54 protein-coding genes and 1 pseudogene (1 of these 55 running past the window's edge) are annotated in these 57,671 nt (G+C 62.6%); 23 read left to right on the forward strand and 32 right to left on the reverse strand.

Going from position 1 to position 57,671, the window contains the following annotated elements:
- The first annotated feature begins 68 nt into the window (after positions 1-68).
- Positions 69-1,007 (forward strand): 3-oxoacyl-ACP reductase, encoded by a 939-nt coding sequence (locus ABX74_RS03790; protein ID WP_007729451.1) that lies wholly within the window; start codon positions 69-71, stop codon positions 1,005-1,007.
- A gap of 27 nt (positions 1,008-1,034) precedes the next feature.
- Positions 1,035-1,778: an SDR family NAD(P)-dependent oxidoreductase gene (locus ABX74_RS03795; protein WP_019745385.1), complete on the forward strand. Its 744-nt coding sequence runs from the start codon at positions 1,035-1,037 to the stop codon at positions 1,776-1,778.
- A gap of 21 nt (positions 1,779-1,799) precedes the next feature.
- Here ABX74_RS03795 and ABX74_RS03800 read toward each other — a convergent pair whose 3' ends face one another.
- Complete coding sequence (locus ABX74_RS03800) at positions 1,800-2,705, reverse strand: amidohydrolase family protein (RefSeq protein WP_003940342.1); 906 nt, start codon at positions 2,703-2,705, stop codon at positions 1,800-1,802.
- A 125-nt stretch (positions 2,706-2,830) separates the two neighbouring features.
- Here ABX74_RS03800 and ABX74_RS03805 point away from each other — a divergent pair, with 125 nt between their 5' ends.
- The 3 genes from ABX74_RS03805 (at position 2,831) to ABX74_RS03815 (ending at position 5,600) form a co-directional block, all read left to right on the forward strand.
- On the forward strand, positions 2,831-3,358 hold the full coding sequence (locus tag ABX74_RS03805) for a nuclear transport factor 2 family protein (RefSeq protein WP_019745387.1): 528 nt from the start codon (positions 2,831-2,833) through the stop codon (positions 3,356-3,358).
- Positions 3,359-3,362: 4 nt separating this feature from the next.
- Complete coding sequence (locus tag ABX74_RS03810) at positions 3,363-4,496, forward strand: 12-oxophytodienoate reductase (RefSeq protein ID WP_019745388.1); 1,134 nt, start codon at positions 3,363-3,365, stop codon at positions 4,494-4,496.
- Between the two features lie 105 nt (positions 4,497-4,601).
- Entirely contained in the window at positions 4,602-5,600 is a 999-nt protein-coding gene (locus ABX74_RS03815; RefSeq protein WP_019745389.1) for an MDR family oxidoreductase, read from the forward strand.
- A gap of 5 nt (positions 5,601-5,605) precedes the next feature.
- Here ABX74_RS03815 and ABX74_RS03820 read toward each other — a convergent pair whose 3' ends face one another.
- Entirely contained in the window at positions 5,606-6,157 is a 552-nt protein-coding gene (locus ABX74_RS03820; RefSeq protein ID WP_007729467.1) for a ribonuclease H, read from the reverse strand.
- 45 nt (positions 6,158-6,202) lie between these two features.
- Between ABX74_RS03820 and ABX74_RS03825 the strand changes: the two genes are divergently transcribed.
- The 3 genes from ABX74_RS03825 (at position 6,203) to ABX74_RS03835 (ending at position 8,433) form a co-directional block, all read left to right on the forward strand.
- A complete protein-coding gene (locus tag ABX74_RS03825; protein WP_019745390.1) occupies positions 6,203-7,156 on the forward strand; it encodes a DNA-3-methyladenine glycosylase family protein in 954 nt (317 codons plus the stop codon).
- Between the two features lie 17 nt (positions 7,157-7,173).
- Positions 7,174-7,824: a pyridoxamine 5'-phosphate oxidase family protein gene (locus ABX74_RS03830; RefSeq protein ID WP_019745391.1), complete on the forward strand. Its 651-nt coding sequence runs from the start codon at positions 7,174-7,176 to the stop codon at positions 7,822-7,824.
- 111 nt (positions 7,825-7,935) lie between these two features.
- Positions 7,936-8,433 carry a glycine zipper family protein gene (locus ABX74_RS03835; RefSeq protein ID WP_019745392.1) on the forward strand — a complete coding sequence of 166 codons (498 nt, stop codon included), beginning with the start codon at positions 7,936-7,938 and terminating at the stop codon, positions 8,431-8,433.
- Between the two features lie 7 nt (positions 8,434-8,440).
- Here the strand turns inward: ABX74_RS03835 and ABX74_RS03840 are convergent, their stop codons facing one another.
- Genes ABX74_RS03840 through ABX74_RS03860 form a run of 5 tightly spaced genes read right to left on the reverse strand, consistent with a single transcriptional unit; the run spans position 8,441 to position 12,554 of the window.
- Positions 8,441-8,830: an ArsR/SmtB family transcription factor gene (locus ABX74_RS03840; protein ID WP_019745393.1), complete on the reverse strand. Its 390-nt coding sequence runs from the start codon at positions 8,828-8,830 to the stop codon at positions 8,441-8,443.
- 60 nt (positions 8,831-8,890) lie between these two features.
- Positions 8,891-10,087 (reverse strand): acetyl-CoA C-acetyltransferase, encoded by a 1,197-nt coding sequence (locus ABX74_RS03845; protein ID WP_047888281.1) that lies wholly within the window; start codon positions 10,085-10,087, stop codon positions 8,891-8,893.
- A 40-nt stretch (positions 10,088-10,127) separates the two neighbouring features.
- The gene (locus tag ABX74_RS03850) at positions 10,128-10,580 is read right to left on the reverse strand and encodes a MaoC family dehydratase (protein WP_003940415.1); all 453 of its coding nucleotides are present in this window, start codon (positions 10,578-10,580) and stop codon (positions 10,128-10,130) included.
- A gap of 44 nt (positions 10,581-10,624) precedes the next feature.
- A complete protein-coding gene (locus ABX74_RS03855; RefSeq protein ID WP_003940169.1) occupies positions 10,625-11,371 on the reverse strand; it encodes a GntR family transcriptional regulator in 747 nt (248 codons plus the stop codon).
- 31 nt (positions 11,372-11,402) lie between these two features.
- Entirely contained in the window at positions 11,403-12,554 is a 1,152-nt protein-coding gene (locus ABX74_RS03860; protein ID WP_019745395.1) for an acyl-CoA dehydrogenase family protein, read from the reverse strand.
- A 200-nt stretch (positions 12,555-12,754) separates the two neighbouring features.
- On the opposite strand from ABX74_RS03860, the gene ABX74_RS03865 reads away from it, so the two are divergent.
- From ABX74_RS03865 to ABX74_RS03875, 3 genes are read left to right on the forward strand one after another with little or no spacing between them, the layout of a single operon-like run.
- On the forward strand, positions 12,755-13,630 hold the full coding sequence (locus ABX74_RS03865; RefSeq protein ID WP_047888282.1) for an HpcH/HpaI aldolase/citrate lyase family protein: 876 nt from the start codon (positions 12,755-12,757) through the stop codon (positions 13,628-13,630).
- Positions 13,627-14,625: a MaoC family dehydratase gene (locus tag ABX74_RS03870; RefSeq protein WP_047888283.1), complete on the forward strand. Its 999-nt coding sequence runs from the start codon at positions 13,627-13,629 to the stop codon at positions 14,623-14,625. Before ABX74_RS03865 ends, ABX74_RS03870 begins: the two co-directional genes overlap by 4 nt.
- A 31-nt stretch (positions 14,626-14,656) precedes the next feature.
- Complete coding sequence (locus ABX74_RS03875) at positions 14,657-15,877, forward strand: CoA transferase (protein WP_047888284.1); 1,221 nt, start codon at positions 14,657-14,659, stop codon at positions 15,875-15,877.
- Positions 15,878-15,943: 66 nt separating this feature from the next.
- Here ABX74_RS03875 and ABX74_RS03880 read toward each other — a convergent pair whose 3' ends face one another.
- Entirely contained in the window at positions 15,944-17,101 is a 1,158-nt protein-coding gene (locus tag ABX74_RS03880) for an acyl-CoA dehydrogenase family protein (RefSeq protein ID WP_020970861.1), read from the reverse strand.
- A gap of 195 nt (positions 17,102-17,296) precedes the next feature.
- Between ABX74_RS03880 and ABX74_RS03885 the strand changes: the two genes are divergently transcribed.
- The 5 genes from ABX74_RS03885 (at position 17,297) to ABX74_RS03905 (ending at position 23,500) form a co-directional block, all read left to right on the forward strand.
- Complete coding sequence (locus ABX74_RS03885) at positions 17,297-18,760, forward strand: MFS transporter (RefSeq protein WP_176450530.1); 1,464 nt, start codon at positions 17,297-17,299, stop codon at positions 18,758-18,760.
- Positions 18,761-18,894: 134 nt separating this feature from the next.
- Complete coding sequence (locus ABX74_RS03890; RefSeq protein WP_047888285.1) at positions 18,895-20,025, forward strand: thiolase family protein; 1,131 nt, start codon at positions 18,895-18,897, stop codon at positions 20,023-20,025.
- Between the two features lie 54 nt (positions 20,026-20,079).
- Positions 20,080-20,844, forward strand: coding sequence for an SDR family NAD(P)-dependent oxidoreductase (locus ABX74_RS03895; RefSeq protein ID WP_007729494.1), 765 nt, complete (start codon positions 20,080-20,082; stop codon positions 20,842-20,844).
- A 41-nt stretch (positions 20,845-20,885) separates the two neighbouring features.
- Positions 20,886-22,541 (forward strand): class I adenylate-forming enzyme family protein, encoded by a 1,656-nt coding sequence (locus ABX74_RS03900; protein WP_047888316.1) that lies wholly within the window; start codon positions 20,886-20,888, stop codon positions 22,539-22,541.
- Positions 22,542-22,594: 53 nt separating this feature from the next.
- Positions 22,595-23,500, forward strand: coding sequence for an NAD(P)H-dependent flavin oxidoreductase (locus ABX74_RS03905; RefSeq protein ID WP_153211945.1), 906 nt, complete (start codon positions 22,595-22,597; stop codon positions 23,498-23,500).
- Here ABX74_RS03905 and ABX74_RS03910 read toward each other — a convergent pair.
- The 6 genes from ABX74_RS03910 to ABX74_RS03935 are packed head-to-tail and all read right to left on the reverse strand — an operon-like array spanning position 23,497 to position 29,555.
- The gene (locus ABX74_RS03910; RefSeq protein WP_021331933.1) at positions 23,497-24,408 is read right to left on the reverse strand and encodes a LysR family transcriptional regulator; all 912 of its coding nucleotides are present in this window, start codon (positions 24,406-24,408) and stop codon (positions 23,497-23,499) included. The genes ABX74_RS03905 and ABX74_RS03910 overlap by 4 nt on opposite strands.
- A 3-nt stretch (positions 24,409-24,411) precedes the next feature.
- Positions 24,412-25,314, reverse strand: a complete 903-nt coding sequence (locus tag ABX74_RS03915; RefSeq protein WP_019745405.1) for a LysR family transcriptional regulator — start codon at positions 25,312-25,314, stop codon at positions 24,412-24,414.
- Between the two features lie 30 nt (positions 25,315-25,344).
- The gene (locus ABX74_RS03920; RefSeq protein ID WP_047888317.1) at positions 25,345-26,157 is read right to left on the reverse strand and encodes an enoyl-CoA hydratase/isomerase family protein; all 813 of its coding nucleotides are present in this window, start codon (positions 26,155-26,157) and stop codon (positions 25,345-25,347) included.
- Entirely contained in the window at positions 26,154-26,915 is a 762-nt protein-coding gene (locus ABX74_RS03925) for a crotonase/enoyl-CoA hydratase family protein (RefSeq protein ID WP_020909221.1), read from the reverse strand. Before ABX74_RS03925 ends, ABX74_RS03920 begins: the two co-directional genes overlap by 4 nt.
- A 37-nt stretch (positions 26,916-26,952) precedes the next feature.
- On the reverse strand, positions 26,953-27,999 hold the full coding sequence (locus ABX74_RS03930; RefSeq protein ID WP_003940131.1) for an MBL fold metallo-hydrolase: 1,047 nt from the start codon (positions 27,997-27,999) through the stop codon (positions 26,953-26,955).
- Positions 27,996-29,555 (reverse strand): AMP-binding protein, encoded by a 1,560-nt coding sequence (locus ABX74_RS03935; RefSeq protein ID WP_047888286.1) that lies wholly within the window; start codon positions 29,553-29,555, stop codon positions 27,996-27,998. Before ABX74_RS03935 ends, ABX74_RS03930 begins: the two co-directional genes overlap by 4 nt.
- A gap of 187 nt (positions 29,556-29,742) precedes the next feature.
- Here ABX74_RS03935 and ABX74_RS03940 point away from each other — a divergent pair, with 187 nt between their 5' ends.
- On the forward strand, positions 29,743-30,687 hold the full coding sequence (locus ABX74_RS03940; protein ID WP_053061977.1) for a LysR family transcriptional regulator: 945 nt from the start codon (positions 29,743-29,745) through the stop codon (positions 30,685-30,687).
- On the opposite strand, the gene ABX74_RS03945 is transcribed toward ABX74_RS03940, so the two are convergent.
- A complete protein-coding gene (locus ABX74_RS03945) occupies positions 30,621-31,511 on the reverse strand; it encodes a LysR family transcriptional regulator (protein ID WP_020970870.1) in 891 nt (296 codons plus the stop codon). The two genes, ABX74_RS03940 and ABX74_RS03945, sit on opposite strands and share 67 nt — an antisense overlap.
- Positions 31,512-31,692: 181 nt before the next feature.
- Between ABX74_RS03945 and ABX74_RS03950 the strand changes: the two genes are divergently transcribed.
- A complete protein-coding gene (locus tag ABX74_RS03950; RefSeq protein WP_029256324.1) occupies positions 31,693-33,363 on the forward strand; it encodes a chitobiase/beta-hexosaminidase C-terminal domain-containing protein in 1,671 nt (556 codons plus the stop codon).
- A 50-nt stretch (positions 33,364-33,413) separates the two neighbouring features.
- On the opposite strand, the gene ABX74_RS03955 is transcribed toward ABX74_RS03950, so the two are convergent.
- Positions 33,414-34,604 (reverse strand): acyl-CoA dehydrogenase family protein, encoded by a 1,191-nt coding sequence (locus tag ABX74_RS03955; RefSeq protein ID WP_047888287.1) that lies wholly within the window; start codon positions 34,602-34,604, stop codon positions 33,414-33,416.
- Positions 34,605-34,914: 310 nt separating this feature from the next.
- On the opposite strand from ABX74_RS03955, the gene ABX74_RS03960 reads away from it, so the two are divergent.
- A complete protein-coding gene (locus ABX74_RS03960) occupies positions 34,915-36,135 on the forward strand; it encodes an acetyl-CoA C-acetyltransferase (RefSeq protein WP_020909227.1) in 1,221 nt (406 codons plus the stop codon).
- A 5-nt stretch (positions 36,136-36,140) separates the two neighbouring features.
- On the opposite strand, the gene ABX74_RS03965 is transcribed toward ABX74_RS03960, so the two are convergent.
- The 5 genes and pseudogenes from ABX74_RS03965 to ABX74_RS03985 form a co-directional block, all read right to left on the reverse strand.
- Entirely contained in the window at positions 36,141-37,337 is a 1,197-nt protein-coding gene (locus ABX74_RS03965; RefSeq protein ID WP_029256326.1) for a CaiB/BaiF CoA transferase family protein, read from the reverse strand.
- Between the two features lie 72 nt (positions 37,338-37,409).
- A complete protein-coding gene (gene fabG, locus ABX74_RS03970) occupies positions 37,410-38,150 on the reverse strand; it encodes a 3-oxoacyl-ACP reductase FabG (protein ID WP_003940214.1) in 741 nt (246 codons plus the stop codon).
- Between the two features lie 42 nt (positions 38,151-38,192).
- Positions 38,193-39,359 (reverse strand): acyl-CoA dehydrogenase family protein, encoded by a 1,167-nt coding sequence (locus ABX74_RS03975; RefSeq protein ID WP_047888288.1) that lies wholly within the window; start codon positions 39,357-39,359, stop codon positions 38,193-38,195.
- 120 nt (positions 39,360-39,479) lie between these two features.
- Complete coding sequence (locus ABX74_RS03980; protein ID WP_047888289.1) at positions 39,480-41,000, reverse strand: acyl-CoA synthetase; 1,521 nt, start codon at positions 40,998-41,000, stop codon at positions 39,480-39,482.
- Positions 41,001-41,044: 44 nt separating this feature from the next.
- Positions 41,045-41,841, reverse strand: a pseudogene (locus ABX74_RS03985) (enoyl-CoA hydratase).
- Positions 41,842-41,950: 109 nt separating this feature from the next.
- Here ABX74_RS03985 and ABX74_RS03990 point away from each other — a divergent pair.
- Complete coding sequence (locus ABX74_RS03990; protein ID WP_019745418.1) at positions 41,951-43,381, forward strand: coniferyl aldehyde dehydrogenase; 1,431 nt, start codon at positions 41,951-41,953, stop codon at positions 43,379-43,381.
- A 36-nt stretch (positions 43,382-43,417) separates the two neighbouring features.
- On the opposite strand, the gene ABX74_RS03995 is transcribed toward ABX74_RS03990, so the two are convergent.
- Genes ABX74_RS03995 through ABX74_RS04040 form a run of 10 tightly spaced genes read right to left on the reverse strand, consistent with a single transcriptional unit; the run spans position 43,418 to position 54,003 of the window.
- Positions 43,418-45,340 (reverse strand): SEC-C domain-containing protein, encoded by a 1,923-nt coding sequence (locus tag ABX74_RS03995; protein ID WP_223257823.1) that lies wholly within the window; start codon positions 45,338-45,340, stop codon positions 43,418-43,420.
- A gap of 35 nt (positions 45,341-45,375) precedes the next feature.
- Positions 45,376-47,298 carry an SEC-C domain-containing protein gene (locus ABX74_RS04000; protein WP_047888290.1) on the reverse strand — a complete coding sequence of 641 codons (1,923 nt, stop codon included), beginning with the start codon at positions 47,296-47,298 and terminating at the stop codon, positions 45,376-45,378.
- Positions 47,299-47,316: 18 nt separating this feature from the next.
- Positions 47,317-47,994 (reverse strand): GAP family protein, encoded by a 678-nt coding sequence (locus ABX74_RS04005; RefSeq protein ID WP_047888291.1) that lies wholly within the window; start codon positions 47,992-47,994, stop codon positions 47,317-47,319.
- A gap of 49 nt (positions 47,995-48,043) precedes the next feature.
- Positions 48,044-49,606: an acetolactate synthase large subunit gene (locus ABX74_RS04010; RefSeq protein WP_047888292.1), complete on the reverse strand. Its 1,563-nt coding sequence runs from the start codon at positions 49,604-49,606 to the stop codon at positions 48,044-48,046.
- A complete protein-coding gene (locus ABX74_RS04015; protein WP_021331919.1) occupies positions 49,603-50,343 on the reverse strand; it encodes an enoyl-CoA hydratase/isomerase family protein in 741 nt (246 codons plus the stop codon). The genes ABX74_RS04010 and ABX74_RS04015 overlap by 4 nt, the downstream gene beginning before the upstream one ends.
- 52 nt (positions 50,344-50,395) lie before the next feature.
- Complete coding sequence (locus tag ABX74_RS04020) at positions 50,396-51,970, reverse strand: polyamine aminopropyltransferase (RefSeq protein WP_020970881.1); 1,575 nt, start codon at positions 51,968-51,970, stop codon at positions 50,396-50,398.
- A complete protein-coding gene (locus tag ABX74_RS04025; RefSeq protein ID WP_019745424.1) occupies positions 51,970-52,473 on the reverse strand; it encodes a DUF350 domain-containing protein in 504 nt (167 codons plus the stop codon). Before ABX74_RS04025 ends, ABX74_RS04020 begins: the two co-directional genes overlap by 1 nt.
- Positions 52,470-52,847: a DUF4247 domain-containing protein gene (locus ABX74_RS04030; RefSeq protein ID WP_044480673.1), complete on the reverse strand. Its 378-nt coding sequence runs from the start codon at positions 52,845-52,847 to the stop codon at positions 52,470-52,472. Before ABX74_RS04030 ends, ABX74_RS04025 begins: the two co-directional genes overlap by 4 nt.
- A gap of 26 nt (positions 52,848-52,873) precedes the next feature.
- Complete coding sequence (locus tag ABX74_RS04035) at positions 52,874-53,374, reverse strand: DUF2617 family protein (RefSeq protein ID WP_019745426.1); 501 nt, start codon at positions 53,372-53,374, stop codon at positions 52,874-52,876.
- The gene (locus ABX74_RS04040; RefSeq protein WP_019745427.1) at positions 53,371-54,003 is read right to left on the reverse strand and encodes a DUF4178 domain-containing protein; all 633 of its coding nucleotides are present in this window, start codon (positions 54,001-54,003) and stop codon (positions 53,371-53,373) included. The genes ABX74_RS04035 and ABX74_RS04040 overlap by 4 nt, the downstream gene beginning before the upstream one ends.
- A 171-nt stretch (positions 54,004-54,174) precedes the next feature.
- On the opposite strand from ABX74_RS04040, the gene ABX74_RS04045 reads away from it, so the two are divergent.
- Both ABX74_RS04045 and ABX74_RS04050 read left to right on the forward strand, forming a co-directional pair.
- A complete protein-coding gene (locus tag ABX74_RS04045; protein ID WP_047888293.1) occupies positions 54,175-55,488 on the forward strand; it encodes a YhgE/Pip domain-containing protein in 1,314 nt (437 codons plus the stop codon).
- Positions 55,489-55,587: 99 nt separating this feature from the next.
- Positions 55,588-56,964 (forward strand): NAD-dependent succinate-semialdehyde dehydrogenase, encoded by a 1,377-nt coding sequence (locus ABX74_RS04050; RefSeq protein WP_047888294.1) that lies wholly within the window; start codon positions 55,588-55,590, stop codon positions 56,962-56,964.
- 99 nt (positions 56,965-57,063) lie between these two features.
- Here ABX74_RS04050 and ABX74_RS04055 read toward each other — a convergent pair whose 3' ends face one another.
- A complete protein-coding gene (locus ABX74_RS04055) occupies positions 57,064-57,342 on the reverse strand; it encodes a hypothetical protein (protein WP_020970886.1) in 279 nt (92 codons plus the stop codon).
- A 49-nt stretch (positions 57,343-57,391) separates the two neighbouring features.
- Between ABX74_RS04055 and ABX74_RS04060 the strand changes: the two genes are divergently transcribed.
- Positions 57,392-57,671, forward strand: the 5' portion of a protein-coding gene (locus ABX74_RS04060; RefSeq protein ID WP_020970887.1) for a hypothetical protein. Its footprint extends 164 nt past the window's final position; only the first 280 of its 444 coding nucleotides appear in the window; the start codon lies at positions 57,392-57,394; its stop codon lies off the right edge, out of view.

Raw genomic sequence — 57,671 nt, forward strand, 5'->3', positions numbered from 1 at the left:
GACTTCAAATTAGAATGAATACTAATTTTGCTGTACCTACCCGGCAGACCGGATCGAAGGAGCACGACATGACACAATCACTGAGCTTGGAAGGCAAAGTTGCCGCCGTCACCGGCGCCGGCGCCGGCCTGGGTCGCGCCGAAGCACTCGGACTCGCGGCTGCCGGTGCAGCCGTCATCGTCAACGACATGGGTGCAGCGGCCAACGACGTGGTCGACGAGATCAAGGCCGCAGGTGGACAGGCACTCGCCATCACCGGCGACGTCTCCGACTGGTCGCTCGGCGGGCGCATCATCGAAGAGGCTGTCAAGAACTTCGGATCCTTCGACATCCTCGTCAACAATGCAGGCATCCTGCGCGACAAGATGATCTTCAACCTGACCGAATCCGATTGGGACGACGTCATCCGCGTGCACCTCAAGGGCCACGCCGCCACCTCGCACGCAGCCGCAGTCCACTGGCGCGCAGCCAGCAAGGCAGCCGACGCACCGGTCTACGGCCGCATCATCAACACCTCTTCCGAGGCCTTCCTCTTCGGCAGCGCCGGACAGCCCAACTACTCGGCAGCCAAGGCCGGCATCACCGCTCTGACGCTCTCGAGCGCAGCAGGTCTCTCCCGCTACGGCGTCCGCACGAACGCGATCTGCCCCCGTGCCCGCACCGCCATGACGGCAGAAGCCTTCGGCGAGAACAACACCGGCGTCGTCGGCCTCGATCCGCTTGCACCCGAGCGCGTCGCGACCCTGGTCAGCTACCTCGCATCCCCCGATTCCGACGAGATCAACGGACAGGTCTTCGTCGTCTACGGCAAGATGGTGGCGTTGATGGAAGCACCCAAGGTCGAGAACCGTTTCGACGCAGCCGGATCCGCGTTCACCGTCGAAGAACTCGGTGGTCAGCTCTCGTCTTACTTCTCCGGCCGTGGGCCGTACGAAACCTACGCTGCCTACAGCATCGCCGGCCTCGAAAAGATCGCACTTGCAGTCGACGAGACCGCAACAGTTTAAGCAGCACTTACGAAGAGGAGCGTTTTCATGAGGTTGAACGGCAAGGTAGCGATCGTCACCGGCGGCGCCGGTGGAATCGGTCGTGCCATCACCCGAGTCTTCGCCCGTGAAGGCGCGAAGGTCCTGTTCGTCGACATCAACGACGAGCAGGGCCAGGCCCTCGAACAAGAACTGGCCGGCTCCGGCAAGTTCCTGAACGTCGACCTTGCTGCCGCCGGTTCGGCCGAGCAGATCCGTGACGCCGCGCTCGAGGCTTTCGGCAAGCTCGACATCCTGGTGAACAACGCTCACGCATCCCGTCAGGCTCCGTTGCTCGAAACCACGCAGGACATGTTCGACCTGTCCTTCAACACCGGTTTCTACCCCGTTGTCCACCTCATGCAGGCGTGCCACGACGAACTCGCGAAGACCAAGGGTTCGGTCGTCAACTTCGCATCGGGTTCAGGTTTGGACGGAATGCCCACCCAGACGTCCTACGCTGCGGCCAAGGAAGCTGTGCGAGGCCTGACGCGCGTCGTCGCCAACGAGTGGGCGCCGGAAGGCATTCGGGTCAACGTGGTCTGCCCGTTCGCCGCCACCGAAGGCGTCGTCAAGTGGCAGGAAGCCTTCCCCGAGCGCGCAGCCGCATCGGTTGCCAAGGTACCTCTCGGACGCATCGGTGATCCCGAAACCGACATCGCTCCCGTCGTGGTATTCCTGGCGAGTGAGGATTCCAAGTACATGACCGGACAGACGTTGATGGCCGACGGCGGCAGCATCAAACTGCGCTGAGCGAAATACTTCTCGGTGGGCTCAGCTCACCGAGAAGAGTTTCGCAGCGTTGTCGTGCACGACGGCTCGCAGCCATTCGTCTCCGAGATCGAAGCGCGTAACCGCTTGCAAGGCTGTGAGATACGGGTACGGAATGTTCGGGAAGTCGCTACCGAACAGAATCCGGTCCTGCATGTCGACGAGCCGTGATACGTCCGCCTTCGGGAAGGCACACTGTTCTTCCGTGAAATCGGTGAACGCCATGGTCGTATCCAGGCGGACGTTGCCGTAAGCCTCTGCCAGATCGAGGAATTCGCTGTACTCGGGCATCCCCATGTGGGCGACGATCAACGACAGGCGCGGGTACCGTGCGAGCAGCGAAGCAATGCGGTCGGGTCCCGTGTACTCCCCCGGCGCCGGTCCCGATCCACAGTGAATCACGATGGGCGTCTCGGAGTCCTCGAGCTGACCCCAGACCTTGTCGAGTAGAGGGTCGTTCGGGTCGTAGTTTCCGACCTGGATGTGGGACTTGAAGATTCGCGCGCCCGACTCCAGGGCCTTTCCGACGTACGACGCCGCCGACTCCTCGGGATAGAACGTGGCCGTGTGCAGGCAATCAGGTGTTTGCGCGGCAAATTCGACGGCCCACTGATTGAGCCACTCGGCCATCGCGTGCTTGTGCGGGTAGATCATCGACGTGAAAGCCCGGACACCGAACTCGCGGAGACGGTGTACCCGCTCCTCCTCGGCAAGTCGGTACGCGATCGGCCATGGTCGACCGATCATCGGTCCCGCTGAATCGAAGTAGCCCCACACCTTGTCCATGACGCTCTTCGGCATGAAATGGGTATGGACGTCGATCACGCCAGGAACACCCAACTCGCGCCAGAAAGCCCGAACCTCGGCGATCTCCTCCGGTCCGGTCGATGGGACCTCTTCGGTACACACGTCTGACACCCCTTTCGTTCGCTCGACCATACCGAGTGCCGTCGCGCTCACCGGGACAGGTCGTTGACGGCCCGCGCTGAGCACCCGAATGTGAACCCATCTTGCCGATCACCGTTGGAGGTTGAATGTCTCAGGCCGAGTCCGAAGTGGGATCGATCAGTGCCGTCGAGGAACTGCTCGCAATCGAGGAAATCAAACGTGTCTTCGCCGCGCGCCTACGCTGCATGGACACCAAGCAGTGGCACGTCTACCCAACCCTGCACACCGCAGACGTCGTCAGCGAGACGTGGGGCGGACTCCCGACAGACAAGCAACCCAAGACCGGTGACACCTCGAACCAGGTAGTGGGCATCGACAAACTCACCGCGGCAATTCGGAACATGCTCGACGGCGACATCCCCCTCACCACGGCGCACCACGCACACACTCCCGAAATCGTGCTGACCTCACCCACCACCGCAACCGGTATCTGGGCGATGGAAGACATGCTGTGGTGGAACGACGGCGAGAAAGAACTACACCTGCACGGCTACGGCCACTACCACGAGGAATACCGCAAAGAAGACGGCAAGTGGCTGATCAGCTACCGAACCCTCACCCGGCTCCGTGTCGACCAGGACCCCGGATTCTTCCGATTCATGAAAGCGCTGTGACGAAGTGACCAACCCGCTGTTCCAACCGCTCCGCATCCGTTCGCTCGAATTGTCCAACCGCATAGTCATGTCGCCGATGACGCGCACGTACTCCATCGAGGGCGTGCCTGGCCGCGACGTCGCCGACTATTACCGCCGACGCGCCGAGGGCGGTACCGGACTGATCGTCACCGAAGGCGTCGCGATCGATCACGAGACTGCTGTCGACCACGCCAACGTCCCCAACCTCCACACTCCCGCTGCTCAGGCCGGATGGCGGAAGGTAGTCGACGACGTGCACGCTGCGGGCGGCAAGATCGTGCCGCAGCTCTGGCACGTCGGGCCTCTGTGGGGCGCGATGACGCAGATGGACCCTTCGCTCAAGCCGATGCGTCCCTCCGGCGAGTGGGGTCCGCTGGGCGTCACCTCGTACTCCGCGGCCTACGTCGAACGCGCGCAGGCGAGCACCGAAGCGATGACCGAGCAGGACATCCAGGACGTCATCGACGCGTATGTCCGTAGCGCGAAGCACGCCGTCGAACTCGGCTTCGACGGTATCGCGATCCACGGCGGTCACGGCTACCTCCTCGATTCCTTCTTCTGGGAGGGCACCAACCAGCGCGACGACGCGTGGGGCGGCGACCTGGAGCGTCGAACCAAGTTCCCGGCCGCCGTCGTCGCTGCGATCCGCGCGGCCATCGGACCGGATCTGCCGATCATCTACCGTTTCTCGCAGCACAAGCAGCAGGATTTCACCGCGAAGATCGCGGAGACCCCCGAGGAGTTGGGCGTCATCCTGGGCGCGCTGGTCGACGCCGGAGTCGACGTTCTCGATGCCAGCATCAGGCGCTTCGACGTCCCCGCCTTCGAAGGCAGCGATCTCTCGCTGGCCGGCTGGGCGAAAAAATTGACCGGCGCCGTCACGATGGCCGTCGGCAGCGTCGGTATCGGAAAGTCGCTGCGGGACAGCCGTATCGAAGGCGTCGCACCTGTCGTCGACAACATCCCACAGCTCGAGGAACGCATCGGCAGCGGTGAGTTCGATCTGATCGCGATCGGCCGTCTCCACCTCGCCGATCCGGCATTGGCGACAACCCTGCGCGACGGTAGTCCGCTGCCGGCATTCGATCGAGCGGTGCATGAGGGCAGCTTGATCTAGGGGCTCCGCCCCTGTGTTGATCTAGGGGCTCCGCCCCTGTGCGCCTTTCCGGTAGTTCGCACTACCAAAAAGGCGCACAGGGCCGAAGGCCTTTATGTTCGACCCATGACTACTTTCAACGCCTGGGTCGCCCGCGAAAGCGACGGCACCATCGACTTCGCCCCCGAAACCGTCGACGAATCCTTCCTCCCGGCAGGTGAGGTCACCATTCGCGTCGAGTATTCGAGCGTCAACTACAAGGACGCGCTCGCGGTCACCCCGAAAGGCGGGGTGGTTCGCGAGTACCCGATCGTCCCCGGCATCGACGTCGCCGGCGAGGTCATTGCCTCCGAGTCCGACGCATTCGCCCCGGGCGACAAGGTCGTCGCACATGGCTACGAGATCGGGACCGCCCGCAACGGCGGCTACGCCGAGATCGCCCGTTTGCCTGCCGAGTGGGTCGTGAAGCTCGACGGCATTTCCACCGCCGACGCTGCTGCGATCGGCACGGCGGGATTCACCGCAGCCATGAGCGTCCAAGCCATTCTGGCCAGCGGAGTGAAGCCCGCCGACGGTCCCGTCCTGGTGACGGGCGCGAGCGGCGGAGTCGGCACCGTCAGCGTCGACCTTCTGGCAAGCGCAGGCTTCGACGTGGTCGCCTCCAGCGGCAAGCCAGGCGCGGCAGACCTTCTGACGTCACTCGGTGCGTCTTCGGTGATCGGCCGGCTCCCCGAAGATCCCGACGCCAAGCCTCGCCCGCTCGGAAAATCTCAGTGGGCGGCGGCCGTCGACTGCGTCGGTGGAAAGACCCTCGCTCACGTTCTGAGCACGATCAACTACGGCGGTGTTGTGGCCGCCAGCGGTTTGACCGGCGGCGCCGCGCTGCCTACGACCGTGCTGCCGTTCATTCTCCGCGGAGTCTCACTGCTGGGCATGGACTCGGTATTGATGCCGATCGAACCCCGTCGCGCGCTGTGGGCCCGTCTGGGCTCCGACTTGGCCCCACGTCATCTGAAGGAGATCACGAACCTCGTTGCCGTCCGCGACGTCGTCTCGGTGATCGATCAGGTGCGCGAAGGCAAGTACACCGGCCGGGCGCTGGTTCAGGTTGCCGACGGTTTCTGAACCGCTCAGAAAAGTGTGAACAGATCTGCCGGTTCTTCGGCCGTCGTGGACTTCTCCTTGTAAGGGGAGTTCACGGCGGTCGGTTCCTTCTTCACCGGGGCAGCAAGCGGGACCGATGCGATGTCCCCCGAGACGATGGCGCGTGCGGCTTCGCCGGCCAGCTTGTCTGCCATTTCGTTGTAATGGTTGCCGACGTGCCCGCGCACCCAACGAAAGCGCACCGGACCGACTCGATCGGTGATGGCTCGGTCGATGCTCTGGACCAGTTCCAGGTTCTTGACCGCCCCACCGCTCGCGGTCTTCCAGCCCTTGCGCTTCCAACTCGGCAGCCATTCCGACGCGCACTTGATGGCGTACTGCGAGTCGGATTCGATGAGCAGAGGATCAGCACCGGGATGGGCGACGACGGCCTCGAAGAGCGCACGCAACTCGGCAATCTGATTGGTGCCGGACGCTTCTCCGCCGGACATGCTCGGACCCTCGTGATTGACCCACGCCCAGCCGATAGCCCCGCCGGGGTTTCGCAGACAGGATCCGTCGGTGCTCACGATGATCATGGCTCGGACAATACGTTGCGCCACCGACACACGCCTTAACGGAGGATGGACGGTGGCGATACGCTGACCTCGATGACGCCGCTATCTCCGGTCGACGAAGTCACGGTGACTTCTCAGCGACCACTCGATGCCGCGCTGACGCTCAGCCCGCATCAGCGCGGACCCGGCGACCCCGCACATCGACGGTCAGCCGACGGAGCGATCTGGCGAGTTTCCCGCCAACTTTCGGGTCCTGTGACCTACCGCATCACGCAGTCGGATCGCCATACGGTCCGGGTACAGGCCTGGGGTCCCGGCGCCACGGAATTTCTGACCGGCGCCGAAGCTCTGCTCGGTCTCGACGACGAGGCCGAAGATTTTGCGCCCGAGCATCCCAAGCTCGCCGAAGCTCATCGACGCTTCCCTCATCTGCGCATCGGCCGCACCGGACGCGTCATGGAAGCCCTCGTTCCCGCGATCCTCGAGCAACGCGTCCACGGCATCGACGCGTTTGCCGCATGGCGCCGGCTGCTGACCAAATTCGGGGAGCGCCCACCCGGCCCCGCGCCCGACGGAATGCGAGTTCCACTCACCGCGGACCAATGGCGACGAATGCCGTCGTGGGAGTTTCATCGCGCAAATGTCGATCCCGCGAGGTCCAAGACGATCGTTCAGTGCGCTCGGGTCGCCGACCGCCTCGAGCAGGCGTCATCGTTCCCCAGGGCCGAAGCGACCAAACGATTGCGAGCGGTGCCCGGCGTCGGGATCTGGACTGCCGCGGAAGTGGCTCAGCGCGCGTTCGGCGATTCCGACGCACTCTCGGTCGGCGACTACCACCTCGCTGCGGTCGTCGGCTGGTCGCTCCTGGGCGAACCGATCGACGACGCCCAGATGGTTCAGTACCTCGCTCCCCTCCAACCGCATCGATACCGCGCGGTGCGGCTTCTGCAGGTCAGCGGTCAAGCCGTCAAACCCAAGTTCGGTCCGCGAACTGCCGTTGCCGACCACCGCTGGCACTGAGCACCAGGAGATAAAGAATGTCGACCCGATACGCACACATCGCCTTCTCCCCCGCTGCGGTGGAGCGTCAGCGGTCGACCGGGAGTTTCACCGTCTACGGTTCAAAGCTCGATCAGCCCGACGAAGGCCCGATGGAATTCGATTTCCGCGCTCAGGGATTCGTGAAATCCGTGGATTCCTTCTTCATGTCCACTGTGACGCCCGACGGTTGGCCGTACGTCCAACATCGCGGCGGCCCGCGCGGATTCCTGCATGTGTTGGGCCCGAATCGAATCGGATTCGCCGATCTCCCCGGCAATCAGCAGTTCGTGACGCTCGGCAATCTGGAAGAGAACAATCGCATCTCGCTGTTCGTCATCGATTACCCGACGCGAACGAGATTGAAGATCTACGGGCGTGCACACGTGATCGAAGCGGACGAGGACCCTGAACTGCTGCAACAACTCTTGCAGGTCCCCGGCGGCACCATGACAGCAAAAGCGCAGCGCTCCATCGTCGTCGAGGTCGAAGCGTTCGACTGGAACTGCAGTCGAAACATCACACCTCGCTTCGACAAGGAGCGCATGGACGAATCCCTCGCTCTGGCACGCCAACCCCTGCAAGCCGAGGTCGATCGGCTTACTGCCGAGGTCGAAGAATTGCGCGCGCGGTTGTCGAAAAACGAATGAGACTGGGCGGTTTCAGGGCCCCCTGAGTCGGGTAGCCACCAAACACGGCCCGTCGCGCGGAGACGACGGGTCCCGTTGTGCCCGAGGAGGTCCGCACGATCGATCCAGACGGTGGAGTTCTGGTTAACGAACTGCACCGCCACCATTCACGACTGGTTCCACACAGACAGATTGGCCGTCCCCATGAAACTGTCCCGAACTCTCACCATGTCCGTTCTCGTCGTCGCCGCTGTCGGCGCCGGAGCCGGCACCGCGGTCGCAGCGCCCCCGAATGCGGGCTTCGATCCGTCCCAACCCCTACTGACACCGACCGCCGAGTCGAACAGCCAGGCGGCGTTGATGCTCTTCCCCGGTAACGATCCGAAGCAAGCCGCGTTCGACACGATGGCCAACGAGGTCAATATCGGCTGGAACAACGGCGGCGTGCAGTCGACGCTCATCGGAGCCAACCTCGGCGTCGGAATCGGCTGCCTGTCGATCTTCCCGAACTTCATCGCCGGCTGCATCGTCGGTGGAGTCATCGGCACGGTTGCCGGAGTCGGCGCGGGAATCACCAACGGAAACCCGAACGCTGCGCCGGCCGTCGAGAAGTTCTTCGCGACTCCTTGAGAGACGCTCAGCTGTGCGTGTGCCCGGGGGTGGGTGTCTCGTCGTGAAAATGTGTGGCGCCGATCGAATGCAACAGCTGGTGAACGGTGTCGTCCGCCAGTTGGTATCGCATCGATCGGCCGTCACGCGTCGCGCTCACCCACCCCTGGCTACGCAGTAGCCGCAGCGCATGTGAGACGGCTGTGCCGCTCATCCCCAGCGCCACGGACAGATCCGTGACGCAGATACCCGGCGCGTGGTGAAGGCAGAGCAACAGACGCAGACGGTTGGCGTCGGAGAGAAGCTCGAAGCGACCGGACCAACTGGTGACATCGAGACCCTCGAGTGCAGCCCTGGCGCGACGAACATCCTCGACGCTCAGCGCGCCACTGGTGTCTGCTGCGCCTGCATTCGTCAACCGACTGCCTCCGTAGAACTTCCGATCCCCCGCCGCAAGTGTACCCAGAAGCGAACCTCGTCAGGCAGACTCCACCACGGCTGCCATGCCCTGGCCACCGCCGATACACATGGTCAACAGCGCTTTTCCGCCGCCGCGACGGCCGAGTTCGTGAAGCGCGGTTGTTGCCATACGCGCACCCGTCGCTCCCACGGGGTGCCCGAGCGAGATGCCGGAACCGTTGACGTTCAGTCGATCGAGGTCCTCGAAGCCCCATTCCTTCACTACGCCGAGAACCTGGCACGCAAACGCCTCGTTCAGCTCGACCAGATCGAAGTCGGCAAAGCCTGCCCCTGTGCGAGCAAACAGTTTCGAGACGGCGGCAACCGGTCCGAGGCCCATCAGCGCCGGTTCACAACCGGCCGCGGCCCAACTGTCGAGGAACCCGATGGGTTCCAGCCCCAGCTCGTCCAGACGATCCTCGGCGACCACCAACATCGCTGCCGCAGCGTCATTCTGTTGGCTGGCGTTACCGGCGGTCACGACGCCTCCCTCGGACACCGCACGCAGCCGTGCCAGGGTTTCGAGTGAGGTATCCGGACGGATCCCCTCGTCAGCACGAAACTGTGTGACGTTCCCTTTTCGATCCGTCAGTTCGACGGCGACGATTTCGGCATCGAATCGGCCGGATTCTCTTGCCAGTGTAGCTTTTCGGTGACTCTCGACGGCGAAGGCGTCCGACTCTTCCCGCGTGATCCCGCAGCGTGTCGCGACGTTCTCGGCCGTTTCGATCATTCCGCTGATCCGGCCGAAACGCCACTCGGGTTGCGAGCGCTCTCGACCACGATCGAGGCGGTCGAACAGTTGCAGCCCACCGGATTTGGTGCCCCACCGCGCTCCGGTGGTGTAGTGCTCGATCCCGCTCATCGATTCGACGCCGCCCGCGAGAACCACGTCGGCAGCACCCGTCTGGACCATCATGGCCGCGGTAGCGATGGCCTGCAGACCCGTTCCGCATCGGCGATCCGTCTGGAAGCCGGCTACCGAAATCGGCAACCCGGCCTCGAGCGCCGCCCACCTTCCGATGCACGGTGCCTCCGAATTGGCATACGACTGCCCCATCGCGACGTCGTCGATGCGGGACGGATCGATTCCGCTACGACGCACGGTCTCCTTGACGACAGTGGCAGCCAAACTTTCCGCAGGCACGTCACGAAGTGCCCCTCCGAAACGGCCCACCGCGGTTCTGACCGGCGCGACCAATGCTGCTCGTTTCACAACTGACCTCGAATCTCGTTCTGGAAGAATGGAAAAGGATTCAGGAGACCAACAGGCGCACGGTATCCGCCACCAGCGCAGGTTTACCTGCTCCTTCGATTTCGATCGTGTACCGCACGACAATCGTCGCGCCCTTCGCGGTGCGCTCGAAGGAAAGAATCTCCGCACCTGCCCGCACCGAAGAACCGACCTTGACCGGTTCGGGGAATCGCACCTTGTTGCTGCCGTAGTTCACGGTCATGGAGATTCCGTCGACACGCATCACCTGAGCGCCGAGCACCGGCAACAACGAAAGAGTCAGATAGCCGTGGGCGATGGTGCCGCCGTACGGACCCTGCGCTGCGCGCTCGGGATCCACGTGAATCCACTGGTGATCCTCGGTGGCGTCGGCGAACTTGTCGATCCGATCCTGTGTGACCGGAAACCACGCGCTGTAGCCCAAGTGCTCACCGACAGCCGTCTCAACTTCGTCGATTCCGTTGAAAATTCGCATAGTTCTCTCCTGAAAGGTGTTGAACAGCAAAGAAAAGTGCAGCGCTAATGTGCGCCGCGGCGCAGCGTGACCCGATACGTGTACTGCTCCGGCAAGAAATAGCTCACCGACAACTCGTTGGCAACGCCCTGCGCGTTGGAGTACAAACGGTCCACCCGCAACATGGCGTGGCCGATCTCGCAATCGACATCCCTGGCAACGTCTGCCGTTGCCGGGGACACCGTGATCGATTGTGCTGCTTCGACAATCGGACTGTCGATCAGCGGTTCCAGCAGGCCGATCACCGTATTGGCGCTCACCGCACCGGCCGCCATGGCGGGCAGGTCGATGATCTGCCGCGCGATCGCCTCCGGCAGATGCGCCGTCGTCTGCACAAACGGAACTCCCTCGTGTATCCGTCGGAAGACCACGGTGTACACGACGTCGGTGTCGAGCCGAAGCCGACTGGCCGCCTCGATGTCCACGCGCCGTTGCAGCGGTGACACCACTTCCATCGTCGTGTCCCGCGAAAGGTTCATGAGATCTTCGATGGATCCGAGATGACGGAGATAGCGGCCGCTGTTCTCGGTCACGAAAGTCCCGCGCCCGGGTACTCGGTACACGATGCCCTCGGCAACAAGATCGTGAAAGGCTCGCCGGACCGTCTGCCGACTCACGCCGTGATGCTGCGCCAGTTCGGATTCGGTGGGCAGTTGAATGCCGTCGCGGTAGGTACCGGCAGAGATCTGCTGACGAAGCTCACGAGAGAGGCGTTGGTACGCCGGCTCCGTCTCTCTTTCCTTACCGCTCATAGCGACATGATCCTACTTGCTCACCGGTCCGTCACAGACCGCCGCGGGCAACCAGCTGCGAAACGATCACGTTGCGCTGAATTTCGTTGGTTCCCTCCCCGACGATCATCAGTGGCGCATCACGGAAATACCGCTCGACGTCGTACTCCGTCGAGTAGCCGTAACCGCCGTGGATGCGGACGGCGGACAACGCGATTTCCATCGCCACTTCGGAGGCGTACAGCTTGGCCATGCCTGCCTCCATGTCGCACCGCTCGCCGCTGTCGTACATCTGTGCCGCGTGCCACGTCAGCTGCCGTGCGGCCGTCAGCTTCGTTGCCATGTCGGCGAGGTAGTTGCCGATCGACTGGTGCTTCCAGATCGGCTGGCCGAAGCTCTCGCGCTGCTGCGCGTACGCAAGTGAATCTTCGAGTGCGGCCGTGGCGACGCCCAGTGCACGGCAAGCCACCTGGATACGGCCGGTCTCGAGCCCCTTCATCATCTGCCCGAAACCCTTTCCGGGAGTACCACCCAGAATGGCCGACTCGGCGATCCGGTAATTGTCGAAGGACAGTTCACAGCTCTCGACGCCCTTGTATCCGAGCTTCGGGAGGTCGCGGGACACGGTCAGCCCTTCGCCGTGCTCGACGAGAACGATCGAGATGCCCGCATGACGAGGGCTTGCGCTTGGATCAGTCTTGCACAGCAAGGCGATCACGCCGGATCGGCGGGCATTGGTGATCCATGTCTTGGCGCCGTTGACGACCAGATCTGTGCCGTCGCTCTTGGCGTTGGTCGTCATGGCCTGCAGATCGGAACCACCGCCGGGCTCGGTGAGGGCCATCGTTGCCCGGATCTCGCCGGTTGCCATTCGCGGCAGGTACTTCACCTTCTGCTCTTCGGTACCGAACAGCGAGATGAGCTTGGCAACCACTGTGTGTCCGCCCATCGCTCCTGCCAGGGACATCCATCCGCGCGACAGTTCCTGCGTCACCTGCGCATAACAGGGCATGGACACCGGCGATCCGCCGTACTCCTCGGGAATCGCGAGGCCGTAGATCCCGATCTGCTTCATCTGATCGATCCACTTCTCGGGATACTCGTTCGCGTGCTCCACCTCCTGGACCGTGGGCTTGACCTCTCGGTCGACGAACCGGCGCACGGTTTCGATCAGGAATGTCTCTTCGTCGTTGAGCTTGAGCATGAATCCGCCTCGACTTGAAATAAGTTTGTACGGCCATATTTCGATATTGTTCGCGCAATGTCAATACCGCGCCTTGACATCGATACGCAGCAACTGCCAGCATCGAGGCAGTTCGCTGCACATCAACGCCGTTCACGGCAGCACATCTATTTCGCAACTGGCCGTACATTTGATCACCAGATCGAGGTAATCGACACACTATGGACGAGAACCACTACCGCGCGACCAGACGCCGCGCGTCCCTGGTCGCTCCGGGTTCAGACGAGCGCAAGGCCCGCAAGGCACTCTCTTCGAACGCAGACGAGGTGATTCTCGACCTCGAAGATGCCGTCACTTCGGCGAACAAGGACCTTGCGCGAACCCTCGTGAGCTCCTTGGTGCACGAGTTCGGTAAGGCGCGCACCATCTCGGTCCGAATCAACGGCCTCACCACACCATGGGCCCGCGACGACCTGATCGCCTGCGGCACCCTCGGAGAATCGCTGACGAGCGTGATCGTCCCGAAGGTCGAGTCCGCCGACGAACTCCTCGAGGCCGAGCACATCCTCTTCGCTGCCGGTGGGCACCACACCACCCTGCAAGCCCTGATCGAAACTCCGCTCGGCGTCCAGAATGCCGACTCCATCGCCCGCGCGACTCCTCGTCTGCAGGCCGCGATCATCGGATACGCAGATCTCGGTGCAGCGCTGGGTCGCTCACGCTCGGCACTGCCCGAACACTGGCTTGCCGTCCAGGACAGAATCCTGATCGCCTGCCGCGCAGCCGGCGTCGCCGCCATCGACGGACCCTTTCTCGGCATCACCGACGACGACGCCTTCCGCCGCGCCGCGCACTGGACCAGCGCTCTCGGGTTCGACGGTAAATGGGTCATCCACCCGGCGCAGATCGACTCGGCCACTACCGCATTCACTCCTTCGGACGACGCCGTCGATGACGCCAGACGGGTGTTGACCGCACTCGAAGAAGCCGAAACCCTGGGTTCCGGCGCCGCCCAGCTCGACGGCCAAATGCTCGACGAAGCAGTGGCCGTGGCAGCGCGTCGTACGCTTGCCCGAGCCGAAGGAGTCACCGTATGAGCGAGCACTACGTAGGAGGACCGTACTTCGACGAACTCACCCACGGTCAGATCTTCGACGAAGCACCAGCGGTGACGTTGACCAGTGGACTCGCCGCCTCCCATCAGGCGATCCTCGGTGACCGCATGCGCTTGCCTCTCGACGCACACCTGTCGTCGAGCGTCACAGGTTCCGCTGCACCAGTGGCGAATCCAGGACTGGTCACCGACGTCGCCATCGGCCAGTCAACCGTGGTCACACACCACGTCAAGGCAAACCTCTTCTACCGTGGACTGCGATTCCACCGTTTCCCGGTACTCGGTGACACCCTGTACACGCGCACCGAGGTTGTCGGTCTACGCGAGAACTCGGCCAAGCCGGGACGCGGCGCCACCGGACTTGCCGCGCTACGGATGACGTCCGCTGATCAGAATGGCAACACGGTCCTCGACTTCTACCGCTGCGCCATGCTCCCACTGAGCCCCGACCCGATCGAGACGAGAACTCGCCACGCCGACGACCTCTCCGTGATCGGTCCGTCCGAACCGGCGCCGTACGTATCACCTGACGGTTGGGACCTCGACACATATCGAGATCGGGTACCCGGCAGGCACTTCGAGTCGGATTTGGTGGGCTCGGTATTCCGTAGCAGCGGCGACGTCGTCACCAGTGCACCCGAACTTGCCCGGCTGAGCTTGAACATCGCAGCGACGCACCACGACGATCGCGTCGGCACCCACGGTCGCCTCGTCTACGGCGGCCACACCATCGGAATTGCACTTGCCCAGGCAACTCGCGCTCTGCCCAATGTGGTGACGGTTCTCGGATGGCACTCGTGCGATCACACCGGGCCCGTTCACGAGGGCGACACCCTCACGAGCGAACTGCACGTCGAAAGTTCGTCGCCCCTCGAACACGGAACCGCAGTGCAACTGCGTTCGCTCGTGTTCTCCCACAATGCTTCTGCAACACAGACTCCGGTTCTCGACTGGCGTTTCACCGTGTTGATGGCATGATCGCACACTCTTCTACCACGGAGGATCACAGATGACTCAGACCCAAGGCCCGCTGTCCGGGCTTCGCATCGTCGAGGTCTCGAGCTTTGTCGCCGCACCCCTGTGCGGACTGACTCTCTCCCAGCTCGGCGCCGAGGTGATCCGGATCGACCCGATCGGAGGTGCCTCCGATTACAAACGCTGGCCCGTCACCGACACGGGTGAAAGCATCTACTGGACCGGACTCAACAAAGGCAAACTGTCACTGTCAGTGGACATGCGCGCCGAGCGCGGTCAAGAACTGATTCGCCAACTGGTCACGGCTCCGGGACCTGGCGGCGGAATCCTGGTCACCAATGCCGGCGGTCGCACCTGGATGAGCCACGACTCCCTGGCCCAGTTGCGTAGCGACGTCATCACCCTCGAGGTTCTCGGACGCCGCGACGGCAGCCCCGGGGTCGACTACACGGTCAACGCCGCGTTGGGATTTCCACAGATCACCGGCCCCGCCGACTACGCCGGAGTTGTCAACCACGCACTGCCCGCCTGGGACGTCGCCTGCGGGCTCTATGCCGCCCTGTCGATCACTGCCGCAGTGCGCCAACGTGACTCGACCGGACACGGCACGCAGATCACGCTGCCACTCGAAGACGTCGCATTGGCCACCGCAGGAACACTCGGCTACCTCACCGAAGTACAAGTGAACGGTCGCAGTCGCGAGTCCGGCGGAAACGCCGTCTACGGCACGTACGGAATCGATTTCGTCTCCAGCGACAACGAACGGTTCATGATCGTTGCACTCACTACTCGGCATTTCCGTGACCTTGCGTCGGTCACCGGCACCACGGCGGCTGTCGACGCCGTCGAAGGTGCCCTCGGAGCCGACTTCTCCACCGAAGCGGATCGCTACCGTCATCGAGAGGTACTCACTGCTCTGTTCTCACATTGGTTCCGGGAACACAGCGGCGCCGAGATCGCTGCAGCGCTGGACACATCGTCGGTTCTGTTCGAGAGGTACCGCAGTTTCGATGAAGTGGTGAATTCCGGTGAACTGGAGAACAACCCGATGTTCTCCGCACTCGATCAGCCTCGAATCGGAAGTTATCTGGCTGCCGCGAACCCAGCCTCGTTCGACGGCGCACACCTGAGCACCGGACCGGCCTCCGAGGTCGGCGGCGATTCGATTGCGGTGCTCGCGGATGTCCTCGGAACCACTGCTGATCACGCTTCGGCACTGATCGCGGACGGCATCGTCGGCGTTCCGGCGAACTGATCTACCTGGAACATGTTTTCGGCCTCGGAACAAATGTTCCGAGGCCGAAAACATGTCGAGAGTGCGTCAGAGACCAAGATCCTTCGCGATGATGGTCTTCATGACTTCACTTGTGCCACCGTAGATTCGTGTGACACGCGTGTCTGCGTAAAGACGCGCGATGGGATACTCGGTGATGTAGCCGTACCCGCCGTGCAATTGGAGGCACTTGTCGATAACTCGACCTGCTGCCTCGGTGCAGAACAGTTTCGCCTTCGCGGCGTCGGGAATCGTCAGAGTGCCGCGGTCATGACATTCGAGTGCGTTGTCGGACACCAGCTGGATGGCATCAACCTCGGTAGCACATTCGGCCAGAACGAATTTGGTGTTCTGGAATGCCGCGACGGGCTTACCGAACACCTTGCGGTCTTTGACGTAGTCGATGGCAAAGCGAAGCGCTGCACTGGCAGTGGCGGCCGCTCCGAAAGCGATGGTCAACCGCTCCTGAGCCAGGTTGTGGGTCAGATAGCTGAATCCGTCGCCCTCTTCTCCGAGCCGGTCCTCGACGGGCACCTGTACGTCGACAAACGAAAGCTCCGCAGTGTCGGAGGTCTTGAGACCGATCTTGTTGATCTTGCGCCCCACCGAGTATCCGGGCGACGACGTGTCGACCACCAGGATCGACAACCCGGTGCGTCGGTTCTCCGCTGTGCTCGGCGCGGTGCGGCACACTACCAGGACGCGATCGGCAAGTACCCCGCCGGTGATGAACGTCTTGGAACCATTGACCACGTAGTGCGTACCGTCCTCCGACAGCTTGGCCGTCGTCGCGATGTTCGCCAGATCCGACCCTGTTCCCGGTTCGGTCATCGCAATCGCGAACATCAGATCGCCGGAGGCGAAGCCCGGCAACCAGCGGCTCTTCTGCTCGTCGTTCGCGTACTCGAGCAGGTAGGGCAGGATCAGGTTCGTATGCACCGACTGCGAGCCGAAAGACGCCCCGGCGGCAGCAACCTCCTCGGCGACGACGACGTTGAACTTGAGCGACTTCTCGCCGCCTCCGCCGTATTCCTCCGGCACCTGAATTCCGAGTACGCCAAGCTCTCCGAGTCGTCGGTAGAAGTCACGGGGCGGGTGACCGTCCTCTTCCCACTTCTCGTGGACCGGGGTTACTTCCTTCGCGATGAAATCGCGGACGGTAGCCCGGAATGCCTCGTGATCCTCGTTGAACACGGTGCGCTGCATGTATGAACTCCAGTCGGTCAAGGGAACAGGGTGATCCTGATCTCACCTTGCCTCAACGTTCCGTATTCGATCCAACACTCATCGGCTATGCGTCCGATAGGGCGTACCAATATGGCCTGACCTGCGATACATAGGCAACCGCTATCGTTCCGATCATCGACGCGACATTGCTCAAAGTGATCCAGAACACGTTGAATGGGTCAGCCGGCAAACACAACACCACCGATCGCTTCGAGGCCGCGCTTCGAGCACGATCGCATCCGCCCACCAGTCTCGAAGGGACGCCACGTGACCCCCATCGCGCCACAGCGTAACGACGTCCAGCCCGAAGCAACAGCAACGCCAGATTCGTCAGCAGTCCCCGTCTTCGGTACCCGCAAGCGTGCGTGGACGATGACCGGGCTCGTCGTCTTCCTCTACATCGTCAACTACGCGGACAAAGCAGTCCTCGGAATCATCGCTCAGCCCCTCGCTCGCGAGCTCGGACTGAAGTCTTCGCAAATCGGCATGGTCGGCTCGCTGTTCTTCCTGATGTTCTGCATCGGCGGATTTCTCGCCGGACCGCTCAACAAGTACCTGACCCTACGTTGGGCTCTGTTGATCCTGGCCGCAATCTGGTCCGTGGTCATGCTCCCCCTCGTTCTCGGTGCCAGCCTCGCGATGTTGATCGTCTCGCGCATGCTCCTCGGATTTGCCGAAGGCCCCAGCTCGGCGCTGATGCACACCGCCGCGTACTCGTGGCACCCGCCGGCCAAGCGCGGCCTTCCCGGTGCAATGCTCGCCGGATCCGCCTCCGTCGCGAAGATCGCCCTCGCGCCCGTACTGACCTTCATCGCCGTTCACTACGGCTGGCGCGCAGCGGTTCTCTCGCTCTCTGTCCTCGGACTCGTGTGGATGGGTTGCTGGCTGGCCGGTTGGTCCGAAGGCCCGTACACGAGCAAGGCCGTCAAGGCGACCAAGACTGCAGATACAGAAGCAACCGAGGCGACCGGGACGGCAACGAAGGCAGTCACCGAGCCCAACGTTCCGTGGCGCAAGATCCTGCTCTCCCGCACCTTCGTCAGCTGCTGCTTCCTCATCGCCACCATCTACGCACTGACCACCGTCGTTCTCACCTGGTTGCCGTCGTACTTCGAGGTCGGCCTCGGATACAGTGCGATGCAAGCCGGTTCGATGTTCGCACTGCCCTCGATCGTCGGCCTCGTCCTCATGATCACCTCCGGTTCCGTCACGGACAAGTTGATCGGCCGCGGCTTCACCTCTCGCACGGTTCGCGTCATCGTTCCCTGCGTCGGCGTTCTGATCTGCGGATCGATTCTCCTGTTCCTGCCACAGATCTCCACTCCCATCGTCGCTGTCGCCATGGTCTCGATCGGCTACGGATTCTCGGCAATCACCTTCCCGCTCATCAACGCTGCGATCTCCGAACTGTGCCCGCCGCAGCAGACTGCAGGCACCATGGGATTCTTCCTCGCCATCATGTCGATCGGCGGCCTGATTGCTCCCTACGCAACGGGAGTCATCGTGGACAACGCAGCAACCCCGGCCGACGGTTACGCCCAGTCCTTCCAGGCAATCGGCATCATCGGAGTCGTCGCCGCGGTTCTGGTCCTCGTCTTCGCCAATCCCGAGCGCGATCGCAAGCTCATCCGCGGCTGAATGCTCCACGTATAGCCATTCGCTAACAAAGCCATTCACCGAAAGACATTGCCGGGTCGACCCGCTCGTGATCGACTCGAGGCACGCCCCGACCGCACAATCGCAACACCGGGCACGAACAGCAGGAGAGATACATGCGAGATGCCGTCATCGTCGACGCAGTACGTACACCGATCGGCCGTCGAGGACGCGCCCTCTCGGAGATCCATCCGGCCGAACTGTCCGCACATGTACTGCGTGCACTCGCTGAACGGACCGGACTCGACGCGGCCACGGTCGACGACGTGATCTGGGGATGCGTCAGTCAGGTCGGCGAACAGGCCGGAAGCATCGCCCGCACAGCGGCACTCGCCGCCGGCTGGCCCGACAGCGTTCCCGGCGTCACACTGACCCGGGCCTGCGGATCGAGCCAGCAGGCAGTTTCCTTTGCTGCCGCCACCGTCATCTCCGGTCAGAACGACGTGGTCGTAGCCGGAGGCGTCGAATCGATGTCGCGAGTTCCGATGGGAACCGCCAGCAAGAACGGTGAGCATTTCCCGCCTTCGGTACTCGAACGCTACGGTGTGGACAGTTTCAGCCAGGGGACCGGCGCCGAGATGATGGCCCGGAAATGGGCACTCACACGAACGGCTCTGGACGAATATTCCCTCCGCTCACACGAGCTCGCGGCCAGCGCCACCGATGCTGGAGCATTCACCGGGCAGATCACTCCGATCGCCGGGTTGTCCCAGGACGAAGGCATTCGGCGAGGTGGAAGTCTGGAGTCGCTCGCGAAGTTGCCCCCGGCCTTCGACGCCGACGGTGTCATCCACGCCGGCAACTCTTCGCAGATCTCCGACGGGGCGGGCGCCACACTCGTCACGACCAGCGAGTACGCCCGGGCACGCGGTTGGAAGCCGCTCGTTCGTATTCACACCGCAGTGGTCGCAGCCGACGACCCGGTCATCATGCTCACCGGTCCGATTGCCGCCACCGCAAAGGCACTGGACCGCTCCGGATTGTCCATCGACGACATCGGTGCCTTCGAGATCAACGAGGCCTTCGCCCCCGTCCCGCTTGCCTGGCAGGCTGAAACCGGCGCAGCCATCGATCGTGTGAATCCGCTCGGCGGCGCTATCGCGGTCGGCCACCCACTCGGCGGATCAGGTGCGATCTTGATGACTCGCCTGGCACATCACATGCGCGACAACGGAATTCGATACGGTCTCCAGTCGATGTGTGAGGCCGGCGGCATGGCCAATGCGACCATTCTCGAATTGATCTGACCCGACAACGCTTTCGGGCCGACACGTCATCCAGCAGGAAAGAAGAATTGATCCATGAAACTCGAGGGACTTTCCACCGCGATCACCGGCGGCGCTTCAGGTCTCGGCCTGGCAACCGCTCGACGGCTGCTCGACGCCGGAGCGCAGGTCACGTTGATCGATCTGCCTTCGTCCGACGGTAAGCAGGTGGCGGCCGATCTCGGAGCTGCCGCGCAATTCGCCCCGGCCGACGTCACCGACAGCGAACAATTCGCCGAAGCACTCGACGCGGCGCACGAGCGCGGCGGCCTTCGCGGCGTCGTCCACTGCGCGGGTGCCGGGCGTCGCATGCGCATTCTCGACAAGGACGGAAAAGCCGGATCGGTCGAAGATTTCGAGTTCGTCGTCAAACTGAATCTTGTCGGTTCGTTCAACGCACTCCGTCTCGGCGCCGAGCGGATGGCAGAACTCGATGCCGTGGACGGTGAGCGAGGAGCCATCATCATGACGGCGTCGGTCGCAGCATTCGAAGGTCAGATCGGTCAGATCAACTACACGGCGTCCAAAGCCGGCATCGTCGGTATGACGGTCACCGCTGCGCGCGATCTCGCCAGCCGCGGAATCCGCGTCAACACCATTGCTCCCGGCATCATGGACACTCCCCTGCTGGCGCGCCTGCGCGAAGACGTGCGCACGGCCCTCGAAGCCTCGGTTCCCAACCCCTCCCGGCTTGGTCGCCCGGACGAGTTCGGCCAGCTGGCCGTCTCGATGCTCGAGAACGGCTATCTCAACGGCGAAACCATCAGACTCGACGGCGCGATCCGAATGGCTCCCCGGTGACGGGCATCAGCGTGATCGCCAATCCACAACTGCGCCACAACATGCACTACCCGGACACCACCATGGCCTACTGGGCACCCAGCATGGCGGCGCTCTACGGTGATCGCCTCGCCGTCGTGGACGGCGAGCGCACGTGCACGTTCCGCGAACTCGGTCAGCGCAGTGCACAATTCGCCGGCGCACTGCGGCAGGCCGGGGTCGGCGTCGGCGACGTCGTGTTGCTACATCTCGGGAACTGCGTCGAGTTCCTCCAGGCCTACTACGGCTGCCTGCAGGCCGGGACGACCGTTACATTGGTCAATCCGCTGCAGCCAGAACTTGGACTGCGCAAGCAGATCGAGGAGACGTCCGCCGTTGCTGCGGTCACTCAGAGTTCGCAGCTGCGCACACTGCTCGCGGCCTCTTCCGGAACCTCCGTACGTACGATCGTGATGGTCCAGGACACCGAGGGTGCGCTCGACACACCGGAGTCGGTCGTCGCGTTCGACGCCTTCATCGCCGATCTACCCACCGAATTCACCCCTGCCTCCGTCCGAAGCGACGACATCGCACACATCGCGTTCACCGGCGGAACCACCGGAGTATCCAAAGGTGTTCGTGTTCTTCACCGCAACGTCGTCGGCAACATCACGCAGATGTGTGGGTGGAGAACCGGGCACGAGTTGGAGGCAGGTCCGGACGGTCTCGTCACGCCTCGACGCATCGACGGCCTCGACGTGCTCGGTCCGACGCCGGGAACAGGGGCGACCATCGTGGTCTCACCTCTCTTCCACGCACATTCGTTGCTCAACACGTCGTTCCTGTTGATCTCCGGTCTCACCCAGGTATTTGCCGGTCGGTTCGAACCCGGCCGGATGCTCGAGCTGATCGAAAAGCACGAGGCCACCTACCTCACCGGGTCTCCCGCTATGTGGCACGCACTGTCGGTTCATCCCGACGCTACGGTGCGCAACACCGACAGCGTGTGCGTCGTCTCTTCGGGCGCTGCCCCGATCGACAGCGTCACGCTCGCCGCACTCCGCCGGGCATTTCCCAAAGCGCTCGTCGTCGAGGGGTACGGGCTGACCGAGGCCACCTGTGTGGTCACGGCAGCTCCGCTGATCAACGGCTCGGAGTACCGGCAGAGCAGCGTCGGCCTCCCGATCTTCGACACCGAAATCCAGATTCGCGATCAGCTGGACCGGAAGACCGTTCTGGGCGAGAACGAACGCGGCGAACTGTGGGTGCGTGGGCCTCAGGTCACCGACGGCTATCTCGGACACCCGGAAACCACCGCAGAACAGTTCGTCGACGGCTGGTTGGACACGGGTGACATCGCGTACCTGGACTCGGACGGATACCTCTTCATCTGTGACCGGGCGAAGGACATGCTCATCTACAAGGGGTACAACGTCTATCCGCGTGAACTCGAAGAGATTCTGGTTTCGCACCCGGCGATCTCGACTGCCGCGGTTGTCGGCCGCGAAGTGGGGAGCAACGGCCAGGAGCCCGTAGCCTTCGTGGTGATGATTCCGGGCGCCGAGTTCGACGCCGAGCAGATCAAGGCGTTTGTCGCCGAGCAGGTGCTGCCGTACAAGAAGATTCGCGAGGTCGTCGAGGTAGAACTCCTTCCGACATCGGCTGCCGGTAAGGTCCTCAAGACCGACCTCCGCTCGAGACTTCTCGAATCCGTCGATCAGAAAGGCGGTTCCAGGTGACGACCTTCGCAGACCTGACGTCGCAATTGCGTGTCCCTGTTCTCGCTTCACCGATGTTCATCATCTCGACTCCTGACCTCGTCATCGCGCAGTGCACCGCTGGGATCATCGGGTCCTTCCCGGCACTGAATGCTCGTCCGCAGTCGGCACTTCGGGATTGGCTCAAACTGATCACCGTGGCTCGTGAGGAACATGATCGTGAGCACCCGGAGAATCCGTCGGCGCCATTTGCCGTCAACCTCATCGTCCACCGGTCCAACAACCGCCTGGAAGAGGACCTGGCGACCATCGCCGAGTTCGAGGTTCCGATCGTCATCACGTCCCTCGGCGCTCGCACCGACATCAACGACGCCGTCCACGCATACGGTGGAATCGTTCTTCACGACGTCATCGACAATCGCTTTGCACGCAAGGCGATCGAGAAGGGCGCCGACGGACTGATCGCGGTAGCTGCCGGGGCCGGTGGTCATGCCGGTAGGCAGTCGCCGTTTGCCCTGATTCGGGAAATTCGTGAGTGGTTCGCCGGTCCACTGCTGTTGTCAGGTGCCATCGCTCATGGTGATTCGATTCTCGCTGCGCTCGCGGCCGGAGCCGATCTGGCATACGTCGGATCAGCTTTCATCGCAACCGAAGAGGCTAACGCGGATCCTGCGTACAAGGAGATGATCGTGGGTTCAGGGGCCTCCGACATCGTCTACTCCAACCTGTTCACCGGAGTACACGGAAACTACCTGCGGGGCAGCATCGTTGCCGCCGGCTTGGACCCCGACAACCTAGCCGAATCCGATCCTTCCGCAATGAGTTTCGCGACCACCGACACCGATACCAAGGCGTGGCGTGACATCTGGGGCGCCGGACAGGGCATCGGAGCGATCGACGCCGTACTTCCGACGCATGCAGTAGTAGAGCGTCTCGCCGCCGAGTACGCTGCCGCTCGAGAACGCATCTGCCGACTCTAGTGCTGTGACCGGTGTTCGTCGGACAGGGATTCGTCGGACAGGTACTCGTGGATCAGGTTCACGAATACCTGTCCCACCGGCGACAACGTCGAGGGGTCGAAGGCGAGACCGTACGCACGCAGGAATCTCGGCTCGCAGGCCCGTTCCACGACCTGACCAGGCATCGATTTCGCCACCGAGCGCTCGACCAACGAACCGCCGAGCCCGGCGATGACCATCGGGAGCCGCGACTCCCGTTGCTCGGTCACCACCGCGAGTTCCGTTCTGGTACCGGCCTTTCGGATCGAATCTTCGATCGCGTCACCCATCGCTGCCCCGCGAGGAACGAATACCATGGGAATGTCCGGCATTTCCGAGAGGCGTACCGGCCCCTCGGGTAGTTCGGTTCCCGCCGGGTAGACCAGGCGGTACTCCTGCTCCCCCAATTCGACGATCTCGAGCCCTTCGCCCGCTTCGAGAGGCAGATGAGCCACCGCGAATTCACAGTGGCCGTCCCTGATGAGACTTTCCAGATTGTCCTCACGCTCGAGTTCCGAGAATCTGACTCGTGCTTGCGGATACCGTCGACAGAACTCCGCAATCAGATCGACGATCGTCCCCGAGGTCAGTGCAGGGAAAGCCATGATGTCGAGGCGTCCGACGATGGCGCCATCGGATGCCGTCAACTGTTCAGCCGCCGCAGCTACGTCTCGCAAAACCTGTCGACTCGGGCCGACCAGGCTGCGACCGGCCGCACTGAGCACCATGCCGCGCCCGATGCGATGGAAAAGCCGCACTCCCAGTTCACGTTCGAGCCCGCGCAACGCTTGTGACACGGTCGGCTGAGCAACTCCCAAAGCAGCTGCGGCGCCGTTGATCCCCTTGTTTTCGACAACCGCGAGGAAGTACTCCATCTGCCGGAACTCCACAGTTCACTCCTCTTCCTTGGACGGAACGGCGGAGGTGGCCATTTCCGCAGCCGTCGCGATGAATGCGGCGGCGGCCGGGGATTGCTCGCCCGAGCGATAGACGATGCCGACGTCGCGTGTCAGCGGCGGATCGAAGGAGAAGGCGCAGACGTCTGTCATCTGCTGCTGTGCAACCCTTCTCGGCACGACGGTGGCGCCGATCCCTCGACGCACGAGTTCCCACGTGGTCACAGGGTGGACACAGTCCACGACTACGTTCTCGGCGCCTTCGCTGAGTAGACCCCGGAACTGATTCGATTGATCACCGAGATCGACCACCAGCGGCAAACTGTGCAAGAGCGTTCGCGGAACCGGATCCGCCAACGGCGTTGCAAGCCGGCCGGACAACGACGCATGGGTGGCGAGTACCAACTCCTGGGCGGCAATCGGAGCCGTGACCAAACCTTCGTACCCGATACTCAGATCGGTGACGCCGACCTCGGCCGACCCTCGCCGTAACGCATTGTCGACCCCGGCCGGGCCGTACGTGTCGAGGACGCGCACGACGATCTTCGGAAAGTTGGCCCGGAATCGACGAACCAACTCGACCATCGGATCGATGGAGAACGCCGAGTACGAGACGACGTCCACCCGGCCGAACTCGAGTTCGCGAACGGCGGTCACTTTAGCCTTCGCGCGCTCGACGTCGGCAAGGATTCTCCTGGCCGCGAGATCGAAGGTGCGGCCCGCGTCGGTAAGAACCAACCGCCTACCGGTCCGATCGAACAGCGTGGCGCCGAGTCGACGCTCGAGCGTGCGAATTGCCTGTGACAGCGAGGGCTGCGAAATGTAGAGAGCCTGAGCGGCCTTCGTTATCCCACCGTGGTCGACAACAGCGACGAAGTAGGTAACGAAGTGCAGATCCACTCATCCATCATACGACCAGCGATCCGACGCTCACTCCAATCGAGTTAGCCCTGGTACGGCCCACTCTCCGGTGAAGACCGGCTCCCGCTTTTCCACGAAGGCACGAACCGCGTCGGTAGCATCCGTCGCAAAATTGACCGCTTGCGCCCTCGCCTCGTTGTCCAAGGCTTCCCGCAACGAGAGTGAGGTGTGACGTTCGAGCATGGCGGCAGACTGACTCAGTGCGGCTGGCGGACCGTCAGCGAGCCGCTGCGCAAGCTTCGACGTGTGTTCGTCCAGTTCACCCGGCTCGACCAGATAGGTCACCAGCCCGAGCTCGTAGGCTTCCTGTGCGTCGATCGTCTCGGCGAGCATCACCAGTCGCTTCGCTTGCTGGAGGCCGACCAGTCTCGGCAGGATCCACGAACCCCCGAAGTCGACAGACAACCCTCGTTTGGCAAAGATCTGGCTGAACTTCGCACCCTTGGCTGCCACGACGAAGTCGCAGAGCAACGCCATGTTCCATCCGGCTCCGACGGCAAACCCGTCGACCTTCGCCACCAGAGGCTTGGGAAACTCACCCAGTGCGATGGCCGTTGCGTTGATGACACGCATGCGATCGAGAGGGTGCGACGAGCCGCGTTTGTCCAGATCGGAGCCCGCACAGAAGGTCCCGTCCGCGCCGGTCAGGATCACAGAGCGAATCTGCGAATCCTCTTGAAGTTCGAGGACTGCTTCACGTAGTGCGATCCAGGCGTCGAGATCGAGAGCGTTGCGGCGGTGCGGCCGACAGAGAACAATCGTCGCGACAGCACCGTCACGTTCGATGCTTACGGCCGCGCGCTCGATCGTCTCGGCACTCATGAGCCACTCCACACGGGAGAGCGCTTCTCGGCAAACGCCGTTGCACCTTCCTTGGCGTCACGTGAGGTGAAGACCGGATCGATGAATTCGCGTTGCGCGACAAAGGCATCCGGATCGGTGTACTTGGCGGACATTGCCAGTACCTGCTTGGTCGCGCGAACAGCCAGTGGACCGTTTGCCGCTACTCGGGCCGCAAGCTCGCGTGCGACGGTCAGCGCCTGTCCAGGTTCGGCGAGCCGATTGACCAAGCCGTGATGATGCGCCACGGTGGCACTGAGCGGATCCCCGGTGATCGCGATTTCCATGGCCAACTGATACGGGAGGATCTTGGGCAGACGCAGAAGGCCACCGGCGGCCGCGGCAAGTCCCCGCTTCACCTCGGGCAAGCCGAATTTCGCGTCGGTGGACGCCACGATCAGATCGGCTGCCAACGCCAGTTCGCACCCGCCGGCGAGTGCCCACCCCTCGACGGCTGCGATCAGCGGCTTCGACGGCGGAGCCTCGGTCAGACCGGCAAAACCACGACCGGGCAGCGATGGCCGTTCCCCTCGCGCAAATCCCTTGAGATCCATACCAGCGCAGAAGGTTCCACCAGCTCCGGTCAGAATGCCGATGGTGAGATCGGCCCGTTCCTCGAACTCGTCGATGGCCGCAGCCAAGGCTTCGGCAAGTTCGAGATTGACCGCGTTCTTGGCCTCGGGACGATTGAGGGTGATGACGGCAACGCCCTCGGCGAAGTCGGTGAGCACGACGCTCATGTTCGGTTCCTACTTCCGTGATGAGATTCTTGAAAGGTCACTGCGCGCGAATGCTCCAGCGCACGGGTGTGCCGCCGGACGGTGTCACGATCTCCCGCTTGGCCAAAACAACGAGATGAGCATGGGTTTCGCGGACTGCCAAGCGAAGTAGTCGCGGCGACATCTGTTCGAACGGGCGAGACCAGGAGATCGTGCGTGAGAGTTCCCAGGCCGTGGATTCGGGCTCATCCTGCACCGCAGCCACGATCTCCGCCAATCGCTCCTCGTGGTGCCCCATCAATTGACGTGCACGATCGGCGATCCCACGGAATCGATATTCATGTGCCGGAAGCACTTCGCATTCGCCCAGTGTTGTCGTCGCCTCGAGCGAGAGAAGATAACGATGAAGCGGGTTCTCGAGTTCACCGGGAATCGTGGAGATGTTCGGGCTGATCCTCGGCAGCATGTGATCGCCGCTGAACAACAAGCCTCTGTCCTCTTCGACGAAGCAGAGATGTCCGGGAGTGTGCCCCGGTGTCCACTGGGCCCGGAGATTCCACCCGGGAAGATCGAGTGAATCACCATCTCCCAGAACAATGTCGATGGTTTCGTGCTCAGCGAACCGCACCAGGTCGACCCGAGACGCGTCGAGCACTTCGGCCGGTGCGCCGAGTTCGGACAATTGCAGGTTCCAGCCACTGATGTCGTCGCGGGTCTGCTCGGGACCGTGGTATCCGAGGAGCGTCGCGTCGGCCACGTGCATCGCAAGCGTTGCGCCGCTGACCTGCCGAAGACGCGGCGCCAGACCGAAGTGATCGGGATGCAGGTGCGTGATTGCCGCATAGCGCACTTCGGAAACGTGGTATCCGATCGATGCTATGCCGTCGACGAGAGCCTGCCACGACTGTTCGTGATCCCAACCGACGTCGATGAGGGCAAGTCCGTCGTCGAGCGCGAGTGCGTAGACGAGCACGTAACGCAAAGGGTTGTCCGGCATGGGAACAGGGATCGACCACAGTCCGTCCCGCACCTGTTCCACCGGTGGAAGGACTTTGTTCGCCCACGCCTCACGTTGTGCGACACCGACGTCTTCGGTCACGATCATGATGCTTCTCCGCTCGCGTTCAGCATGGTCCGCAGGCTCGACTTGAGCAGTTTCCCGCTCGCGTTGCGAGGCAAGGAGTCCACGAAATGGATCTGGCGAGGTTTCTTGTACGACGCCAACTTCGCTGTGCTGAACGCGATCAACTCGTCGACGCTCGGCACGTCGGCACCGTCGACCAGTTTGACCACCGCTGTGACGGATTCACCCCAGCGCTTGTCCGGAACCCCGACCACCGCGACCTCGGCAACCGAGGGGTGTTCGGCCAGAATAAATTCCACCTCGATCGGATAGACGTTCTCACCGCCGGTGATGATCATGTCCTTGAGGCGGTCGGTGACGAACAGATACCCCTCGTCGTCCAAATGGCCGGCGTCGCCTGTTCGGAGAAAGCCGTCCTGAGTGAACAGTTCCGCGGTCTCTCGGTCACGTCGCCAGTACCCGCGAGTGTTGTTTCTGCTGCGCGCAACGATCTCACCGGATTTGTTGGGCGGCAATACCTCACCAGTTGTGACGTCTCGAATGGAGATCTCGACGCCGATCATCGGTTTTCCCGCCGAGCGGAGCAACTCCGAACGCGGACCGCTCACATGATGGTCGAAGGCACGAAGGACGGATACCGAACCCGTTGTCTCGGTCATCCCGTATCGCTGGACGAATTTGCAGTTCAAGACAGTCATCGCATGAGCGAGGAGTGCCGGAGTGATCGGCGACGCCCCATAGGCGACCACCTCCAGGCTGGTCAGATCGAAACTGTCGAGAGTGGGCAGATCTACCAGCGTCTGAATGACGGCAGGCACCAGAAATGCGTGGGTGACGTGGTGAGTCGCGATGGCATCAGCGACCCGAGCCGGCGCCATGTCTCCGAGCAGCACCAATGGCACTCCGGCCGACAAGCACGTACTCATCCAGCCGGCGCCGGCGATGTGAAAGAGGGGAAGTGCGTCGAGTGCGACTGCATTCGAACCGAATTCGTAGACATCGAACCCCTCGGGCTCGTTGTACAGATTCCGGTGCGTGGCCACGACGCCCTTGGGCCGGCCGGTTGTCCCGGACGTGTACAGCTGCAGAACTGCTGCGTCCGGATCGTGCCCATGTCCGGGGTCGACGCCGTTCCCGGAGGCCACGAACTCCGCCCAGGTTCGCGAATCCGGCAGGCCCCCGGCAGCTCCCACGGTTATGACCTCGATCTCCGGCAACGCTGCGGACATCGCCGCCGCCCCCGCGGCGAACTCGTCATCGACGATCAAGACGTCGAGCTCCGCATCCTCGGCGATGTCGACGAGTTCGAGTGGGTTGAGCCGCCAGTTCAACGGGATGAACACAGCGCCTGCCTTCGCACACGCGATGAAGGTTTCCGCACCTTCGAGCCCCATCCGCAGTAGCGCACCGACGCGAGCACCGGCAGCGGTCACTTCTGCCAGCGCGCTCGCCAAGGTACTGGTCTCGCCATCCAGCTCAGCCCATGTCGAAGTTCGGTCGCCGCACGTGATCGCCGGATCGGACGGCCGTGTCGACGCCGAGTGGCGTATCCGGTTGGGTAGGTGAAGCTCGCTCACATCACGCTCCTGTGTTCCAGGTACTCACCGAGCACGAACCGCGGTCGGTGGTACTGGAACAGTCGATCATCGCTATGGCCTGCGCCACAAAGACGAGAAGGCGCACAGAGCCATAGCTGAGACCTATGTCTGCAGGTCGCAGCAAGTCACAGCCGCCAAGGTCCGGTCATCTGGGAGAATTTGCCAGATGCAGGCACCCGGGATGGACATACGCAGCGCGCAGTATCTCGTCGCCGTCGTCGATCACGGCAGCGTCACCGCCGCCGCGGACGTCCTGCGTATCTCGCAACCGTCACTCTCGCAGGCCGTACGCAACCTCGAACGAGCACTCGGAGCCACACTCTTCGAGCGCACCACTCGCGGTCTGGCTCCCACCACAGTCGGACTGGCAATTACCGATTCTGCACGTGCGCTGCTCGCCGACGTTGCTCGGGCCGAAGCCGCGGTGGCCGCAGTAACCGCTCTGCGCGCCGGCGAACTCGCCATAGCTGTTCAGTCCGATCTTGCCATCGACCCTGTCGCAGAGGTCGCCGGACGCCTCCATCTGACGGCGCCCGGAATTCGGTTCTCCACGAACGCCGTCCCGAACGCACAGGACGTGCGCGCGCTGGTCAGAGCGGGCACGTGTGAACTCGGGTTTCTCGAGACCTACCCGGGTACCGATGTCTCCGACGGGCTTCGAGAAATTGCCGTGAGTACCCAGGAAACGGTCTTGTCGATCCCCGTTCGCCTGGCCACAGACCTCCCCGATCCGGTTCCGCGCGCCGTGGTTGCGCGCCTGCCGATGGTGGTCGAGGCATCGACATTTCGGCGCGGGCGTTCGATCGACGGCGATCTGGAGCTCACCAACGTCGTCGTGGAAGTACCTGATCGCCTTGCCGTCCGGGAAATGGTCGGGCAAGGTGTAGGCGCCGCGCTGCTGCCCAGATCGATCGCCGAACAAGACTCCCCAGCATCTGAGGTTCGCTCGCTTTTCCCGCCGATCACGCGGCAGACGATCTTGGTCTACCGCGACGGCCCGCTCTCGCCGGCCGGGTCTGCGTACATCGAGAACGTCTCCACACGTCACAAGCCGTCCACGAACAGCCTGCCCAACGGCGAGAGCGTCTCCGGATCGAACTCGATGCCGTAATTCAGTGAGATCGCCGGCTCCACCGGAAATATCTCCGCGCCGGACGCGACCGATCTCTCGGCCAACGAACGCTCCATGAATGCCATGCCCAAACCCGCAAAGACGAACGCGCCGACGGTCTCCCGCTGCGCCAACTCCGTCGACATCCGAGTCCGGGCCCCGGCGGCCTGCAGAGACGACTCGATGGCAAGCCGAGCCCGCGAGTGTTTGAGCACACCCACCACGGGGAGATCGGGCAACGCCGTCAATGACACCGGCTCTCCCGCAGCGGGTTTCACACCATTCGGCCAGACGTCAGGATGAACCCCCGACGGCACTGCCAGCCAGTATTCGTTCACCCCGATCACTTTCGTGGACAGCGCCGACATGTCGGGTGGCCAATAGCTGAAGACCACCTCGCATGCGCCGTCTGCCAACACCTGCTCAGACGTTGCACCCTGCGGCAGTTCACCGACCCGAACGGTCACAGCAGGCCACCGCTCACGAAAGTCCGCCACGATGCGTGCGATCGGACCTTCGAGACCATGTGCCGCGGAGCAGATGTCGAGCCGCCCACGAGGCTCGTCGGCCGTCCCGGTCGCGACATTGAATGCGGCCGCACTGCTGCGCATCATCTGCCTCGCCGGCCCTACCAACGCCCGACCTGCCGCCGTCAGAACCAAACCGCGACCGACACGGTGAAACAGTTCGACTCCGAGTTCACGCTCGAGACCACGAATACCCTGCGACAACGACGGCTTGGTGACCGACAGATTCTGCGCAGCCGTCGACAAGGACTCCCCACCGGCAACGGCAAGGAAGTACTCGATCTGACGTAGGTCCACGCCATCGACTTTGCCATAAGCGCAGCCGACAGTACCGCCGGCAAGCGCGGACGGTGTTCATACACGCTTCACTAGTCGGACATACAGGACACACCTTTTTCTACCCGGCGCCACCTAGCGTAATTGGTCCAGACCAATTATGGATGGGTCTGAACCACCGCGTCGAAGACAAGGAATCCTCGTGAGACGTACGACCATCGCGATAGCAGCCGTGACCGCGGCTCTCGCCGTTCCCGGCATCGCCCCCGCCGAATCCCAAGCCGAACCCAGCTGGGGCAGTTCATCCTTCGAATGGGGTAGCTCTTCGGGCGAGAACAACACGCCGCCCGCAGCGCCCGGCGTCAGCGTCCCCGGCGGACGGTACGAGCACCCTGTCGATCTGACCTTCACCGCCGAGCGCGGCGCCACCGTCCGCTACACCTTGGACGGAACGACACCCACCACCGACAGCCAAGCTGCCACACCGGGACGTCCGCTGCAGATCGCACAGGACACCAACGTCACTGTCGCCGCTTTCCGCGGCGATCACGCGAGCGCGGCCGTCTCGTTCGGCTACCTGATCAAAACCTCGGAGAAGCCGCTGGCTCAGGTCGTCGTGATGTCCGACGTCCACGTCGGCGACCACGCGAACAACGACAAGAAGTACGAAAGCTTTTTCGACACAATCGGTTCCATCTTCCCGAAACCCGACGCGATCCTCTCCAACGGCGACATGATCAACGACAACGGAGACGGCAAGGGGCCTGACCACAAGATCGTCGCAGAAATCTTCCAGGCAAACCTCGCCAGGAAGGGCATGAACGACACACAACTCCTGATCTCCAACGGCAATCACGATGCAAGTCTCGCGGCAATCAGAGCCGGATATCCGGCGGAGTGGTTCCCGGATTCCGGTGGCGGATACTACGAATCCGATGTCAGCGGTGTCCATCTCTTCACGGTCAACACCGAGACGTACAACAATGATTCAGCGCAACGTAATTGGCTGAAGTCCCGCCTGACCGAAATCACCGCGGAGTCCGGGAACCTGACCAAGCCGATCCTGGTCCAGGGACACCGACCGGCAAGCAACACAGCCATGGACGGCCAGCAGGCGTCGAACCCTCGACTGACCGAAGACTTGAGCGCCTTCCCTCAGGCAATCTTCTTCTCCGGGCACTCGCACCTGAACAACAACGACGACCGGTCGATCCATCAACGCGACTTCACGGCGGTCAACGACGGCTCGATGTCGTACATCGAAATCGATCACGGCTACCAGATGGTGACCGAGTCCGGTCTCGCGAACCGTTTCGAATCACCCACTGCCCAAGCGCTCTTCGTGGAGGTCTACCAGGACCGCACGGAAATCAACCGCATCAACATGGCGGCAGACAAGCACGACATCTACACCGGAGGCGCGTGGTCAGCCAACTGGCAGCCGCCGTACTCGAGCGCGGGCACGCTGAGCGGTTCGGGGTGGACGGTCGAGCTCGACGGGTCGACCAACCAGCAGATCAAGGACAACTTCCGCTACACCTCGGGTGCACGAAACAAGAATGCACCGGAATTCACCACGGCCACCCCACTCTCGGTGAGCACCGGAGCGAACGGTGAAACTGCGCTACGGATCGCGCAGGCGAAGGACGACCAGATGGTCCATCACTATGCCGTCGAGATCACGGACACAGCCACCGGAGCGAAGGTGGTCTCGTCGAAGGTGCTCTCCGACTTCTACTTCATGCCACGGCCGAACAGCCTCGACATTCCGATTCCCGATGCAGCAGCGGGAACCGCATACGATGCCCGCGTCGAAGCCGTTGACGCATACGGCAACCGGTCACCGGTGACAACCCTGGCCTTCACCCGCTGACCCGACACGACAAAGCGGCACCGCGCATGTTCGCGGTGCCGCTTGTCGGCTCAGTTGTAGGTGCGCAACAAGCCCTTGCTGATGATCTGCTTCTGGATGTCGCTGGTGCCTTCACCGATCAGAAGGAACGGCGCCTCACGCATCAACCGCTCGATCTCGTATTCCTTGGAGTAGCCGTATCCACCATGGATACGGAAGCTGTCCTGCGTGACCTCCGAGCAGAATTCACTCGCCAGATACTTCGCCATACCCGCGGCGACGTCGTTGCGCTCACCCGAGTCCTTGAGCCTGGCAGCGTTGACCATCATCAGATGTGCCGCTTCGACTTTGGTGCCCATTTCGGCGATCCGGAACGCGATGGCCTGATGCTCGGCGATCGGCTTGCCGAACGTCTCGCGCTGCTTGGCGTAGGTGACAGCCAGTTCGAAAGCGCGCTGGGCGATTCCGCACGCACGCGCGGCGACGTTGACCCGGCCGACCTCGACGCCGTCCATCATGTGCCGAAATCCCAAGCCGGGAATGCCACCGAGGACCTCTTCGGCTCCGATCTCGAAGCCGTCGAAAATCATCTCCGTGGTGTCGATTCCCTTGTAGCCCATCTTCTCGAGCTTGCCCGGAATGGTCAGGCCCGGGAGTACCTCGCCGAAACCTGCGGGCTTCTCGATCAATATCGTCGTCAGATTGTTGTGCGGCTTCTCCGCGCCCTCGTCCGACTTGACGAGGACTGCCACCAACGTCGACGAACCACCGTTGGTCAGCCACATCTTCTGGCCGGTGATCACGTAATCGCCGGACTCCGTACGCTTCGCCTTGGTCGATATGGCAGCAACATCGGAACCCAGGGCCGGTTCCGACATGGAAAATGCGCCGGTGAGTTCCCCGGACGCCAGACGTGGCAGGTACTTCGCCTGCTGTTCCGGCGTCCCGTGCGCGGAGATCATGTGAGCCACGATGAAATGCGTGTTGATGACGCCGGACACGCTCATCCATCCACGGGCCAGCTCTTCGACGCACAGCGCGTAGGTGAGCAATGATTCGCCGATACCCCCGTACTCGGGGTCGATGGTCAGTCCGAACAGACCCATGTCCTTCATCTGCTTGACGATGTCGGTCGGGTACGTATCGGAGTGTTCGAGCTCCTGCGCCGCGGGGATGACCACACGATCGACGAACTCGCGTACCGCCCCGACGATGTCGCTCTGGGTCTCGGTCAATCCCGCCGTCTGCGCCAAACGAGTCACTGTTCCACCTGTCTGTCGGTACTTCGTGCTCTCCTGTCGACGAAACTGATTCGACTCCAGGAACTTTCACCCCACCGCGACATGTGTGCGGCAGAGACGCTGCATCCATTCAATCCCCGAACGGTATATGTGTCAAAGTCGATTTCGCATACGAACCGTATGGCGGAAACTATGTCCGAACAGGTCGTTCCTGCTGTTGACAACCGCGCCACGCGTGCTGGATATTCGAGTGGCCAGGTCGCGATGGGGCCCTTCGATCGGCCCGTTCACGCGACGCATTCCCCACCTCTCCTCGAGACAGGCGCATTCCATGCACGACGCAGTCATCTGTGAACCCGTTCGCACCCCGGTGGGCGGATTCGGCGGAGTCTTCAAGGACGTTCCCGTCACCACTCTCGCCAGCACTGTTGTGCGTGGCCTCGTCGAACGAACCGGCATTGCGTCCACCGATGTCGACGACGTCATCTTCGGTCAGGGTTACGCCAACGGAGAGGCCGCGGCCATCGGGCGAATCGCGGCACTCGACGCCGGTCTGGACGTGTCCGTTCCCGGAATACAACTCGATCGCCGTTGCGGTTCGGGATTGCAGGCGATCATCTACGCCGCGATGCAGGTACAGACCGGGATGAGTGATCTGGTCATCGCCGGCGGCGCCGAGAGTATGAGCGGAACCGAGTTCTACTCCACCGATATGCGTTGGGGCACAAAGCGCCCTTCGGTCGAGTTCCACGACCGATTGGCCAAACCGCGCACGAACTCCGGCGGAGTCAACTTTCCGGTCGAAGGCGGCATGATCGAGACCGCCGAGAACTTGCGCCGGGAGTACTCGATCACCCGCGACGAGCAGGACCGATACGCGGTGCGATCGCACGAACGGGCCGTTCATGCCCAGGACAGTGGGTATTTCGACGACGAGACCATTCCCGTTTCGGTGCGCGGGCGCCGTGGTGAGCAGACAGTCGTCACTCGCGACGAGCATCCGCGCCGAGGGATTCAGCTGTCCGATCTTGCTGCACTGCGCCCCATTCGAGGTCGAGTCGACCCCGAAGCCACAGTCACCGCCGGAAACGCCTGCGGCCAGAACGACGCCGGAGCCGCGGCCATCGTCACCACTGCGGCCAACGCCGAACGCCTTGGCCTGCGACCGTTCGCGAAACTGGTCAGCTGGGGTGTGGCGGGTGTGGAGCCGAACCGAATGGGCATCGGACCGGTGCCTGCCGTGGCGAAAGCTCTCTCCCGTGTCGATCTGTCGCTCGACGACATCGACCTCATCGAAGTCAACGAGGCCTTCGCCGCACAGGTTCTCGCGTGCGCCAAGGCCTGGGGATTGAGCGCGCAGGACATCGAGGAGCGCTTCAACGTCAACGGTTCCGGGATCTCGCTCGGACATCCTGTCGGTGCCACCGGTGGGCGGATCCTCGCCAATCTGCTGCGCGAACTCGACCGGCGCCAGGGACGGTACGGGATCGAGACCATGTGTATCGGTGGCGGACAAGGGATTGCAGCGGTGTTCGAGAACCTGCGACGCTAGAAGCGTTAACCGATCGATCCGTCGCGGCGAAGGTCCGCGATCTGGTCGCCCGTACGCCCCAACTCGGCCAGTAGAGAATCCGTCTGCTGGCCGAGGGCCGGAACGTCACCCATGCGCATTTCGACGTCCGAGTACGTCATCGGAGGCAGCACGGCATCGATCGGTCCGTTTTCGGTGCCCACGGACCTCCACCTGGCACGCTTCTCCAACTGCGGATGTTCCAGTAGACCTGCCATGTCGTTGAGTGCAGCGGCCGGGACACCGGCGGCGGCAAGGCGTTGATCCAGATCTGCCGTCGAATACAGACGAGTCAGGGAACCCACCAATTCGTCTACCTCGCCGCGATTTTCGACGCGCACGATGTTGGTGGAAAAGCGCGGATGGTCGACCAGATCCTCTCGCTCGAACACGTCCACCATCAGTGCACGCCATCCACGATCGTTCTGGACGCCGATCAGGATCTCGCCGTCGGCCGTGGGATACGAATCGTAGGGAACGATCGCCGCATGGCCGAGCCCGACCCGCGGAATCTGCTTTCCTGCATACATTTTCATGTACATCGGATGCCCGAGCCACTCGACGGTGGAATCGAACATCGAGACCTCGACGAGCGCTCCCTTACCCGTTCGCTCTCTACGGAACAGGGCGCTCAGAATCGAAGTCAGCGCGTACATTCCTGCGGCGATGTCCGAGACCGGGATACCCGTCTTGGTGGCCGTCTCCGGTGTGCCTGTCACGGAGATCATTCCGGTCTCGGCTTGGACCAGCATGTCGTACGCCTTGCGCTCACGCCGTGGGCCGGCACTGCCGTATCCGGACATGTCGATCACGATGAGCTGTGGGAATTTCTCGCGCAGTTCCTCCGCGCCGAACCCCAGTCGCGCAGCTGCGTCGGGTGCCAGATTCTGTAGGAACACATCGGCTCGCGCGACAAGATCGAGAACGATCTGCCGGCCGGATTCCGACTTCACGTCGACAGCGATCGATTCCTTGGAACGGTTGAGCCACACGAAGTGTGACGCCTGACCGTGAACCGCCCGGTCGTAGTGACGCGCAAAATCGCCCTCGCCGACCCGTTCTATCTTGATCACCCGCGCACCCATGTCCGCGAGATGCCTGGTGGCGAGCGGTGCCGCCACCGCCTGTTCGAGTGCAACCACGGTGATTCCGTCGAGCGGAAGATCCGAGTTCGGCTGTCCCATGTCAGTAGTCACCCCAGAAGTTTTACACCCAGAAGTTTTACACTCTGAATTCTTGCACTCGAACAGGACGGATCAGATGTGGCGGCCGCCGGTGATCTCGAGAACCGTGCCCGTCATGTAGCTCGAGAGGTCGCTCGCGAGGAACAGTACAACCGAAGCAACCTCCGAGGGCTCGGCCGCACGCCCCATCGGGATCTCGGCAAGCTTCTCGTTCCAGATCCGTTCGGGCATCGCCTCGGTCATCGCCGTGCGGACAAGTCCGGGCTGAACGGCGTTGACGCGAACGTTCTTGAACGCGACCTCCTTTGCCGCGGCCTTCGTCAGACCGACGATGCCGGCCTTGGCGGCCGAGTAGTTGGTCTGCCCGAGCATGCCCACCTTGCCGGAGATCGACGAGATGTTCACGATTGCGCCCGTCTCACGCTCGCGCATGCGGGCGGCGGCAGCGCGTGTTCCGTTCCAGGCGCCCTTGAGGTGAACGGCGATCACGTCGTCGAAGTCCTGCTCGGTCATCTTCCGCATCGTGGCGTCGCGCGTCATGCCGGCGTTGTTGACCATGACATCGACTGGGCCGAAAGCACTTTCGGCCAGATCGAGCATGGCCTCGACCTGTCCGGAATCACGCACGTCGCAGGAAGCGAAACGGGCGACCGACTCTCCACCGAGTTCGGCGACCGCAGCCGTTCCGACGGTTTCGTTGATGTCGCCGAGAACGACGGTCGCGCCTTCCTTGATGAAGGTGCGCGCAATTTCGAGCCCGATGCCCTGCGCTCCGCCGGTCACTACCGCAACCTTGCCGTCCAACAATCCCATGTCCACTCCGTTCGTGAGGTTAAAGCTCGTCAGGTAAAGGTGTCAGCGCTGGTTTTGCTTTTTCGCTTGCGCCACGAGCCCACCGCCGAGAATCAGTCGCTGGATCTCGCTGGTTCCCTCGTACAGGCGCAACAGGCGAACTTCACGGTAGATGCGTTCGACCGGCACACCGCGCATGTACCCGTTGCCACCGTGGATCTGCACGGCGAGATCCGCGACCTTGCCCACCATCTCGGTGCAGAAAAGCTTTGCCGCCGAGGGGCCGAGACGTCGATCCTCACCGCTGACGTACCGCGCAGCCACCTCACGCACCATCGCACGCCCGGCCATGACACCGGCCTGCTGGTCAGCCAGCATCGCTTGAACCAGTTGGAAGTCACCGATAGCGGTGCCGCCCTGTTCCGTGACCACGGAGAACGCGACAGATTCGTCGAGCGCTCGCTGTGCTGCTCCCACCGAGAGCGCCGCGATATGGACTCGTCCGCGCGCGAGAGACGTCATCGCTGCGCGGTATCCGGTGTCCTGGTCGCCACCGACGAGGGCCGACTCGGGAACCCGGACGTTGTCGAAGGTGACCTCGGAGGTCCAAGCACCTTCCTGACCCATCTTCTTGTCCTTGGGACCAACTGTGACTCCTGGCGTGTCAGCCGGAACCAGGAAGACTGCAATTCCCGGACCATCGGAATCCGCCGGGCGAGTGCGCGCGAACACCACGAACAGCTGTGCCAGTGGAGCATTGGTGATGAACCGCTTGTTGCCGTCGATCACCCATTCGGATCCGTCCAGAACGGCCTTGGTCCGAAGGCCGGCTGGGTTTGAGCCCGCGCCGGGTTCGGTGAGAGCAAAGGAAGCCACGACGTCGCCGGAGGCGATGCGCTCTAGCCACTGAGCCTTCTGCTCCTCGGTACCGAAGCCGACCAGCACCTGCCCGGCAATTCCGTTGTTGGTACCGAACATCGAACGCAGCGCCAGGGACGTGTAGCCGAATTCCATTGCCAGTTCGACGTCTTGGGTGAGATCGAGTCCGAGCCCACCCCATTCCTGAGGAATCGCGTAGCCGAACAGCCCGATGGCTGCGGCCTTCTTGCGTATGTCCTCAGGAATGGCGTCGGTGTCGGCAATCTCCTGCTCACGCGGAACTACTTCCTTACGGATGAACTCCCGCGCAGTCGCCAAGATATCTGCGAAGTCATCTGCATCGACCTGCATTCCCACCACTCACCTTGCTGTTTCCGAAGTCCATGCCGTCCTCCGAAGTCAATACCGTGAGGCAATCGGAGTCAAAGACCTGAAAACGAACCGAAGGTAAGGCAGAACCTATAGCAGGTGTCAGACGGTGCGCAGTTCCCGCTTGAGCAGCTTTCCGCTCTGATTTCGCGGGAGTTCGGCCACGAAACGCACGTGCTTGGGGACCTTGAACGGGGCAATTCGCTCCTTGACGTGGGCAATCAACGCCTCAGGCGTCAACTCGTCGTTGCCGTCCTTGAGCACGACAATCGCGGTGACGGCCTCGATCCACTTCTCGTCGGGCGTACCGATCACGGCAACTTCTGCCACAGCCGGGTGTGTGTAGACCGCATCTTCGACCTCGCGGGACGCCACCAGGATGCCGCCGGTGTTGATGACGTCCTTGATTCGGTCGACGACCGTGATGAACCCTTCTTCGTCCCGCACGACAAGATCGCCCGAATGGAACCAGCCGTCACGGAAGGCCTCGGCGGTGGCTTCCGGATTTTCCCAGTAGCCGTTGCACAGCTGCGGTGAGCGGTAGAGAACCTCACCGGACTCACCGTCGGCAACGTCGTTTCCGTCGGCGTCGACGACACGGGTTTCGACGAAGAACACCGCTCGCCCGCAAGAAGACGGACGATCAGCATGCTCGCCGGGCTGGAGAACTGTTGCCAGCGGACCGATTTCGGACTGGCCGAAGCAGTTGTAGAAGCCGATGTCCGGGTAACGCTCACGCAGACGATTGAGCACCGTGACCGGCATGATCGAGGCGCCGTACTGCGCCTTCTTGAGCGAGGACAGATCGCGGGTCTCGAGGTCCGAATGGTTGGCCAACGGTACCCACACGGTCGGGGCCAGGAACAGCGACCCGATCTTTTCTGCTTCGACGCGGCGCAGGATCTCCGGGATGTCCGGCGCCTGCATCAGACTGACCGTCGCACCGACGGACAGGTACGGCAGCATGAAGACGTGCATCCCTGCGGAGTGGTACATCGGCATGCAGATCAGCGGGTTGTCGTTCTTGTCGAGCCCGAGCGCGATCACCGAGGACACGTACTCGTGAACCAGTGCGCCATGAGACATCATGGCGCCCTTGGGCTTCGAGGTGGTGCCCGAGGTGTACAGCAGTTGCGCCAGATCCGTCGACGTCGCACGCGGTTCGAAAACAGGCACCTCGCCGGCCTCGCTGATCGTGACCACCGACAGTTCCGCGTCCCGCAGTGCGATCACGTGGTCGAGATCGAGGTCGGAGCGAACCGAGTCGAGCGTCGACGCCAATGCCGGATCCACCAACACCGCGCGGGCGCCTGACTGCGCCACGAGGTACCGGAGTTCCTCCCCCTTGAGTGCGTAATTGACCGGAACATGCACCAAACCTGCTCGCGCACAGGCAAGGAATCCGATTGCATAGGCGTCGGAGTTGGTTCCGTATGCCGCGACGCGGTCGCCGTGTTCGAGGCCCAGACCGAGCAAGTGGGCCGCGACCCGCGTCACCGCGTCGTCGAGTTCGCGGTAGGTGCGAGTGCGATCTTCGAAGACGACGGCTACGCGGTCGGGGTACTTGGCTGCCGAGCGCCGAAGCACTCCGTCGACGGTGTTGGTGCGTGGATCCAGGCTCATTCGCTCAGGTTATAGGACGTCCAACTAAACCGGAAGAGCGATCGTTACTTATTGCGCCATTCAGGCTTTCGCTTGTCCACAAAAGCTTGCATACCTTCTTGAGCGTCGCAGGTCACGGCATTGGTTGCCATCGTTTCCGCCATCGCCTCGTACGCCTGGGCTTGCGGCAGATCGATCTGGTGATAAAACGCTTGTTTACCGATCTTCACCGTCAGGGGGCTGGCCGTCGTGATCTTGCCGGCCAGTTCGCGCACCTCTCGGTCCAGGTCTTCGGGCGCGACGACGAAGTTCACCAGACCCCAGTCCGCAGCGGTGTCGGCGTCGATCGTCTGCCCGGTGAGCAACATCTGCATCGAGCGCTTGCGCCCTACTGCCCTGCTCAGGGCCACCATGGGCGTCGAGCAGAACAGTCCGATCTTGACGCCGGGAGTACCGAAGACAGCGTTCGACGCAGCAACAACCAGATCACACGACGCGGCCAGTTGGCAGCCCGCCGCGATAGCCGGGCCCTGTACTGCGGCAATCACCGGCTGCGGAATCCGCTGTACGGTCTCCATCATCTCGGTACAGCCGTCGAAGATCGCCCGCTCGTCTTCGAGGTTCTCCCGATCATCTCCGTCAGATCGTGGCCGGCGGAGAACACCGGGCCTTCGGCGCGCACGATCACGACCCGCACGCGCTCGTCTGCAGACAATTCGAGAAGGGCAGCCGTCACCTCGCGCATGGTCTCCGCCGAGAGCGGATTGCGCCGCGCCGGCCGATCGAGCGTCAGGAATCCGAGTCCCACCGACTCCTCGACGGAAATCTTCACTGCAGTGTCTTCTACCTGTGTCTGCGACATGTGTTCTCTCTACCAATCGAATCCGTCCCGGTCAACGAGACGAAAGGGGCATCTGTTCGCGCCGCGTCGATACGGTCCGGTCAATACTTCGCCACTACGAGGAGTGCCCATGAGCACCGATGCCGCCGTCACCACCGATCTCGAAGAGATTCTGCGGGCCCAGCAGGAAGCAACTCGCGCCGCTGGTCTTCCGTCCGCGCAGACACGACGCGAGCGCATCCAACGCGTCGTCGATCTTCTGGTGGCAAACCACAAGGATCTGACCGAAGCGATCAACGAAGACTTCGGCGGCCGAATCCCGGCCTACTCGGTGATGAATGACGTTCTGGGATCCATGGTTTCACTCAAGCACGTTCGTGATTCACTCGAAGAGTGGATGATTCGCTCACCGAGAGCCACCGGGGCGATGCAGGATCAGCTGGGTGCCACGGCGTACGTGTCGTACCAGCCGAAGGGTTCGATCGGCATCATCGGAACCTGGAATGCTCCCCTTTTCACTCTCCTGAGCCCGCTCGCCTGCGCCCTCGGAGCGGGAAATCGCGCCGTTCTCAAACCGTCGGAGATCGTGCCGAACACTGCGGCGGTCCTGGCCGAGGCGGCGCGTCGAACGCTCGACCCCGTGGAGGTCGCGGTGGTGACAGGTGGACCGGAGGTCGCTGATCTGCTGACGTCGCTGCCTTTCGACCACCTCGTCTTCACCGGCAGCACAACCGTCGGAAAGCTGGTCATGGCCAATGCTGCGAAGAACCTGGTGCCGGTCACCCTCGAGCTCGGCGGCAAGTCACCGAGCGTCTTGAGCCGCAGTGCCGATATCAGCTCTGCTGCATCACGTTTGGCCATCGCGAAGTCGACCAATGCCGGCCAACTCTGCGTCTCTCCCGACCTGATCTACGTCCCGCGCGAGAACACAGAAGCGTTCATCGACGCGTTCACCGATCAGTTCACCGGACTGTTCCCCACGATCGCCGACAACAAAGACATGGTCTCGATAGTCAGCGATCGTCACCTCGCACGCATCGAGGGGTACATCGCGGACGCGGAAGAGCGTGGGGCACGAATCATCACCGTTCCCGACGAAGAACTCTCCGCAGACACTCGCCGCCGCCCACTGCGAATCGTGGTCGACCCTCCGACCGACGCGCAGATCATGAAGGAGGAGATCTTCGGACCGGCCGTCGTGATCCTGCCGTACGACCAACTCGACAGCGTCGTCGCCGACATCAATTCACGGCCGAAACCGTTGGCGCTGTATTACTTCGGAACCGACCTGGACGAGAAGGAATCCGTACTCGAACGCACCGTCTCGGGCGGCGTCACCATCAACGACGCGATGTCACACCCGGGCCTGAGCGACGCACCCTTCGGCGGCGTCGGAGCTTCGGGTATCGGGCACTACCACGGCCGCGAGGGTTTCCTCGAGTTCAGTCACGCCCGAACGGTATTCGAAGCAGCGCAGCATGACCCGCGCGGTGAATGGGGAATGCTCCCGCCGTACGGTGAGGGTTTCGAGCAGATGATGTTGGCTCAGGTCACGCCCTGAGGCCTCCGGCCCCGTGCGCCTTTTTGGTAGTGCACGCTACCGGAAAGGCGCACCGGCAAGGCCGCGGCTGAGGAACTCCACCAGCTGACCCGGTTCGGTATCCACCGACTCGATCAGTTGGATCAGTTCCTTCTTGTCCTCTGCTGCAAGCGGTTCGATGCCACCGAAGGTGCGCATCGTGGAGCCGGCGGGGAGAACGCGTGCACAGACGAGCGTGCCCGGCTCGAGATTGACTGAGCCCCACTCGTCCGTGACCTTCACCAGATGCCCGTTGCGGACGTCGCTGAGGGTCACCAACTGTCCCGGCTCCGTCGAGGCGACCTTGTACACCGAGCGCGGAATCGACAACCACTGATCGGCCAGTTCGCGTTCGTCGGCAGGCAACAGTTCTCCGCGCCGCTCGACAAATGCCGCGAAAATACCCGCATCGAACAAGGCAGCGTCGACGGCCAATCCGCCTTCGACGGCCAACGTCAGTGCTTCTTCGCTGTTGAACTGCTCGGCACGGATGAGCGCAAGATCGAACACGGCGTCGAAGTACTCCGGTGTGCGCGAGAACAACTGAGCCTTGACGTAGAGCCAGTTGGCCCGATCATCGAACGTCACCTCGGACTTGCCCAGATGGCAGACCTTGAACTTGCGACCGGAACCGCACCAGCACTTGTCATTTCGGCCGAGTTCGGGGTGCTCGGCCGGGGCATAGCGCTGAAGAACCTCGTGCAGAACCTCGGACTCGCCACCCTCGATCCGGCCGAGAAGTGCCAGCGCGCGGGTCACGTCGCTGCGATCGGCCGCCAGTAGTGCCAGATCGAAGATCGCGGGAGTCCAGTCGGGATCGAGATCGTGCGCCGTTTCGTACGACGCCTCAGCGACAAGGATCTTGCCGAGACGATCCGAAGCCTTGCCTGCCAGCCAATGCGCTGCCGGCTTGACACGACGCGACCCTTTCTCGGCGAGAGCAGTTGCAACAGAATGCAATACGGAATCATGATCGTCGAGTTCGGACAACAGCTCCAACGCTGCCGCAGCCGCGGGCGGCTCGGCGATGCCGGCGAAGGTCTGCGGATCCTCCTTGATCTGCTTGCGCGCCCAGTCCGAGACATCCTCGACGGCTTCGGCTTTCGCGGCCATGACCACATCGACGAAGGCAATCACCGAGGCGGCTTCTTCCGGGTGCAGGTTCTCCCGAACCTCGAGCATGCGGGCTCGGTTCGCCAGGTGGTATGCCTCGAAATCGAATCCGTCGACCGCAACGTAATCACCGTCGCGGACGTAACCTGCCGCCTCGAGCATTTCGCCCAGCGGTGCGGTGGGCTGACGGAACAGCGACGGCTCGTCGAGCATCAATTGCCAGACAATGGCATCGAGGGTGTCAGCACCGATGTCTGCGAGGACCGTCCCCAGGCTCTCGCCGAATCCGGGTGCGGGATCCAGTACCTCGGGGATGGTGCAGAGCGTCAGCTCACGGTCAGCGACGAACAGTCCGATCAAATCGCCCGCAGAACATTCGGCGAGAGTATCGGTGTCGAGGAGAAAACCCTCGTCGTGCGGGAACTCCGGATCTTCGATCCCACGATCAGCCAACAGGTCGTCGTCGATCCCGCGGTGCACGACGCTGATGCCATGAATCTCGTCGTCGTCACGATCGAGGAACACCCGCAGCATCATCAGATCAGGGTTCGCGTCGAGAACGCCGGACTTTATTTCGGCTTCGGTGAGCCGATGGGTCAGCACTCGATGCTCGAACAACGTGTCGAGTGCGGCGTACCGCTCCTCACTCAAGTAGCCGAGCAGTGGGTCCTCGACGTACTCGACGAATTCGGCCATGTCGTCGGCTGTACCGTGGCCGGCATCGGCCAACAGGGTGCCCCAGTCCGCCGCTGTCTGCGGGCCGTGCTCACGCAACAACTCCATCGCGGCTTCGGCGATCAAGTCATTGGCATCCATCGGTTCGTTCACCTATCCAACTTTAACGGGGTCGACTCGATACATCGTCACCGGTCATCGGTCGAGTGATCGGCGCCTCCACGCGACTCGCGGACCAGTTCTTCGGCGTCGAGTTCCTCGGAAGCGAGAACCTCGAGTACCCTCGCAGCCTGCGATTCCGAGGACATGACGACAACGCCCACCGCAAGCGCACCAGTGGGGGCCGTCAGGAGCCTGGCACTGATCAGGTCGCCGGGCTTTCCTTCGACCGGGTGACCAACGGTGACGGTTTCCTCGGACACACGATCGAGCAGCACGACGCCGGTGTCGGAAGTTTCGATCACCTCGTACACCGACCTCCGGACCCCGAGCCACTGTGCGGCTGTCACTACTTCCGCCTCGGGAAGTAGTTCGCTGCGTCTGGCCAGGAAGTCGGCAAAGATCCCACCCTCGAACAGAGCCACGTCCAGTGCCGAGCCGTCGAAGATCGTGGCGGCGATCAGTTCGTCCTCGGAGAGATTCGCGTTTTCGAGATCGTCGAGCCCGGTCACGACGTCGACGAATTCGGAGGCAAACGCAAACAGGCACGCCTTCTTGTACAACCAGCGACCATCTGCCTTGACCGATTCATCGGCCTTTCCGAGGTGGCAGACCTTGTACTTGCGGCCGGAACCGCACCAACACTTGTCGTTTCGCCCGAGTTCCGGGTGATCGACTGGGACGAAGTCCTGCAGTACGGCGTAGAGATTCTCTTCACTTCCGCCGTCGATCCGCCCGAGCAGTGACAGCGCCCGGGTCGCGTCGCCGCGGTCCGACGCGAACTGAGCCAGCTCGAACAAGGCCGGACCCCAACCGGATTCGGCAAGGAGCGCTTTCTCGTAGTGCGCCTCCGCTTCGAGGACGCGCCCCAGCCGATCGACGGCCTTACCGGCGAGCCAATGAGCCGCCGCCCTGACCGACCGTGGCCCTCGCTCGGCCAGTTCGGACGCAAGCGCTTCGAGGATTGCGTCGGTCACCGGGTCCTGATTCCGAAATCCGAGATCGAACACGGCCACTGCAGCACCCGGATCTGCCAGTGAGACAAAGAAGTCCGGGGCGGCGCTGACGTGACGGCGAGCCCAGTCCACGATGTCGAAGTCGGCGATGACGGCATCGGTGTATCCGCGGTCCGCCAGATCGACAAATGCAACAGCAGCGACGGCCTCGTCGTGGGTCAGGTCGTAGGTACTGGCGACCAAAGCTGTCCGAATCTGCAGGTCGTAGGCATCGAAGTCGAATCCCCGCCGAGCCAGTAGTTCACGCTCGTGCTCGTAACCTGCCGCCTCGAAGATCTCACCCAGCGGCGCAACAGGAACCGTGAAGAGAGACGGATCCTCGAGCAGGAGTTGCCAGCACACCGAATCCAGGGCCTCGACTCCGTCCTCCTCGAAGAGTTCGCCGAGCGCCGGAGCAAGATCGGGTTCGTCCTCGATCTCGACCAGACGAAACGCAAGTCTTCCGTCTTCGACTGCCAGGCCGATGAGATCACCGTCGGCGCACTCGCCGAGGGTTCCGGCTGGAAGAACCACAACTCGTCGACTCCGGAAGGGAGCAGCTCCACGTTCCACGGCCGCTTCTTCCGCCAGGGCCACCCGGATCGCCCCGTCCTCGCCGTCGCCGTCGCCGTCGCCGAATGCCAAGATCGGTTCCAGATCGGGGCTCGCGTCGAGGATGTCGGACGCAATCTCGAGCTCGCTTAGCCGGTGAGTGAACACGAGCCCTTCGAGGACCGTGTCGAGGGCGACGTACTTTCCGTTGGGCAGGTACCCGAGCATCGGTTCGGACAGATACTCGAGCACGTCGGCCAACTCGGTCGCAGCTCCGTACTCCTCGAGATGGGTCGCCCACTCTTCGAGACTCAGCGGGCCTTGCTCGCGCAGAACAGCCAAAGCAGCGGAGGCAATGGAACCAGCAGCGTCGGAACCAGCGGTTTCGTCGTCGAAATCAGTCACCCGCCAATGGTAGGCGACTTATTGCAGTCCACTGAGCCCCTCGCCCAGCACGGTCGCACCGAGGATTGCCAGGATGACCGTCATCATCACTGCGTTGTTCGCGGTCATCCATGACTTCGCTGATGCGAGGATCTCGTCGGCTCGCTTGCCGGAGAACACCTTGACCAGGATCGGCGACGCGATGCCGACGCTCGCGATGACCGTGAAGATCACCGCGGCAACAATCTGTTGGGCAACAACATTCGTGGCGACCGCGATAGTGGCCGCACCGGATACCGCCAGCGCTGCATTTTTGGGATTGACCGCCGCGGACAAGAACGCCAACCCGAACGCCTTCCGCGGAGTCAAGCCGTCGATGCTCTTCATCCACTTCGGAACTGTCGGATCACTTCCGTCCCTCGGACGCGCTCGCCACTGCTTGTACGCCAATCCGAACAGAACGAGCCCCAACACGATTCGTACGACGCTCGACCACACCGAAGTCTGCGACGACTCCGACTCCGCAAACGAATAGTCCGCGATCACGATCGTCACCGCAACGACTGCCGAGATTCCGAGGACCCACCCGAGTAGAAAAGATACCGCCCCTCGATGTGCTCCAGCGGTGATCATGACGAGCACGATCACCGCCATGGGCATCGAGACGAAAAGCAAGCCGAGGGCAATCGGAAGAGACAGACCGATCGCAGCTAGCACCGAAAACCTCCAGTTGAATGCACGATCGACGATCGATTCGAGGTCGAAATCACGACGGCGGAGGCAGCATGACCTCGATGAGATGCGGGCCGGGTTCCGCCAGCGCTGCGGCAAACTGTTCGGCCAACTCCTCCGCTGTGTTCGCCCGCGACGCGGGCACTCCCAACCCCTCGGAGATCTTGACGTAGTCCATGTTCGGAGACGACAGATCCAACATCGACTGTGCGACGACGCCGCCACCTTCTGCGCCGACTCGTTGCAGTTCGCCACGCAGGATGGCGTATGCGCGATTGTTGAGCAGAATCGTCGTGACGTTCAACTGTTCTCGCGCCTGCGTCCACAACGCCGTGATGGTGTACATCGCGCTTCCGTCGGCTTCGAGATTGATCACCGGCCGCTCCGGCGCTGCCACAGCGGCGCCTGTCGCCACCGGGATGCCCTGGCCGATGGCACCTCCGGTGAGCGTGAGCACGTCGTGGCGCGGCGCTCCGGCAAGGGCAATCGGGATCGCCCAACCGGAAGTGGCCGCCTCGTCGGAGATGATGGCGTCGTCCGGCAGCAGGGCCCCGATCACGTCGGCCCAATTTCGCACGTCGAGAGGCCCGCTCGGCAGCGACGGCCGATTTGCCTCCTGCAGAACGGGTTCCGCTCCGGGTGCCACGAGTTCCGCCACTGCTTCCAACGCGCCGACAACATCGTCGCTGACATTCGCCAGCGTTGTCACCGCGGCGCCGTCCGGGACCAGATCGCTCGGTTTTCCGGGATACGCAAAGAACGAGACCGGCGAAACCGCGCCGGCCAGGACCAGCTGAGTTGTTCCGCGAAGTTGTTCGGTGGCGTGCTCGGCGAAGTATCCCAAGCGCTCGAATGACGGTAGTCCCGCACCGCGTTGAAGCCTGGCCGGAAAGGTCTCGACCAGAATCTGTGCACCGGTCGCGACTGCAATTCGGGAAGCGGCGCGCAGTCCGGCTTCGGAACACGCTGCGCCGCCCAGCAGTAGCGTGGCGCGCCCCTCGGCATTGAGCGCGCCTACCACCGAGTCGATCTGTGCTGCAGTTACTTCCGCCCGCCCCGGTTTGTCTCGAGGACCCGCAAGAACTCCACCTTCGCCCCACGAGACGTCGGCGGGGAGGACAAGTGTGGCAATGCGCCCGGGCGGATCCATGGAGGCGGCAACGGCGTCGGCCGCATCGCTACCGACGGTCGCGGTGGAGTCGGAACGTCGACTCCACCCCTCCAGCCACTCGGTCAGCGCGTCGATATTCGATTCGAGTGGAGCGTCGAAACCGTGGTGGTAGGTCGCGTGGTCCCCGACGATGTTCACGATGGGGGTGTGGGCGCGGCGCGCGTTGTGAAGGTTCGCCAGTCCGTTCGCCATTCCGGGGCCGAGATGAAGCAGCGTCGCGGCAGGCTTTCCGGCGATACGCGCGTACCCGTCCGCGGCACCGGTGACGGCGCCCTCGAACAAGCCGAGTACCGCACGCATCTGGGGAACGGAATCGAGTGCGGCAACAAAATGCATCTCGGACGTTCCGGGATTGCCGAAGCACACCTCGACACCCGAGTCGACCAAGCTCTGGATAAGCGATTGTGCACCATTCATTTCGGTCACCTCTTCTTCATGAAAGCTGCGAAGGCTTCTTGCGCTTCGTCGGATCGCCGCCGTCTCGCGAAATGATCCGACTCCACGTCGATGGTTTCCAGCAGGGCATCGAGATGTGGGCGGCGGAGGAGCATCTTCGTCAGCGTCACCGATTCAGCCGGGGAGTCTGCAATGCGCACCGCGCGCTCCAATGCCACGTCGAGCGCGGTCTCGGCCTCCACAACGCGATTGATCAGGCCGGCTTCGGCAGCTTCCTCCGCCCCGAACATTTCTCCGAGCATCAGTAGTTCCGTTGCCCGCTTGAGCCCCGCGATCTGCGGCAACAGGTAACTCGATCCGCCCTCGGGCGAGAGCCCGAGCGGAACGAACGGCAATCGGAATCGTGTACCTCGCCCCGCGAATGCCAAGTCGCAGTGCAACAACATCGTGGTGCCGATTCCGACTGCAAACCCCTCGACCGCTGCGACAATCGGTTTGCGTGCGGTGACGAGTGCGATCAGCAGGTCTTTGGCCTCGCCGCCGTCTCTCCCGGCAGTGTCCTGGAAACTTCCGATGTCGTTGCCGCTGGTGAAGACACCACCGGCGCCCGTCAGCACCGAAACCCGCACTGCGTCATCGTCGTCAGACTCCCGGATCGCGTTCGTCAGTTCGCGGTAAGTCTTGGGGTCGAGCGCGTTGCGCCTCTCCTGGCGATCCATCGTGAGCAACCGGACTCCCGGTGCGTGCTCCTCGATCCGAACAGTCATCCGTACCTCCGTCGTGGCCGAGAGTCTCGATTCAAGCTACTCGGTCGGGAGTTCAGCGTTCATAGCCCTTGCGCATATCGTCGACGATGCGCGGCCGGTCGAGTGTTGACGGCTCCAACTCCCGCCTCGGGCGATCGCGAGGAAACACCGAGGCCGACGCCAGGGTGGGCTCGTCGAGGAACCGCAGGTTCGGCACATCAGCGGGCAAACGAAGCTCGGGCGGCGTGGAACCTCTTTGCGCGAGCACGTATCCCCAGTCACCGAAGCTCGGCACGAAAACGTGATAGGGCGAGACGCTCAGTCCGACAGCCGATACCGTCGACACCGTTCTCCAGTACGCATCGGGTGTCGAGTACGGACTGCCGGACTGGACGACCATCAGCCCGCCCGGATTCATCGCGGCAGCGGCAAGTCCGTAGAACTCCATCGAATACAAGCGGCCAAGTGCGGGGGTGTCCGGATCCGGGAGGTCGACGATGACCGCATCGAAGCCTGGATCCGGACGCTCGCGCAACCACCGAAACGCGTCGTCGAGTACGACGTCCACCCGTGGATCCTCGAGTGCTCCCGCGTTCAGATCACGAAGACGCGTGTTGGCCAACTCGATGACTGCCGGGTCGAGTTCCACCTGAACGATCTGCTCGACGCTGTTCATTCGCAGCACTTCCCGTGCAGCGAGGCCGTCACCGCCGCCCAGAATCAGCACGCGCCGCGGGTCGTTCACCAGGGCCGGATACACCAGCGACTCGGTATACCGATGCTCGTCGACACTGGAGAACTGCAGGTCTCCGTCGAGGAACAGTCGCACGTCGTTTCCCCGCTCGGTGACGACGATTTCCTGGTACACCGATCGCTCGGCGGCCACCACGGGATCGGTGTAGAGCCGCTGCCTCGACGTGGTCTCGATGTCCGAGGCCGCGATCAGCAGCCACCCGATCAAGCTCGCCGCCAACAGCATTGCGACGACGGCGATCAATCGTGCACGCAGGCTGAGCTGCCACCGAAGAAGTATCAGCGCGACAACTGCCGCAGCCACGAGATTGATCATGCCGGTGAGTGCGGCACCGCGAATCATGCCCGCCCACGGCAACAATACGAACGGCCACAGGAGGCCGCCGATCAGCGCGCCGAGATAGTCGGCTGCATTGAGGTTGGCCAATACCTTTCCGGTGCTCTGTGCGTCGTTGTCGCTGCGACCGGACTGCAACAGCGTCATCAGCAGAGGCACTTCGGCACCCACGAGGATACCGATCAGCGCGGTCGCAGCCACCAGAACTGCTGCGCTGGAACCGAAGAACGTGAAGGTCACGTACAGCGTGACGGCACTGAATCCGCCGATCAGCCCGAGCAGGATTTCGACGGTCACAAACGAGATGGCCGCATGCCCCAACAGCGGTTTGGCGGCCAGCGCTCCGATACCCAGCGCCGCAACAAATCCCGCGACGATCAACGACGTCTGGGTGATGCCGCCGCCGGTCAGACTCACGCTGAGCGTCAACAGGGCCAGCTCGTAGATCAGGCCGCACGCCGCGCACGCGGCAACAGCCGCAAGGAGAAGCACGCGTGCGCGTGAGCCGAGCATCGTCGAACGCTCGGCAACTTTCACATCGCGATCAGCGGCAACCATCAGGTGAGCGCTGCGGCGTTCACCAAACCGATGGACAACAAGCTCACACCCACCGCCCACGCGGCGCCGCACATCTTCGGATCCTGCACCAGTGCAACCAACTTGCCGGGAAGGAATGCGTTCATCAAACGCAGCGCGATCGCTTGCAACACGATCGCGAACAGTCCGTACACCGCGGAGTCGGCGAGTCCCTGGGCAAAGCCGTCCGAACTGGTCAGGATTGCCGTCACCACGATGATCGCCAGCGCAAGATGGTTGGAAGCCAACAGAATCGCAGCGTTCGGGTTCTTGTCGACGTAAACCTGGTGGCGGAGATTTCCGGGTGTCATAAGGTCGAGGACCAGGAATCCCGTCGCCAGAACCGCTACGCCGACGACGAAGTAGGCGAGGGTGCCGAGAACGCCCCCGACGAGCAATGCCGGATCCACCGTTCCGATCTCGACGGAAGTGGATGCAAAGATGTTCGTCACGCCGTTCTCCTTCTCATTGAGCACTACCGTCATTTGGCACTACCCGAGCCGCCGCTGCCACTACTTCCACCCGCCGGGGATCCCGGGTTGAAGCCCGGTCCCAGGTACGCGTATCCGCCGCTGCGATACGTGCCGTCGATGTCCTCTACCTTGATGGTGCTGCCACCGCCCGAAGCCGAACTGACAGTGACGATGTCATCGTCGTAGCGCAGGTATTCGTTGCCGCCGTCAGCACTTCGCGCCGCTGGTTCGTCCGCGTCGACAATCCGTGAGACGGTCGTGCCCACTGGATCTTTCGACGAGTACAACACGACGTCGCCATCCTGGGACGTCTTGGAATAGTTGTCCGCGATGAAGTCTTTGGCTCCACCACCGCACGCCGACAACATAATTGCGGCTGCCACCATCACCGGAGCAAACCACGTCCGCCCCCTCACGGGCGCCACCTACTGCGCGTCTTCACGATCACTCCTGTCCCCTCCCCCGGGTACAAATGCCAACTCTGCCAACTCCACCCCTGGCGGTCTCGCACGCCACACAACGCGGTCAACGCTGTGTCGTCGCCGGGAAAGGATCCGCAGATCCAACCGTCCTGGCCGGCGGACTCTCTCAACGATGCAGCTTCCGAATCGAATTCGACTCGGTCCAGGATCAGCGACGAAGACTCGAACCGGTAGTTTCCCGTGGACTCCACTGCCGGCAAGGGTTCACCGCCGGCGGCAAGAGCATCGCACGAAACCTGCTCGGTCAGTTCCTTTCCCGACGCCCGGGCCGTCACCACGTGAGATGCCCCGAGCACTCCGAGTGTCAACGTCGCATCGGAGGTTTCGATCACCAACTCGGCGAGGGTCGGCGGCGAGGGAGCTCCCAGCACCAACCCCAGTGCCGAGGCATTCACGTCGGTCGGTTCCACATCGAGTCGATACAGACTCATTCCGGTGGGCCCGAGTGGATGACGGTGAGTTCGCTGCGGGTGACCGCACGTCCCGTGGAAACCTCCCACGACTGTCCGCGCGCCCACTTCTCGAATGCGATCAGCCCGGTCTTGTCGGCGGTCGCGTAGTCCGCGTATTCCATCGAGCCGGAGGGGGCCGTACCCGTCGTACCCTCGGCCGTGAACTTCGCCGTTCCACTTTCGATCTTGCGGTGAACCTTGTCGTCGAGAATGACGTCGCCGTTCGGGACCAGGTTGGTTCCTTCTCGACGCATCCAGAGAGTCATCTCGAGTTCGCCCTCGTCGTCCTCCACTGTCAGCCAACGACGACCGGTCGACCCGTCGAGAAGGTGCTCACGCCAGATGTATCCCTCTTCGTCGAGCGTGATGGTCCCTCGAACAACGTGGTCGATACCCGCGTACGTGATGATGTCGCCGACCCCGATCTTGTGGGGGTCGTACACCTCGGGATAGTCGGCGAGCGGGTCCACGCGAGCATTCGGCTTGCCCTGGCGTCCACGCAGGACCACAAACGCGACGGCAGCGATCACTACGAGTATCAGGACAACTATCAGCACGTTGGTCAACGGTTTCTCCGAAATCGTCTCGGCAGGGTTGCCGCGGGCCATACCCTACCGATCCGTTCTCAGCCTTTTCGGATGAGACTGCCGGCAAGCTGACCCGCCGCCGGCCGGGCAGGTCTCCAGCGCCGTGGGCAGATCGAAAGACTGCCCCGGCGCACCTTTGCGTTTACGCTCAGCCCGAGGAACTCCGCGCGAAAGAAAGCCGGTCGACTGACGATGAGCAAGAACCCGGAGCCGTCTGCCCGCACCGTCATCCACACACCACGATTCTGGTTGACGCCGTTGATAGTGGTCACCCTCTTGATGTCGGCGCTGGCAGCGCTGTACATGGGCGGAATACTCGACCCCCAGAAACACCTGGACCAGTTCCCGATCGCCCTGGTCAACCAGGACGAAGGCGACACCCTCCCCGGCGGCAACCCCGCCGACCGCAAGAATTTCGGAAACGACATCGTCGCCGGCCTCGAAAACGGAATCGACCACCAGAAGATCGACCTGCAGCAGATCGGTATCGCCGAAGCCCAATCTCGGTTGAACTCCGGCACGCTGTACGGCGCGATCGTGATTCCCAGTGATTTCACGAAGAGGACGATCATCCTGGCGGAGGCCAGCGTCGTCGCCGGTGACGTAGAGCAACCGATCATCACGATCTACACCAATCCGCGCGCCGGTTCCGTATCCGCATCTCTGGTCCAGTCGATCGGAACTACAGCCCTCGCCTCGGTCAACAAGAACATGGGCGAGCAACTCACCACCCTGGTCACCCAGCAGTTGGAAGCGGGAGGCACCGGAACCCAGATCTCAGGAGCGAGCCGCCTGCTGCTCGAAAATCCGGTGAACGTACTCACAGTGGCCCACGATCCGCTTCCCGACGGCACCGGATTCGGTTTGGTTGCATTCTATTTCGCGCTGCTGTTGGTCCTTGCGGGATTCACCGGAGCAACCGTGGTCAATTCCTTGGTGGACGGCATGCTCGGATATGCGCCTACCGAATTCGGTCCGCTCTTCGTTCAGAACGACGTTGTGGGTATCAACAGGTTTCGGACGCTGCTCGTCAAATGGGCGTTCATGATCGTGTTGTCCGGCATAGTCTCCGCGTTGTTCCAGTGGATCAGTCGCGCCCTCGGAATGCCGGTCACTCACGGGCTTGCATTGTGGGAGTACGGCGCGCTGGTCATCACTGCAGTCGGCATCACGGCGATGTCGGTGATGGCCGCATTCGGCTCGTTGGGCATGTTGATCAACCTGTTCGTGTTCGTCATTCTCGCGCTGCCCTCGTCCGGTGGCACCATCCCCCTCGAAGCCAGCCCCAGGTTGTATGCCTGGCTGGCGCAATTCGAGCCGATGCACCAGATCTACATGGGTACGCGATCGATCCTGTTCTTCGGCGCACGCGGTGAGGCAGGGCTGCTGCATGCCGTCTGGATGACGTTGGTGGGTCTACTGATCGGCGTCGTACTCGGCATCGTGACCACCCGTTTCTACGACCGCAAGGGCTACGAACGCACCCATCGCCCCAAGGTGGCGTGAGATGGTACCCAGCCGGGATTTGATCGAAACCTGTTGGGCCGATTCAATGTGATTGCGCGTTTCGGGAATCTTCGACCCCCTTCCGCACGTTGTACAACTATGGCTAATTACAAAACAGTCAATCCCGCGACAGGTGAAACCGTCAGGGAATTCGATACTTTGGATGACGCCGGAGTTGAAGCCGCACTTGCGAACACGCATCGCGGCTACTTGACCTGGCGCAACAGTGCGCCACAGCAACGTGCGGCAGTCCTGAGCAAGACCGCCGAACTGTACACAGAGCGGGCGGACGAACTGGCCCGAATGATCTCGTTGGAGATGGGTAAGCCGGTCCGTGAGGCCAAGGGCGAAGTACAACTCTCGGCCGCGATCTATCAGTGGTACGCAGACCACGGTCCGGCGTTGCTCGAGGAAGAACGGCTCGACGTTCCCGGGGCCGAGGAGTCGGTTGTGTACCGGCGACCGATCGGCGCCCTGGTCGGCGTCATGCCGTGGAACTTCCCGTACTACCAGGTCGCCCGCTTCGCGGCACCGAATCTCATGCTGGGCAACACGATCATTCTCAAGCACGCGTCCAACTGTCCGCAGTCGGCTCTGCTGATGGAAGAGATTTTGCGACAAGCCGGATTGCCGGACGACGCCTACGTCAACGTCTTCGCGACCAACGAGCAGATCGCGGACATGATCGCCGATCCCCGAGTTCAAGGTGTGTCACTGACTGGCAGCGAACGCGCCGGCACCAGCGTCGCCGAAACTGCGGGACGCAATCTCAAGAAGGTCGTCCTCGAACTCGGCGGATCGGACGTGTTCATCGTCCTCGATTCCGACGACATGGATGCCACCGTCAAGTCCGCAACCAAGGCGCGTCTGTCCAATGCCGGCCAGGCCTGCAATGCGGCCAAGCGTTTCATCGTCACCGAAGATTTCTACGACGACTTCACCCGCAAATTGGCGACGTCCTTCGAATCCGTTTCTGCCGGTGACCCGTTGGACGAAACCACCGTCCTGGGCCCGCTGTCCTCACAGAGCGCGGCAGACACTCTGATCGAGCAGATCGACGACGCTGTGTCCAAGGGAGCGACGCTGCTCACCGGCGGAAGGAAGATCGACGGCCCGGGCGCCTACGTTCAGCCGACGTTGCTCGCAGACGTGACCCCGGACATGCGGGCTTACAGCGAAGAACTGTTCGGACCTGCCGGCGTCGTCTACAAGGTCAAGTCGGCCAGCGAGGCTGTGGAACTTGCCAATTCGTCGGTCTACGGTCTGAGCGGGTCCGTCTGGAGCAGCGATCTCGATTCCGCCCGGTCGGTCGCTGCCGATCTCGACGTGGGAATGGCGTTTGTCAACGAGCACGGAACGACGTTGCCCGGTCTGCCCTTCGGCGGAGTCAAGCGCTCCGGAGTCGGCCGCGAGCTCGGTCCGTGGGGAATGGACGAGTTCGTGAACAAGAAGCTGCTCCGCGTCTCCAAGAAGTAGCTCGGTGCAAAAGTAGCGCAATACAAAGGAAGGCCCTGATCTCTGTTGAGGTCGGGGCCTTTCGTCATATCCCACGGACCAGCAAGAGCAATGCCCTGGTCACTCGCTTGCCGGAGTGACACTCCCACGAGTGAGGCTCCACCCGAACCTCGTCGCGATGACAGCTGACAGCCAGCCCAACAGCGCACCCACCAGTGGAGCAGCGATCGCGGTGTAGATCGCCTCGTTGGAAACACCAACCGACACGGCGGAGTCACCGACAAAGGCGAAATCGGTTCGGGAGGCGACGGACGCCAACTCGATCAGGCCGGAGACAACAATAATCAGGAACCCCAGCAGGAAACCGAAGCCGGCCAGAAGAAGATGAAGTGCACGCATCCGATCAGTCTGCCTGTAACACCCATCCAGATAAAACCGACCTGCTGGTATGACACTTTCACGAATCGCTCGCACTACCGTGATCGCCGCCGCCATCAGCGCGAGCGCCGCCATCTGTTCCGCGACGTCAGCTTCCGCGGACGTAGTAGACGTCACGGTCCTTCCGGGTCTCAGTAGCGGGCCGACAACACCGTACGGGGCGGGCTGCACGTATCTGGTGGTTGCCAGGACAGCAGCGTTGGACGAGTCGAACGTCTCGATTGTCGACCTGAACCGGGCGTCGACCATGTTCCCGCAGGAATTGATCTGGGACACCGTCAATCCCTATT

Source organism: Rhodococcus sp. ARP2, assembly GCF_001029585.1.
GTDB lineage: Bacteria > Actinomycetota > Actinomycetes > Mycobacteriales > Mycobacteriaceae > Rhodococcus_F > Rhodococcus_F erythropolis.

What these genes read in the sequence shown, in the direction of transcription:
- ABX74_RS03850 (WP_003940415.1), bottom strand. Translation starts at nt 10,580, where the DNA reads ATGCGAATTTTCAACGGAATCGACGAAGTTGAGACGGCTGTCGGTGAG.
- ABX74_RS03975 (WP_047888288.1), bottom strand. Translation starts at nt 39,359, where the DNA reads ATGCAGGTCGATGCAGATGACTTCGCAGATATCTTGGCGACTGCGCGG.
- ABX74_RS03930 (WP_003940131.1), bottom strand. Translation starts at nt 27,999, where the DNA reads ATGATCGTGACCGAAGACGTCGGTGTCGCACAACGTGAGGCGTGGGCG.
- ABX74_RS03825 (WP_019745390.1), top strand. Translation starts at nt 6,203, where the DNA reads ATGGACGGTGGCGATACGCTGACCTCGATGACGCCGCTATCTCCGGTC.
- ABX74_RS03815 (WP_019745389.1), top strand. Translation starts at nt 4,602, where the DNA reads ATGACTACTTTCAACGCCTGGGTCGCCCGCGAAAGCGACGGCACCATC.
- ABX74_RS03875 (WP_047888284.1), top strand. Translation starts at nt 14,657, where the DNA reads ATGACTCAGACCCAAGGCCCGCTGTCCGGGCTTCGCATCGTCGAGGTC.
- ABX74_RS03805 (WP_019745387.1), top strand. Translation starts at nt 2,831, where the DNA reads ATGTCTCAGGCCGAGTCCGAAGTGGGATCGATCAGTGCCGTCGAGGAA.
- ABX74_RS04015 (WP_021331919.1), bottom strand. Translation starts at nt 50,343, where the DNA reads ATGACTGTTCGGATCGAGGAGCACGCACCGGGAGTCCGGTTGCTCACG.
- ABX74_RS04050 (WP_047888294.1), top strand. Translation starts at nt 55,588, where the DNA reads ATGGCTAATTACAAAACAGTCAATCCCGCGACAGGTGAAACCGTCAGG.
- ABX74_RS03895 (WP_007729494.1), top strand. Translation starts at nt 20,080, where the DNA reads ATGAAACTCGAGGGACTTTCCACCGCGATCACCGGCGGCGCTTCAGGT.
- ABX74_RS04035 (WP_019745426.1), bottom strand. Translation starts at nt 53,374, where the DNA reads ATGAGTCTGTATCGACTCGATGTGGAACCGACCGACGTGAATGCCTCG.
- ABX74_RS03890 (WP_047888285.1), top strand. Translation starts at nt 18,895, where the DNA reads ATGCGAGATGCCGTCATCGTCGACGCAGTACGTACACCGATCGGCCGT.
- ABX74_RS03940 (WP_053061977.1), top strand. Translation starts at nt 29,743, where the DNA reads ATGCAGGCACCCGGGATGGACATACGCAGCGCGCAGTATCTCGTCGCC.
- ABX74_RS03980 (WP_047888289.1), bottom strand. Translation starts at nt 41,000, where the DNA reads ATGAGCCTGGATCCACGCACCAACACCGTCGACGGAGTGCTTCGGCGC.
- ABX74_RS03830 (WP_019745391.1), top strand. Translation starts at nt 7,174, where the DNA reads ATGTCGACCCGATACGCACACATCGCCTTCTCCCCCGCTGCGGTGGAG.
- ABX74_RS03960 (WP_020909227.1), top strand. Translation starts at nt 34,915, where the DNA reads ATGCACGACGCAGTCATCTGTGAACCCGTTCGCACCCCGGTGGGCGGA.
- ABX74_RS03790 (WP_007729451.1), top strand. Translation starts at nt 69, where the DNA reads ATGACACAATCACTGAGCTTGGAAGGCAAAGTTGCCGCCGTCACCGGC.
- ABX74_RS03860 (WP_019745395.1), bottom strand. Translation starts at nt 12,554, where the DNA reads ATGCTCAAGCTCAACGACGAAGAGACATTCCTGATCGAAACCGTGCGC.
- ABX74_RS03795 (WP_019745385.1), top strand. Translation starts at nt 1,035, where the DNA reads ATGAGGTTGAACGGCAAGGTAGCGATCGTCACCGGCGGCGCCGGTGGA.
- ABX74_RS03855 (WP_003940169.1), bottom strand. Translation starts at nt 11,371, where the DNA reads ATGAGCGGTAAGGAAAGAGAGACGGAGCCGGCGTACCAACGCCTCTCT.
- ABX74_RS03920 (WP_047888317.1), bottom strand. Translation starts at nt 26,157, where the DNA reads ATGAGTGCCGAGACGATCGAGCGCGCGGCCGTAAGCATCGAACGTGAC.
- ABX74_RS03820 (WP_007729467.1), bottom strand. Translation starts at nt 6,157, where the DNA reads ATGATCATCGTGAGCACCGACGGATCCTGTCTGCGAAACCCCGGCGGG.
- ABX74_RS04055 (WP_020970886.1), bottom strand. Translation starts at nt 57,342, where the DNA reads ATGCGTGCACTTCATCTTCTTCTGGCCGGCTTCGGTTTCCTGCTGGGG.
- ABX74_RS04025 (WP_019745424.1), bottom strand. Translation starts at nt 52,473, where the DNA reads ATGACGGTAGTGCTCAATGAGAAGGAGAACGGCGTGACGAACATCTTT.
- ABX74_RS04040 (WP_019745427.1), bottom strand. Translation starts at nt 54,003, where the DNA reads ATGGCCCGCGGCAACCCTGCCGAGACGATTTCGGAGAAACCGTTGACC.
- ABX74_RS03900 (WP_047888316.1), top strand. Translation starts at nt 20,886, where the DNA reads ATGCACTACCCGGACACCACCATGGCCTACTGGGCACCCAGCATGGCG.
- ABX74_RS03880 (WP_020970861.1), bottom strand. Translation starts at nt 17,101, where the DNA reads ATGCAGCGCACCGTGTTCAACGAGGATCACGAGGCATTCCGGGCTACC.
- ABX74_RS03925 (WP_020909221.1), bottom strand. Translation starts at nt 26,915, where the DNA reads ATGAGCGTCGTGCTCACCGACTTCGCCGAGGGCGTTGCCGTCATCACC.
- ABX74_RS03990 (WP_019745418.1), top strand. Translation starts at nt 41,951, where the DNA reads ATGAGCACCGATGCCGCCGTCACCACCGATCTCGAAGAGATTCTGCGG.
- ABX74_RS03865 (WP_047888282.1), top strand. Translation starts at nt 12,755, where the DNA reads ATGGACGAGAACCACTACCGCGCGACCAGACGCCGCGCGTCCCTGGTC.
- ABX74_RS04020 (WP_020970881.1), bottom strand. Translation starts at nt 51,970, where the DNA reads ATGGTTGCCGCTGATCGCGATGTGAAAGTTGCCGAGCGTTCGACGATG.
- ABX74_RS03905 (WP_153211945.1), top strand. Translation starts at nt 22,595, where the DNA reads ATGTTCATCATCTCGACTCCTGACCTCGTCATCGCGCAGTGCACCGCT.
- fabG (WP_003940214.1), bottom strand. Translation starts at nt 38,150, where the DNA reads ATGGGATTGTTGGACGGCAAGGTTGCGGTAGTGACCGGCGGAGCGCAG.
- ABX74_RS04045 (WP_047888293.1), top strand. Translation starts at nt 54,175, where the DNA reads ATGAGCAAGAACCCGGAGCCGTCTGCCCGCACCGTCATCCACACACCA.
- ABX74_RS03965 (WP_029256326.1), bottom strand. Translation starts at nt 37,337, where the DNA reads ATGGGACAGCCGAACTCGGATCTTCCGCTCGACGGAATCACCGTGGTT.
- ABX74_RS04030 (WP_044480673.1), bottom strand. Translation starts at nt 52,847, where the DNA reads ATGGTGGCAGCCGCAATTATGTTGTCGGCGTGCGGTGGTGGAGCCAAA.
- ABX74_RS03885 (WP_176450530.1), top strand. Translation starts at nt 17,297, where the DNA reads ATGGGTCAGCCGGCAAACACAACACCACCGATCGCTTCGAGGCCGCGC.
- ABX74_RS03870 (WP_047888283.1), top strand. Translation starts at nt 13,627, where the DNA reads ATGAGCGAGCACTACGTAGGAGGACCGTACTTCGACGAACTCACCCAC.